This is a genomic window from Streptomyces sp. NPDC107498, assembly GCF_055582805.1.
This window is the reverse complement of the sequence record NZ_JBVJPE010000027.1, coordinates 1-48,864: the sequence shown is the minus strand read 5'-3', so window position 1 is coordinate 48,864 and position 48,864 is coordinate 1. Positions and strand designations below refer to the sequence as shown.

Below are 48,864 nucleotides of genomic sequence, written 5' to 3'. Positions count from 1 at the left end.
AACCGCCGGACGGACGGTCGTTGTCACGACGCTCGAAGGAACGGCCACCACGGTCGTCACGGTTGAAACCGCCCGACGGACGGTCGTCACGACGGAAACCGCCGGACGGACGGTCGTTGTCACGACGCTCGAAGGAACGGCCACCACGGTCGTCACGGTTGAAACCGCCCGACGGACGGTCGTCACGACGGAAGCCACCGGACGGACGGTCGTCACGGCGGAAGCCGCCACGGTCACCGCCGCGGAAGCCACCGCGGTCACCGCGGTCGTCACGGTTGAAGCCACCGCGGTCACCGCGGTCACGGCGCTCGAAGTTGCCCCGCTCGTCGCGGAAGGTCGGACGCTCCTCGCGGCGCTCCTCGGCCTTCGCGGCGCGCTCGGCCTCGACGGCTGCGGCCGCGACCTCGGCCTCGGCGGCCTCGGTCACCTCGGCGACGGCGGCCTCCGGGTCCTCACCGCGCTCGCGGGCGGCGCGGGCGACCAGGCGGTCGGCCTCCTCGCGGAGCTCGACGGCACGGCGCTGGAGGCGCTCCAGCTGCTTGGTCAGGTCGGCGACCTCGCGCTCGGCCTGCTTGGCCGAGTTGTTCGCGGAGTCGGCCTGGACCTCGGTCAGCGAACGGGCGCCGGTGATCTCGGCGACCTCGGGGTCGAAGGCGCCTGCGCCGCCGACGATGTGGCGCGAGGCGTCGACGCCCGCGTCCTCCATCAGACGGAAGATCTGGCGGCGCTGGTGCGGCAGGGCCAGGGAGACCACGACGCCGGAGCGGCCGGCACGGGCGGTGCGGCCCGAGCGGTGCAGGTAGTCCTTGTGGTCGCCGGCCGGGTCCACGTTCAGGACCAGGTCGATGCCGTCGACGTGGATGCCGCGGGCGGCGACGTCGGTCGCGACGAGCGCGTTGACGTAGCCGTCCTTGAAGTCGGCCAGGGTGCGCGTGCGGGCGCCCTGGGTCATGCCGCCGTGCAGGGCGTCGGCCTTCACACCGGCGTCGCGCAGCTGCTCGGCGATGCGGTCGGCGCCCAGCTGGGTGCGGACGAAGATGATCGTGCGGCCCTTGCGCGCGGCGATGGCGGCGGTGACCGGGGCCTTGTCCTTCGGCTTCACGACGAGGACGTGGTGGGTCATGGTGGTGACGGCACCGGCGGACGGGTCGACCTCGTGCGTGACCGGGTTCACCAGGTAGCGCTTGACCAGGCTGTCGATCTCGTTCTCCAGGGTGGCGGAGAAGAGGAGGCGCTGGCCGCCGACCGGGACCTGGTCGAGCAGCTCGGTGACCTCGGGCAGGAAGCCCAGGTCGGCCATCTGGTCGGCCTCGTCGAGGACGGCGACCTGGACGTTCTCGAGGGAGCAGGCGCCGCGGTTGATGACGTCGCGCAGACGGCCCGGGGTGGCGACGAGGATGTCGACGCCGCGCTCCAGGGCGTAGATCTGGTTGCCCATGGACGTACCGCCGCAGACGACCTTCATCTTGAGGCCGAGCACGTCGCCGTAGGGCTGGAGGGCGTCCGCGACCTGCATCGCGAGCTCACGGGTCGGGGTGAGGATGACGCCGCGGGGCTTCTTCTTCTCGGTGTGGCCGTCCGCCAGGGTGGCGAGCAGCGGCAGACCGAAGGAGAGGGTCTTGCCGGAGCCGGTGCGGCCGCGGCCGAGGATGTCCTTGCCGGCCAGGGCGTCCGGGATGGTCGCCGCCTGGATCGGGAAGGGGGTGGTGACGCCGTTCTGCGCGAGCTTGCGCACGACGCCCTCGGGCAGACCGAGGTCGCCGAAGGTGATGGTGGGCTCGGCGGGCTCCTCGACGGAGTCCTCGGCGCCGGTGTCGTCCGCCTCGATCTCGACGATCTCGACGATCTCGTCGGCCTCTACGGCCTCGACGATCTCGTCGTTCTCGGGCATGACGGCGTGGTCAGAACTGAAAATGGACATGCGAAATGCGAAACCTTCCGGAGTCTCGGCACGCGCCCGTCAACTCCGTGATTTCGCAAACGACCGCCTCAATGCGGTCAGCCACGGCTAGGGAGAGTACGCGCCACACGGCGCTCTTCTGTGTCGGCGCCGGGCAATGGGATCAAACGATCTACCACCATACGCACCCTCCCGTACCTGTGGCAAATCGGACTACGTCACACCGGCCCGACCTGCGGGGACGCCGCCGGCTCCGTGGGTGCTCCCGGCCCGTCCGCCGCCCGCACGGCACCCATCTGGGTGTCGGTGCCGGAGGTCGGCGGATCGGTGGGGTTGGAGGTCGGCTCCGGGGTCGGCTCGGGCGTCGGGTTCGCGGTCGGCTCGGGCGTCGGCTCGGGGCTCGGCGGGGTCGGCTCAGGCGTGGGCGTGGCCCCGCCGCCCCCCTGGTCCCCGGTGCCCCCGCCGCTGTCGCCGCTGCCGCCGTTCCCGCCGCCCCCGTCGCCGCTCCCCCCGCCCCCGCCGGAGCCGCCGCCGGTGGCCTCGTGTCCGCCGGCGGCCGGCTGCGGCTTCGACGGCCCCCCGGACCCGCCGGGGCCCTCCACCGGCAGCACCGCGCCCGCCGAGGGCTTCACCGTGCCCGACGGCGAACCGCTCGGGACCGGGGACGCCTTGCCCCCGCCGGCCGCCGCCGGGCCGCCCCGTTCCGACCTGCCGTTCCAGGCCCCGCCGCTCCCGCCCTGGTCACCACCGCCGCCGTCGGCCTCGGCCGCCACGCCGTGCTTCCCCCCGGACGCGCCGGGCGCCGGCTCCGCCCCCTCGTCACTCACACTCATACAGCCGCTCAGACCGGCACAGGCCGCGACGGCCAGCGCGGTGGCGGCCCATCTCACCGGGGTGGGCAAATGGCGCACGGGGGGCACCTCCAGGACACAACGGGCAGGAACGGAACGCGTCGCCCTGCCCAACTCCCCGGGCACCACAAGGGACACGGCCCCCGCACGGCCGCCCGATCCGGCCGAAGCCACCCGATCCGGCCACGGCCCGCCCCGCTCCGATCCGGCCGCGCCCGTCAGATCCGGCCACGCCCCGCGCCCGCCCGGCCCGATCGCCGCCGCCGGGTCCCGGCCACGGACCGCACCCGTGCCCGCACCCGGCCCGATCAGCCGTAGCCGAGCGCGTGCAGCCGCTCGTCGTCGATGCCGAAGTGGTGGGCGATCTCGTGCACGACGGTGATCTCGGTCTCCGCGACCACGTCCTCGCGCGACTCGCACATCCGCAGCGTCGGCCCCCGGTAGATCGTGATCCGGTCGGGCAGCACCCCGGCGTACCACTCGCCGCGCTCGGTCAGCGGCGTCCCCTCGTAGAGCCCGAGCAGCTCGGGATCGTCCGGGGAGGGCTCGTCCTCCACGAACACGGCGACGTTGTCCATGAGCCGTGTCAGCTCCGGCGGAATCCGGTCCAGGGCCTCGGCGACGAGCTCCTCGAACTCCTCGCGCGTCATCTCCAGCACGGGCCCATTCTCCCCCGCCGGGAAACCGTTTTGGCGATAGCGGCCGGCATCCCATATGCTTCTCACGTCCCCGACGCACTGAGAAGTGCGCAGGTGAGCCTCTAGCCCTCATCGTCTAGTGGCCCAGGACGCCGCCCTTTCAAGGCGGTAGCACGGGTTCGAATCCCGTTGGGGGCACGCATTACCGTGTGCGAGACTAGTGATCGCACGAAGCAAGGTCCTGTGGAGCAGTTGGTTAGCTCGCCACCCTGTCAAGGTGGAGGTCGCGGGTTCAAGTCCCGTCAGGATCGCCGAGGTCGGAAACGACCTCGTGGCTGGGTAGCTCAGTTGGTACGAGCGATCGCCTGAAAAGCGATAGGTCGCCGGTTCGACCCCGGCCCCAGCCACAGAAGGAAGGCCCCGTTCGAAAGAGCGGGGCCTTCTTCGTGCGTCCCGTGCCCCCGTGCGCCCCGAAGGACGGGGGTACGGGAAAGGGGCCCGCGCCCCTTTCCCGTACCGCTCAGGCCTCCTCGCGCCGCCGCGCCCTGCGGCCCCGCACCGCGAGCACCGCCGCCACCGCCGTCACGACCGCGACGAGCAGCGCCCAGTCCGGCACCGAACGGCCCAGCGAGGCGACCCGCTCCTCCACGGCGAAGGAGTCGTCCACCGAGAGCAGGCCCGGCAGCGCGGTCGTCCCGTCGAAGACCAGGAAGAGGGCGCCGAGGGCGATGAAGAAGAGGCCCGAGAGCAGCGAGGTGGAGTGGACCTCGAAGCGGCCGACACGGAGCGGCCGGCCGCGCAGCCAGCGCCGCCGGCCCAGCTCGTACCGCTCCCAGAGCAGCGCCAGGACGAACAGCGGGACGGCCATGCCGAGCGCGTACACGGCCAGGAGCAGTCCCCCGTACGCCGGGCTGCCGCTCAGCGCCGCCACCGTCAGGACGCTGCCCAGGATCGGGCCCGCGCAGAAGCCCGCGAGGCCGTAGACCAGGCCGAGGGCGTAGACGGAGAGCGCCGAGGTGGGCCGGATCCGGCCGCTCGCCCCGGCGATCCGGCGGGAGCTGAAGCCGAGGCCGAGGATCTGGAGGACGCCGAGGCCGACGATCAGCCAGCCGCCGGCGGTGACGAGCAGGTCCCGGTGGCCGTAGAAGAACCGGCCGGCGAGGGAGCCGGCCGCGCCGAGCGGGACGAGGGTGGTCGCCAGGCCCGCGTAGAGGATGCCGGTCCTGGCCACGAGCTTCGCGCGCGTGTCGATCGAATACGCGAAGAAGGCGGGCAGGAGCAGGGCGCTGCACGGGCTGAGCAGGGCGAGGAGACCACCGAGGAAGGCGGCGAAGTAGCCGATGCCGGAGGTCACCGGCCGGCCTCCTTCGGGACGGTCTTCCCCGGAGCGGCCTTCGCCGCCGCCTCGATGGCCTCCGTGAAGGTCTCCAGGGGCTGGGCGCCCGCGATCGGCCGGCCGTTGACGAGGAACGACGGGGTGGAGGAGGCGCCGAGCTCGTACCCCTGCTCCTGGTCCTTCCGTACGGCCTCCCGGGCGGCCGCGCTGCCGCTGTCCTCGGCGAACCGGGCGAGGTCGCGGACGCCGGCCTCGGTCGCCAGGGCGGTCAGCCGCTCCTTCCCGAAGCCCTTCTCCTTGGCGCCCTCGGCGTAGGCGGCCCGGTGGAACTCCCAGAACCGGCCCTGCCGCCCGGCCGCCCAGGAGGCGCGGGCGGCGGCCTCCGACTCCTCTCCGAAGATCGGGAAGTTCCGCCACTCGATGCGCAGGGTGCCGTTCCCGACGTACTTCCTCACCAGGACGGGTTCGGTGTCGCGGGCGAACTTCCCGCAGTAGCCGCACTTGAAGTCGGCGTACTCGACGAGGACGACGGGCGCGTCGGCGCGGCCGAGGGCGAGCTTGTCGGAGGCGTCGCGGCGGGCGTACGCCTCCAGCTCGGCGTAGACGCCGGCGGAGGGGTCGGCGGAGACCTCGGCGACGGACGAGGAGCCGGAGGCGCCGGGGGACGAGGGCTTGGTGGCGGTGTACGAGACGACGCTGAGCAGCACGGCGGCCGCCGCGACCCCGGAGACGATCGCGATCGGCTTGGACGGGGAACCGGTCTTGGTCCTGGACATGCGGAAGCGCTCCTGGAGGAGGGGAGGAGGGAGGGAGAAGGACGGCGGGGGAGGGCCGTCCGCCTACACCCTCAGGACCGACAGCTCCACGGGGGTCGGCACGCGCGCGGGTGGCTCCCGGCCCGCCCGCGCGGCCGGGCCGGTCGCGTCCGGCCGCCGGGCCGCGGGCACCACCCGGTCGGCGACCAGGGCCGGCAGCAGCTCGGCGAAGCCGTGCGCGCGCGGCGGTACGACGGGGCTCGCGGCCCCCTCGTCGACGGCACGGCCCGGATCGCAGCCGGGCACGGCGCCACCGAGGACGACCGGGACGGCGGCGGCGACCGGGACCGGGCCCGGGACCGAAGCGGCGACAGGGGCAGCCGCGACCCGAACGCCGTCCTGAGCGGGGGTGCCATAGACCAGGAGGCCGACCACCAGTCCCAGGAGCGCGGCGAGCGCCGCCGCCGCGCGGCTGGTGCGGGACATGCGAAACCTCTCCGGTCCGGGCCAGATGCCCGGAATACTACGCACCGCGCCCCGCCCCCCTTCGTAAATGGGTTCGCCGCTTCTCGTCCGCAGGTGCGATCCTGGATCCCGTATGTCTACTTCCTTCGCCGCCCTCCAGTCCGTCCTGGCCGAGGTCTCGCTGCGGGACTCCCACCGGCTCGGCCGCCGTCTCGAAGGCGCCCGCCGCATCCGCAAGCCCGAGGCCCGCGCGGCCGTCCTGGACGAGATCGCCGCCGAGGCGGCCAAGGCCAAGGAGCGCGTGGACGGGCGCGCCGCCCGCGTGCCCGCGGTCACGTATCCCGAACAGCTGCCCGTCTCGCAGAAGAAGGACGAGATCCTGGAGGCGATACGCGACCACCAGGTCGTGATCGTCGCCGGTGAGACGGGCTCCGGAAAGACCACCCAGATTCCGAAGATCTGTCTGGAGCTGGGCCGGGGCGTCCGGGGCATGATCGGGCACACCCAGCCCCGCCGGATCGCCGCCCGCACGGTCGCCGAGCGGGTCGCCGAGGAGCTGAGGACCCCCCTCGGCGAGGCCGTCGGCTGGAAGGTCCGCTTCACCGACCAGGTGAACCCCGACGCGACCTTCGTGAAGCTGATGACGGACGGCATCCTGCTCGCCGAGATCCAGACGGACCGCGAGCTGCGCGCGTACGACACGATCATCATCGACGAGGCCCACGAGCGGTCCCTCAACATCGACTTCCTGCTCGGCTACCTGGCCCAGCTCCTCCCCAGGCGCCCCGACCTCAAGGTCGTGATCACCTCCGCGACCATCGACCCGGAGCGCTTCTCCCGCCACTTCGGCGACGCCCCGATCGTGGAGGTCTCGGGCCGTACGTATCCGGTCGAGGTCCGCTACCGCCCCCTCCTCGAAGAGGACTCGGAAGAGTCCGACCGCGACCAGATCACCGCGATCTGCGACGCCGTCGACGAGCTGCAGAAGGAAGGACCGGGCGACGTCCTGGTCTTCCTCTCCGGCGAGCGCGAGATCCGCGACACGGCGGACGCGCTGCTCAAGAAGAAGCTCTTCGACACGGAGGTCCTCCCCCTTTACGCCCGGCTCTCCCACGCCGAGCAGCACCGGGTCTTCCAGGCGCACTCCGGCCGCCGGGTCGTCCTCGCGACGAACGTCGCCGAGACCTCCCTGACCGTCCCCGGCATCAAGTACGTGATCGACCCGGGCACCGCCCGCATCTCCCGCTACTCGCACCGGACCAAGGTGCAGCGGCTGCCGATCGAGCCGATCAGCCAGGCCAGCGCCAACCAGCGCAAGGGCCGCTGCGGCCGTACGTCGGACGGCATCTGCATCCGGCTGTACTCGGAGGACGACTTCCTCACCCGCCCCGAGTTCACGGACGCGGAGATCCTCCGCACGAACCTGGCCTCCGTCATCCTCCAGATGACCGCCGCCGGCCTCGGCGACATCGAGAAGTTCCCCTTCATCGACCCGCCGGACCACCGGAACATCCGGGACGGCGTGCAGCTCCTCCAGGAGCTCGGCGCGATCGACCCGACCGAGAAGGACCCGAAGAAGAGGCTCACCCCGCAGGGCCGGAAGCTGTCCCAGCTGCCGGTGGACCCGCGGCTGGCCCGGATGGTCCTGGAGGCCGACAAGAACGGCTGCGTCCGCGAGGTCATGGTGATCGCGGCGGCGCTGTCCATCCAGGACCCGCGCGAGCGGCCGGCGGAGAGGCAGGCGCAGGCCGACCAGCTGCACGCCCGCTTCAAGGACGAGACCAGCGACTTCCTCGCCTTCCTCAACCTGTGGCGGTACGTCCGCGAGCAGCAGAAGGAGCGCGGCTCCAGCTCCTTCCGCCGGATGTGCAAGCAGGAGTACCTGAACTTCCTGCGCATCCGCGAGTGGCAGGACATCTACGCCCAGCTGCGGACGGTCGCGAAGCAGATGGGCATCCACCTCAACGACGAGGACGCGCCGGAGCAGTCCGTGCACGTGTCCCTGCTGGCCGGCCTGCTCTCCCACGTCGGCCTGAAGGACGTGAAGGAGTCCAAGGACGGCGGCCGGGATCCGAAGCGCGAGGGCACCCGGAACGAGTACCTGGGCGCGCGGAACGCCAAGTTCGCGATCTTCCCCGGCTCCGCGCTCTTCAAGAAGCCCCCGCGCTTCGTGATGTCCGCCGAGCTGGTGGAGACCTCGCGGCTCTGGGCCCGGGTCAACGCCCGGATCGAGCCCGAGTGGATCGAGCCGCTCGCGCAGCACCTGGTGAAGAAGACGTACAGCGAGCCGCACTGGGAGAAGGACCAGGCGGCCGTGATGGCCTTCGAGAAGGTGACGCTGTACGGCGTCCCGATCGTCGCCGACCGCAAGGTGAACTACGGGCGGATCGACCCGGAGGTCTCCCGCGACCTGTTCATCCGGAACGCGCTCGTCGAGGGCGACTGGCGCACGCACCACAAGTTCTTCGCGGACAACCGCAAGCTGCTCACCGAGGTGGAGGAGCTGGAGCACCGGGCCCGGCGCCGGGACATCCTCGTCGACGACGAGACGCTCTTCGACTTCTACGACAAGCGCGTCCCCGAACACGTCGTGTCGGGTGCCCACTTCGACTCCTGGTGGAAGCACAAGCGCCACGAGGAACCGGAGTTCCTCGACTTCGAGCGCGAGATGCTCATCAACGAGAAGGCGGGGGCCGTCACCAAGGACGACTACCCCGACTCGTGGCGGCAGGGCGCGCTGAAGTTCCGGGTGACGTACCAGTTCGAGCCGGGCGCGGACGCGGACGGCGTGACCGTCCACGTGCCGCTCCAGGTGCTCAACCAGGTCACCGACGAGGGCTTCGAGTGGCAGATCCCGGGACTGCGCGCGGAGGTCGTCACGGAGCTGATCCGCTCCCTGCCGAAGCCGATCCGCCGCCACTACGTCCCGGCGCCGAACTTCGCGACCCGCTTCCTCGACTCCGTGGTCCCCGTGCAGGAGCCGCTGGCGGGCGCGCTCGCCCGTGAGCTCCAGCGGATGGTCGGCGTGCCGGTGACGGCCGAGGACTTCGACTGGGCGAAGGTCCCCGAGCACCTCAAGGTGACCTTCCGGATCGTCGACGAGCGGCGCCGGAAGCTGGCCGAGGACAAGGACCTGGAGGCGCTGCGGCTGAAGCTGCGCCCCAAGGCCCGTCAGGCGCTCTCCAAGGCCGCCGCGGCGGCGACGGGCGGCCCGGACGGGTCCGGGCCCTCCCTGGAGCGCACGGGCCTGAGGGACTGGACGATCGGGACGCTCACGAAGGTCTTCGAGACCAAGCGGGGCGGGCAGCCGGTGAAGGCGTACCCGGCGCTGGTCGACGAGGAGGGGCCGGCGGCGGGCACGGTGGCCGTGCGGCTCTTCGACTCGGAGGCCGAGCAGGCGGTGGCGATGTGGCGGGGCACCCGGAAGCTGATCATGCTGAACATCCCGGTGAACCCGGCGAAGTTCGCCTCGGAGAAGCTGACCAACCAGCAGAAGCTGGCCCTGTCGTCGAACCCGCACGGCTCGATCCAGGCGCTCTTCGACGACTGCGCCACCGCCGCCGCCGACAAGCTGATCGCGGACCACGGCGGTCCGGCCTGGGACGAGGAGTCCTTCCGGAAGCTGTACGACGGGGTCCGCGCGGACCTCGTCGACACGACGGTGCGGACGGTGGGCCAGGTCCAGCAGATCCTGGCGGCCTGGCAGGCCTGCGAGCGACGGCTGAAGGCGACGAACAGCCTGGCGCTGATCGACAACCTGACCGACGTGCGCGCGCAGCTGGCCTGGCTGGTGCCGGCCGGCTTCGTCACCCGTACGGGTCTGAAGCGGCTGCCGGACCTGATGCGCTACCTGGTGGCGGTGGACCGGCGGCTCCAGCAGATGCCGACGGGCGTCCAGCGGGACACCACCCGGATGGAGAAGGTCCGGGAGATGCAGGACGAGTACGCCTGGCTCCTGGAGCAGCTCCCGAAGGGACGTCCGGTGCCGGCCGAGGTCACCGACATCCGCTGGATGATCGAGGAGCTGCGGGTGAGCTACTTCGCCCACGCGCTGGGGACGGCGTACCCGATCTCGGACAAGCGGATCGTGAAGGCGATCGACGCGGCGGCCCCGTAGGGCCCGGTGGTCCCGTGACCGGGACCTCGCCGTCGGTGAGTTCGACCAGACCCCCTGACCTGCTGTACAGTCTGTCTCGCAGCCAAGGTCCTGTGGAGCAGTTGGTTAGCTCGCCACCCTGTCAAGGTGGAGGTCGCGGGTTCAAGTCCCGTCAGGATCGCCTCTGCGAAGGCCCGCATCGTGAGATGCGGGCCTTCGTTGTGTTCCCGTGTCTTGACGGGGCCGCGCGGCCGCCGGTACCCCGGACATCAGGGGATCGGGGGCCCACACCGGAGGTGGTCGCGCATGGCCGCGGCGTCCGCAGCACGACACGACACCCACGCGCTGCTGCGCGCCCATCTGGCGGCCGCGTCGCGGTACGGGCACCTCACGGGCCGGTGCGCGGTCTGCCATCGCCTCCTGCTGCTCGCCATGGAGCTCCCGGAGCCCGAGGAGCCCGAGGAGCCCGAGGAGCCGGCGGACGCCGCCGAGGACGAAAGTCCCACCGACCCATGACCAACGGCGGGTTGGGCGACGTTCCGCGAAGTGGGAGGCTGTTCCTTGGCAAGACCTCGTCGGTGTGACGGGTGTCACTGAAAGCGTTTCAGAAACCCCTGCACTTACACCCTCCCTACAACACCCGGATTTAATATGTGCAATTGCACCACCCCGGAGGGAGTGTGGCGCCGGGCACAAAAAGATCGCGCTGGACCCGGCGGAGTCCAGCGCGATCGTTGACGGAGACCTGTTGGGGCAGGAGCCCGTCGGCAGTACTAGGGGTGGGCGACCGGATTGGGGGATCCGGAAGGGCCCGGTGTTACGGGGTGTTGCAGGGTTCTGCAGGGTTCTGCGCGGCCTCAGGCCTCGCTGCGCTGCTGCGGGATGCCCGCCAGCAGGGCACGAACCTCTGCCTCGCGATACCGGCGGTGCCCACCCAGGGTGCGGATGGACGTGAGCTTGCCCGCCTTCGCCCAACGGGTCACCGTCTTCGGGTCCACGCGGAACATCGTGGCAACCTCGGCGGGGGTCAGCAGCGGCTCGGCATCAGGGGTGCGAGCGGTCATGAGCGGCCTCCTCGGGAGAACCGAACCTATCTCGGTTCTTTCCTCTAAATTCTGCACCTTGACCCGCCATGCCCGAAATGGCAGAAGCGGGTCGAGTCGGTTATAGGACGAACGGCTTGTCCTCGGCACTACAACTACACCATCCGTCCAGCCGCGTCGGCCAAACCGATGGAATTGCCCTCGCAGGTGTTCATCAGCGGCGGAAGTCGACTGACCATGCCATAACGGACAGTCACGCCACTGTGACGATCAGTCACAGAGCGATCAGGAGTCCTCAGACCCCCCATAGAGTGCAATGCTGAGCGTTCCGCCCGAACTTGGGCGGAAGGAACCCTCCCCGGACTCCTTGTCCTATTTTGGCACGAGGGTGGGTGTTGGGCGCAAGGGTGCGTTACGTGCTGTCCGTCACGCTTGAGCCAAAGGCCCGGATCGGGACCAACGTCCTCACACCACCGGCGCAAAAGCCCCGGCCGCCCGTACGGACATCGAACCGGCCATCGAAACCGGCCACCGTCCCGAAGATCATTTACACCCGTCGGACATGTCTTGTCGATACCGACCTGACGAACTTGTCCGACTGGTGTCAGTTCGCGAAACGCAGGTCCCTGACGGCCCGCCAGCGCTCCGCGAGCCGCCCGTACACCTCGCTCGCCGCCTCGCCGTCCCCGTCCCGCAACGCCGCGATCCCCTCCGCCAGCTGGGCCGCCGACCGGTCCTCCGCCAGCCACCGGGCCGGCACCGCGTGCACCAGACCGCCGAAGTCCAGCTCCACGAGCGCCCGCGGATGGAACTCCTCCAGCCAGCGCCCCACCTCGACCAGACCCCGCGTCATCGGACCGTCGTCGATCGACTCCCGCAGCGCCTTGAGCGCCCGCGCGAGACGCCGCCGCGCCTGGGCCATCGTCGTCCGGTAGCGCAGCACCGGAGCGCGGCCCGCGACCGTGCTCCCGGGGTCTCCCGGCTCGTACTCCCGGTCCTCGTCCCCGAAGAGCGCGAACCAGCGCAGCGGCACGTGCCAGACCCCCGTGCGGATCCACGGCCGCGCGTCCGGGTTCCGGCTCAGCCAGCGCTCGTAGTCGCTCGCCACCTGGGCGCGCACCACCGGCGGCAGCATCGCGTCCAGCACCGCCGCCGGATACGGGCCGGCCACCAGCTCCTCCAGGGCCAGCCAACCGCGCAGCCGGGTCCGCCACGGGCAGATCACCACCACCCCGTCCAGGTGCGCGACGAAGGCCTCCCCGCTCTCGTGGACCGGCACCGGCACCGGCGGCGTCGGCAGCAGGTCCGCGAGCGAGCGGCGCAACTCCTCCTGCGCCCCCGGGACGCGCGACCGGCGCGCGTACCGCGCCCAGTGGGACCGCTCCGGCTCGGGGAACGCGGCCAGCGGCTCGTAGACCCGCAGGTAGGACGCGTAGGGAACGGGGACCGTGGGGGCGACCGACATGTCGCAGATCCTTCCACGGAGGTACCCCCGGAAGGGGTGATCCTCAGCACTGCGGCCGATCTACGCCCAGGTAGGACTTACCCTCGTGCCGAACTGGTCCTCCCCCACCCGCAGGGAGGGCCGAAACCGCCGCTTCGTACTTGGGAGTCACCACCGTGACCGATGTGACCGGCGTTCCTGGCGACGTACTGAACACCCTGTTCCACTCGGAGCAGGGTGGCCACGAGCAGGTCGTCCTCTGTCAGGACCGCGCCACCGGCCTCAAGGCCGTCATCGCCCTCCACTCCACCGCCCTGGGCCCCGCCCTCGGCGGCACCCGCTTCTACCCGTACGCCACCGAGGCCGAGGCGATCGCCGACGCGCTCAACCTGTCGCGCGGCATGTCGTACAAGAACGCCATGGCCGGACTCGACCTGGGCGGCGGCAAGGCCGTCATCATCGGCGACCCGGAGAAGATCAAGACCGAGGAGCTCCTCCTCGCCTACGGCCGCTTCGTCGCCTCCCTCGGCGGCCGCTACGTCACGGCCTGCGACGTCGGCACCTACGTCGCCGACATGGACGTCGTCGCCCGCACCAACCAGTGGACCACCGGCCGCTCCCCCGAGAACGGCGGCGCCGGCGACTCCTCCGTCCTCACCGCCTTCGGCGTCTTCCAGGGCATGCGCGCCGCCGCGCAGACCCTCTGGGGCGACCCGACCCTGCGCGGCCGCAAGGTCGGCGTCGCGGGCGTCGGCAAGGTCGGCCACTACCTCGTCGAGCACCTCCTGGAGGACGGCGCCGAGGTCGTGATCACCGACGTGCGCGAGGAGTCGGTGCGCCGGATCACCGACGAGCACCCGCAGGTCGCCGTGGTCGCCGACACGGACGCGCTGATCCGCGTCGAGGGCCTCGACGTCTACGCGCCCTGCGCGCTGGGCGGTGCCCTGAACGAGGAGACCGTGCCGTTCATGACCGCGAGCATCGTCTGCGGCGCGGCCAACAACCAGCTCGCCCACCCGGGCATCGAGAAGGACCTCGTGGAGCGCGGGATCCTCTACGCGCCCGACTACGTGGTCAACGCCGGTGGCGTGATCCAGGTCGCCGACGAGCTGAACGGCTTCGACTTCGACCGCTGCAAGGCGAAGGCGACGAAGATCTTCGACACCACCCTGGAGATCTTCGCACGTGCGAAGGCAGACGGCATTCCGCCGGCCGCGGCGGCCGACCGGATCGCCGAGCAGCGGATGGCGGACGCCCGCCGCCGCTGATCCGCGGGGCAGGACGGGACGGAGGGCCGGCCCGTCGCCGGGGAGACTTCGCTCACGCCTCCCGGCGGGTCGGCACTCCAGAAGAGGTTAAAATCGCGATTGACCAGCGAGGAAAGGGCACCTCGATGGTTCTGTACCGGGGTATGTGATGCGCGCGGCGTACCGTAGACCCACGGAAACAGGTACCGTTGAAGCCCTACGGACCGGTCTCTCTGTCGAGAGTCCGTTCCGAATCATGAACGCGTGTCAAGACTCTGGGGCCGACGAGCCCCGTCACCGAGGGGGTCGAGCCATGGGGCGCGGCCGGGCAAAGGCCAAGCAGACCAAGGTCGCCCGCCAGCTGAAGTACAGCAGCGGCGGGACAGACCTGACGCGTCTGGCCAATGAGCTGGGCGCTTCGACTTCGAGTCAGCCGCCGAATGGCGAGCCGTTCGAGGACGACGACGAGGAAGACGACCCGTACGCCCAGTACGCGGATCTCTACAACACGGACGACGAGGACGAGGACGACGAGTCCGGTCCGAGCACGTCCCCGCGTCGCGCTTGACCTTCTGAATCACCGAAACCCGGACCGGGGCCACCCGGCCGGGTTTCTGTGCTGTCCGCACGCCGATCACGGCGGAAGCGGGTACGCGAACGGGGCGCCCCCTCGGGAGCGCCCCGCCGCACTTCCTACTTCGCGACGTTCCTAACGCGCATACGTGCCGACCAGCTCCGCACCGGTCGTGTGCGCCCCGCGCTCGGTGATCTCGCCCGCGACCCAGGCCTCGACCCCGCGGTCCTCCAGGGTCGCCAGGGCCACGTCCACGGACTCGGCCGGCACGACGGCCATCATGCCGACGCCCATGTTGAGGGTCTTCTCCAGCTCCAGGCGCTCCACCTGACCGGCCTTGCCGACCAGGTCGAAGATCGCGCCCGGCGTCCAGGTCGAGCGGTCGACCGTGGCGTGCAGCCCGTCCGGGATCACCCGCGCCAGGTTGGCGGCGAGGCCGCCGCCCGTGATGTGGCTGAAGGCGTGGACGTCCGTGGTCCGGGTGAGGGCCAGGCAGTCCAGCGAGTAGATCTTCGTGGGCTCCAGCAGCTCCTCGCCGAGCGTCCGGCCGAGCTCCTCGACGCGCTGGTCGAGGGTCATGCCGGCGCGGTCGAAGACCACGTGCCGGACGAGCGAGTACCCGTTGGAGTGAAGGCCCGAGGACGCCATGGCGATGACCGCGTCCCCCGTACGGATGCGGTCCGCGCCGAGCAGCCGGTCGTGCTCCACGACGCCCGTGCCCGCGCCGGCGACGTCGAAGTCGTCCGGGCCGAGGAGGCCCGGGTGCTCCGCCGTCTCGCCGCCGACCAGGGCGCAGCCGGCCAGGACACAGCCCTCGGCGATGCCCTTCACGATGGCGGCGACCCGCTCGGGGTGGACCTTGCCGACGCAGATGTAGTCCGTCATGAAGAGCGGCTCGGCGCCGCAGACGACGATGTCGTCCATGACCATCGCGACCAGGTCGTGGCCGATCGTGTCGTACACGCCCATCTGGCGGGCGATGTCGACCTTCGTGCCGACGCCGTCGGTCGCCGAGGCGAGCAGCGGGCGCTCGTAGCGCTTGAGGGCGGAGGCGTCGAAGAGCCCGGCGAAACCGCCGAGGCCACCGAGGACCTCGGGGCGCTGCGTCTTCTTCACCCACTCCTTCATGAGCTCGACGGCGCGGTCGCCCGCTTCGATGTCGACGCCCGCGGACGCGTAGCTGGCGCCGCCTGCGGCACTGTCGGTCTGAGACATGGGTTCAGAGCTTTCGTGTCGTACTGCGGGTGTGCAGCGGGGTCTTACGGGCGACGGAGGGCCTCGGAGGCCGCGGTGGCGGCCGGGCCGGCGGCCAGCTCGGTCTCCAGGAGCTGCTTGCCGAGCAGCTCGGGGTCCGGCAGCTCCATCGGGTACTCGCCGTCGAAGCAGGCACGGCAGAGGTTCGGCTTCTGGATCGTGGTCGCCTCGATCATCCCCTCCAGGGAGATGTACGAGAGCGAGTCCGCGCCCAGCGACTTGCCGATCTCCTCGACCGACATCCCGTTGGCGATCAGCTCCGCGCGGGTCGCGAAGTCGATGCCGAAGAAACAGGGCCACTTGACCGGCGGCGAGGAGATCCGGATGTGGACCTCGGCCGCACCGGCCTCGCGGAGCATCCGGACCAGGGCGCGCTGGGTGTTGCCGCGGACGATCGAGTCGTCGACGACCACGAGCTTCTTCCCCTTGATGACTTCCTTGAGGGGGTTCAGCTTCAGCCGGATGCCCAGCTGGCGGATGGTCTGGGAGGGTTGGATGAAGGTGCGCCCGACGTAGGCGTTCTTCACCAGGCCGGCGCCGAAGGGGATGCCCGAGGCCTCGGCGTAGCCGATGGCGGCCGGGGTGCCGGACTCCGGCGTCGCTATCACCAGGTCGGCCTCGACCGGCGCCTCCTTCGCGAGGCGGCGGCCCATCTCCACGCGGGAGAGGTACACGTTCCGCCCGGCGATGTCGGTGTCGGGACGGGCCAGGTACACGTACTCGAAGACACAGCCCTTGGGCTTCGCTTCCGCGAATCGCGAGGTGCGGATGCCGTTCTCGTCGATCGCGACCAGCTCGCCCGGCTCGACCTCGCGGACGAAGGTCGCGCCGCAGATGTCGAGGGCGGCGGACTCGGACGCGACCACCCAGCCGCGCTCCAGCCGGCCGAGGACCAGCGGGCGGATGCCCTGGGGGTCACGGGCCGCGTAGAGCGTGTGCTCGTTCATGAAGACGAGGGAGAAGGCGCCCCGGACGTCGGGGAGGACCTTCGCGGCCGCCTGCTCGATGGTGAGCGGCGTGCCGTCCTCGGCCACCTGGCCCGCGAGGAGCGCGGTGACCAGGTCGGTGTCGTTGGTGGCGGCGACCTGGGTCGCGCGGCCTTCCTTCTTGGGCAGGTCGGCGACCATCTCGGCGAGCTGCGCCGTGTTCACCAGGTTGCCGTTGTGGCCGAGCGCGATCGAGCCGTGGGCGGTCGCCCGGAAGGTCGGCTGCGCGTTCTCCCACACGGAGGCCCCGGTGGTCGAGTAGCGGGCGTGACCGACCGCGATATGACCCTGGAGGGAACCGAGAGAAGTCTCGTCGAAGACCTGGGAGACGAGTCCCATGTCCTTGAAGACGAGGATCTGGGAGCCATTGCTGACCGCGATTCCCGCGGATTCCTGACCCCGATGCTGGAGGGCGTAGAGCCCGAAGTACGTGAGCTTTGCGACCTCTTCACCCGGAGCCCAGACACCGAAGACGCCACAAGCGTCCTGGGGGCCTTTCTCACCGGGGAGCAGATCGTGATTGAGTCGACCGTCTCCGCGTGGCACGTTTCCGAGTGTAGACGGGCTCGACCACTGGTCCGAATTGAGGAAATGCGGAGGCGTCGACACTCGTGCGATCGCACCAAATGATCGATTGCCGCTTGGAGGGGCCCACGAAGCAGGCGGCGTAAGGGATTCCGGCCCCCGGGCACCGGCGAGCGGACGCTCGTACCAGGCCCGGGGCGGTCCCGCGATGTGACGGACGCCGCAGTCGGCGTCCGTTCAGCGGGCGGTCGCGGTCGCAGTGAGGCCCTCGCCGGAGGCGTCGACGAGGGTCAGCGTTCGGTGGTTCAGCCGATAGGTCAGCGGGCCGTCGAGGAGCTCGTACAGCCGCGTCTCCAGTGTCATCTGCGGGGGCGTGCAGATCATCCGGGTCGTCGCCGCCGGGCCCTCGACGGTGAGGGTCCGGGCCTTCTCGTCCACGCGGACGGCCGCGGAGAAGTTGTTGCAGCCCAGGTTTCCGGTGGCCCGGCCGTCGGCGCCGAGGACGATCCGCGCCTTGGTCCCGCCGCCGGCGGGCAGGGAGGACGCCGTGCCCCCCGAGACCAGCCCGTCGACCTTCCAGGTGGTGCCCCGCAGCGGGGCCTCCTCCTCGGCCGACAGCTCCACGCTGTTGCGCCCGTCGGACGAGGTCAACCGCAGGTCGTCGCCCTTCAGGGTGCCCTTCAGCGAGCCGGAGAAGGCCTTCAGGAACTCCGGCTCGAAGCCGCCCCGGTCGTGGGAGCAGGCCATCGTGGTGGTCTCCTCGGGGGTGACGGTGAGGGTGTCCCCCTTCACGGCGACGGCGGCGCCGAAGGCGTTGCAGCCGCCGTTCCCCTGGGCCCGGCCGTCCTTCCCGAAGTCGACGCGCGCGCCGTCGGGCGCGGCCGACCTGCGGCCGTCGACCGTGACGGCGTCGACCGTCCAGTGCGTGCCGGCGACGGGCAGGTCGGGCTCTCCCGCGTCCGCACCGCTCCCCGCCCCTCCTTCCGTGCCGCAGGCGGTGAGCAGGAGGAGCGGGACCAGGACGACGAGTGCGCGTGGCTTCGACATGGGGATGGGACGGAACGGCCGGCCGTACGGTTCCGGGGTCTAGCCCATCAGGGGCAGGAGGTCCTTCAGATCGGCGCGTTCGCCGCTCGCGCTGACGTGCGCCCCTTCCAGCTCCGCCGCCCACTCCGTACGGCCCGTCGCCAGCCGCAGCCAGGTCAGCGGGTCCGTCTCCACCACGTTCGGCGGGGTGCCCCGGGTGTGCCGGGGGCCCTCCACGCACTGCACCACCGCGTACGGCGGGATCCGCACCTCGACCGCTCCGCCCGGCGCCTTCGCCGCGAACGCGTCGGCGAGCAGCCGGGTGCAGGCGGCGAGCGCCTGGCGGTCGTACGGGACGCCGGCGCCGGTCGCCGCGTTCAGGTCGTCGGTGTGGACGACGAGTTCGACGGCACGGGTGACGAGGAAGTCGGCGAGGGTCATGGCGCCGAGGCTCAGCGGCAGGAGCCGCTCGTCCGCCGCCCCGGCCACCGCCCTCTCGTACTCCTCCGCCACGCGCGCGTACAACCCGACCGGGTCCGAGACGTCGATCCCGCGCGTGTGCTCGTCGATCCGTCCGGCCGCCGCCGCCGCCGTCGCCGACGGCCAGTCGAGCAGCGCCAGTTCCCGCACCACCGGCGCGGGGGCGGCCAGCAGCCGGGGCACGGAGTCGACCATCCACGCGAGGTGCCCCACCAGGTCCCGCACCGTCCACTCCCCCAGCCGGGTCGGCCCGTCCAACTGCTCGGGCGTGAGCGCGGTCACCGCCTCCCGCACGTTCCGGAACTGGGCCAGGACGGCCGCCCTGGTCCTGGCGGGGTCGTAACTGCGGGCGCGCTTCTTGGCAGGTGGCATGGCCCGAGGCTAGCCCCGAGACTGGAAGGAACGGAGCCAATCGCAGCGAGAGCAGGCGACGGGACCATGACCCACCACGAGCACCCCGACGCGGCCTTGGTGCGCCGGGGGTACGCAGCGTTCGCCGCCGGCGACATGGAGACGCTCACCTCCCTGATGACCAGCGACTGCACCCACCATGCGCCCGGCGAGAGCCAGATGTCCGGGCACTTCAAGGGCCGGGACAACGTCCTGGACCATTACGCGAAGCTCTCCGAGCTGACCGACCGCACCTTCCGCGTGAGGCTCGAGGACGTCTACCCGGACGGCCGGGGCCACGCCATGTCCGTCCACACGTGGTACGCCGACAAGGGCGACCGGGGCATCGAGATGAAGGGCGGTCTCTTCTTCACGATCATCGGCGGCAAGATCTCCGACATCGACGAGTGCGTCGCCGACCTCACGGAGACGGACTCCTTCTGGGGCACCGGCTGACAGCACGGAGCCCCCGCCCTTCCCGGGCGGGGGCTCCGTTCCGTACGGGACCGATCAGGCCAGCAGGCCCGGGATCGTCGCCTCGTGCGCCTCGCGCAGCTCCGTGAGGGAGAGCGCGAACTCGCCCTGCACGTCCACCGCGTCGCCGTCGACGACACCGATGCGGGTCGCCGGCAGGCCGCGGGCGCCGCACATGTCGGTGAAGCGGAGCTCCTCGCTGCGCGGGACGGCGACGACCGCACGGCCGGCCGACTCGCTGAAGAGGAACGTGAACGCGTCCAGGCCCTCCGGGACGACCAGGCGCGCGCCGTTCCCGCCGCGCAGGCAGGACTCGACGACCGCCTGGACGAGTCCGCCGTCGGACAGGTCGTGCGCCGCGTCGATCATGCCGTCGCGGGAGGCCGAGATCAGGATGTCGCCGAGCAGCTTCTCCCGGTCGAGGTCCACGGCCGGCGGCATGCCGCCGAGGTGCTGGTGGATCACCTCGGACCAGGCCGAACCGCCGAACTCCTCCTTGGTGTCGCCGAGCAGGTAGAGGAGCTGGCCCTCTTCCGCGAAGGCGATCGGGGTGCGGCGGTCGACGTCGTCGATCACACCGAGGACGGCCACGACGGGCGTCGGGTGGATCGCGACCTCACCGGTCTGGTTGTACAGCGACACGTTGCCGCCGGTCACCGGGGTGCCCAGCTGGAGGCAGCCGTCCGCGAGGCCACGGGTGGCCTCGGCGAACTGCCACATCACGGCCGGGTCCTCGGGCGAACCGAAGTTCAGGCAGTCCGAGATCGCCAGCGGCTTGGCGCCGGAGGCGGCGACGTTGCGGTACGCCTCCGCCAGCGCGAGCTGCGCGCCCGTGTACGGGTCGAGCTTGGCGTACCGGCCGTTGCCGTCGGTCGCCATGGCCACGCCGAGGTTGGTCTCCTCGTCGATGCGGACCATGCCCGCGTCCTCGGGCTGCGCCAGGACCGTGTTGCCCTGCACGAACCGGTCGTACTGGTCCGTGATCCAGGACTTGGAGGCCTGGTTCGGCGAGGAGACGAGCTTGAGGACCTGGTCCTTCAGCTCGGCGCCGCTCTGCGGCCGGGGGAGCTTGCCGGCGTCGTCGGCCTGGAGGGCGTCCTGCCAGTCCGGGCGCGCGAACGGCCGGTGGTAGGTCGGGCCCTCGTGGGCGACGGAGCGCGGCGGCACGTCGACGATCTGCTCGCCGTGCCAGAAGATCTCCAGGCGCTCGCCCTCGGTCACCTCACCGATGACGGTGGCGATGACGTCCCACTTCTCGCAGATCTCCAGGAAGCGGTCGACGTGCCCGGGCTCGACGATCGCGCACATGCGCTCCTGCGACTCGCTCATGAGGATCTCCTCGGGCGAGAGCGTCGCGTCGCGCAGGTGCACCAGGTCGAGGTCGACCCGCATGCCGCCGGAGCCCGCGGAGGCCAGCTCGGACGTGGCGCAGGAGAGCCCGGCGCCGCCGAGGTCCTGGATGCCCGCGACCAGCTTCTCCTTGAAGATCTCCAGGGTGCACTCGATGAGGAGCTTCTCCTGGAAGGGGTCGCCGACCTGGACGGCGGGGCGCTTGGTGGGCTTGGTGTCGTCGAAGGTCTCGGACGCGAGGACCGAGACGCCGCCGATGCCGTCGCCACCCGTGCGGGCGCCGTACAGGATGACCTTGTTGCCGGGGCCGGAGGCCTTGGCGAGGTGGATGTCCTCGTGCTTCATCACGCCGATGCAGCCGGCGTTGACCAGCGGGTTGCCCTGGTAGCAGGAGTCGAAGACGACCTCGCCGCCGATGTTCGGCAGGCCCAGGCAGTTGCCGTAGCCGCCGATGCCGGCGACGACACCGGGCAGCACGCGCTTGGTGTCGGGGTGGTCGGCCGCGCCGAAGCGCAGCGGGTCGACGACCGCGACCGGGCGGGCACCCATGGCGAGGATGTCGCGGACGATGCCGCCGACGCCGGTGGCCGCGCCCTGGTAGGGCTCGATGTACGAGGGGTGGTTGTGCGACTCGACCTTGAAGGTGACCGCGTACCCCTGGCCGACGTCGACGACGCCCGCGTTCTCGCCGATGCCGACGAGCATGGCGTCGTTCTCGGGGGTCTTCTCGCCGAACTGCTTCAGGTGGACCTTGCTGCTCTTGTAGGAGCAGTGCTCGGACCACATGACGGAGTACATGGCGAGCTCGGCGCCGGTGGGACGGCGGCCGAGGATCTCGCGGATGCGCGCGTACTCGTCCTCCTTGAGGCCGAGCTCCTTCCAGGGCTGCTCGCTGTCCGGCGTCTCGCTCGCGTGCTTGACGGTGTCGAGGCTCATCAGGCGTTGACCAGCTTCTTGAGGATCGAGGTGAAGAAACCGAGGCCGTCCGTCTTGCCGGTGCCGATCAGCGGCTCGACGGCGTGCTCCGGGTGCGGCATGAGGCCGACCACGTTGCCCGCGGCGTTGGTGATGCCCGCGATGTCGCGCAGCGAGCCGTTGGGGTTCACGTCCAGGTAGCGGAAGGCGACCCGCCCCTCGGCCTCCAGCTCGTCGAGCGTGCGCTCGTCGGCGACGTACCGGCCGTCCATGTTCTTGAGCGGGACCTCGATCTCCTGGCCCTCGGTGTAGTCCGAGGTCCAGGCGGTCTCCGCGTTCTCCACCCGCAGCTTCTGGTCGCGGCAGATGAAGTGGAGGTGGTTGTTGCGCAGCATGGCGCCCGGCAGCAGATGGGCCTCGGTGAGGATCTGGAAGCCGTTGCAGATGCCGAGGACGGGCATGCCCGCCTTCGCCTGCTCGATGATCGTCTCCATCACCGGCGAGAAGCGGGAGATGGCTCCGGCCCGCAGGTAGTCGCCGTAGGAGAAGCCGCCGGCCAGGACCACGGCGTCGACCTGCTTGAGGTCCTTGTCCCGGTGCCAGAGCGACACGGGCTCGGCGCCCGCCAGGCGGGCGGCGCGCAGCGCGTCCTGGTCGTCGAGCGTGCCGGGGAACGTGACGACGCCGATGCGTGCGGTCACGACTCCACCTTCACGACGAAGTCTTCGATCACGGTGTTGGCAAGGAAGGTTTCGGCCATCTCATGGATGCGGGCGAGGGCGGCGTCGTCGACCGGTCCCTCCACCTCCAGCTCGAAGCGCTTCCCCTGACGGACGTCGGCGATTCCGGCGAACCCGAGGCGGGGCAGTGCACGCTGCACCGCCTGTCCCTGCGGGTCGAGGATCTCCGGCTTGAGCATGACGTCGACTACGACGCGTGCCACTGGCACTCCCGGTGGTGTGTTGCGTGGGCGGTTCCCTCAGCGTACCTGCCTCCAAATTCTACGCGGGTAGAGATCTGAAGGATCCTACAAAAGACCGGTTCAGAGCGGTGTGCGTCACACGAACGCCGTCCGACCGCCCGACACGTGCCCCGCACAAAATTCGAGTGAAATATCGCGGATCCCATTGCGCCGGGACACGCTCAAAAAAATGACGGGGCTTCACAATGCGACGCCCACCGCTGTACAAAGGAATCCAGAAGAAATCAGCATTGTCCCGGCACAGCCGTACGGTCGGCATCGCCGCACGTCAGGGGCGCCACAAGCGTCCTCGTGACCGCGGCGGCCGCAGGAAAGGACCGATATCCGTGGCTCAGCGTGTGGTGGTCACTCTCTCCGACGACATCGACGGCGGAGAAGCGGCTGAAACGGTCGCGTTCGGTCTGGACGGGAAGATGTACGAGATCGACCTGAATGCTGCCAATGCAAAGAAACTCCGCAAGGCCCTCGCGCCCTACCTCGCCGCCGGCCGCAAGCTGTCGGCCCGGGCGACGGCCGGCCGGAGCGTCGCGGCCGACTCGTACACGCACACCGCCCTCGCCCCCGACCCGGCGGCGGTCCGCGCCTGGGCCCAGTCCCACAAGATGGAGGTCCCCGCCCGCGGCCGGATCCCGAAGCGCGTCTACGAGGCCTTCCGCGCGGCGAGCTGAGCGGGGGCCCACGGGGGGGGCGGGCCCGGCCGGAGGTCCGGAGGCGGGCCTCGGTCGGAGCCGATTTGCATGACACCCCCCATGATCCGGTAGAGTCTGGATCACGCCGAGGGGCGAGGCCGAAAAGCCGAGTCCCCAGCAGCGTGCGGGTGTAGTTCAGTAGTAGAACAGCCCCCTTCCAGGGGGAAGGCGCAGTGTGCGATCCCTGTCACCCGCTCTGCATCGCGTTACCGAGCACTCCGGTGCATCAGGTAGAGTGGTGCTCGCACCGCCCGGTGAAAGCCGGTCGGGAGCAATGCGGACGTGGCTCAGTTGGTAGAGCATCACCTTGCCAAGGTGAGGGTCGCGAGTTCGAATCTCGTCGTCCGCTCAGGGAGTACGAAGGCCCCGGTTCTCAGGAACCGGGGCCTTCGTCGTGTTCCCGGAAGGTGTGAAGGGCCCCACACGGCGGTGTGTCACGAGCACGCGCGACGTTGGGTATAGTTAGCAGCGCGCTACGGCGCATGCGGACGTGGCTCAGTTGGTAGAGCATCACCTTGCCAAGGTGAGGGTCGCGAGTTCGAATCTCGTCGTCCGCTCCATGAAGAAGCCCCCGGTCGAATCGACCGGGGGCTTTCTCGTTCTCGGGACCGGGCCGACCCAGGACCAGGGCCGGGGCCGGCCCGGGACTAGGACCAGGAGGTGCCGGTCAGGAGCTCGTACGCCTCGATGTACTTGGCGCTGGTCTTCTCCACGACCTCCCGCGGCAGGGCCGGCGGCGGCTGCTCGCTCCTGCGGTCCCAGCCGGAGGCCGACGAGGTCAGCCAGTTCCGCACGATCTGCTTGTCGTACGAGGGCTGGGCGCGGCCCGGCTCCCACTCGGAGGCCGGCCAGAAGCGCGAGGAGTCCGGCGTGAGGACCTCGTCGGCGATGATCAGGCGGTCGCCGTCCGGGGTGCTCTCGAAGCCGAACTCGAACTTCGTGTCGGCCAGGACGATCCCCCGGTCACGGGCGATGTCCCGGGCCCGGGAGTAGACGGCGAGGGTCGTCTGGCGCAGCAGCGCGGCCGTCTCGGCGCCGACCTGGCGGGCGACCTCCTCGTACGACACGTTCTCGTCGTGGTCGCCGACGGCGGCCTTGGTCGCCGGGGTGAAGATCGGCGCGGGCAGCTCGGAGCCGTCGGTCAGGCCCTCGGGCAGGGCGAGACCGCAGACCGTGCGGGACTCGTCGTACTCCAGCAGTCCGGAGCCGGTGAGGTAACCGCGGGCCACGCACTCGACCGGGACCATGTTCAGCGGCTTGCAGACGAGGGTGCGCCCCGCCCAGTCGGCGGGGGCGCCGGCCGGCAGGTCGGTGGAGAGCACGTGGTTCGGGACCAGGTCGGCGAGCTTGTCGAACCACCACAGGGAGAGCTGGGTGAGCACCCGGCCCTTGTCGGGGATCTCGGTGGGCAGCACCCAGTCGTAGGCCGACATGCGGTCGCTCGCCACCATGACGAGGTGGCCCGCCTCGTTCCGGTACAGGTCGCGGACCTTGCCCGTGTGGAGATGGGTGAGGCCCGGGACCTGGACGGGCTCGGGCTTTTCTACGAATCCGGACACGGTTCCTCCGCGTAGGTTGATCCAGGAGCGAGTCCGATTCTCTCGCACATCCGGGCGGGCCCGCCCGCGAGGCCCTGTGACCCCCCGCTCAGTCCCCCCTTGCGGTCCGGTCCCCTCGTTTCTCGGCCCTTCTTGCCGCCCGGTTCCCCACGGCCCTCAGTCCCTCTTGCAGATCCGGTCGAGGAGGTTCGCGGTGGCGCGCTGGACCCGGGCGTCGACGTGGCCCGGCCGGTCCAGCGCCGGTGACCAGGCGAACGTCCCGGACGCGAAGACCCAGGCGCCGGACGGGGCCCGGTAGAGGGAGGTCTCCTGGTGGCGGAGCGCCCCCTCGCCGTCCCGGTAGGGCGAGTGCGCGAGCAGGATGCGGCCCTGGTGCTCCGGCAGCGCGGTGCGCGGGAAGTAGCGGTCGGCCTCGCCCGCGACCAGGCCCGGGAGCTCGTCGCCGTCGCCCGCGCCGGTGGCCTCCCAGAGCCAGTGGTCGGCGTTCCGCACGACCAGCGGGGTCGGTTCGGGCACCCGGCCCGCGTACTGGATGCCGAGGAGCTGCTGCTCGGGCCGGTCGACCTCGCGCCAGAGCGCGGGACGGCCGGGACCGCGCCGCTTGCGGCAGGTGAGGAGGCGGTCCGGCACCCCGGACGCCGAAGGGGCGAGCTCCACCTGCCAGTACATGGTGTTGGCGGACAGGAAGACGAGCGAGGTGCCCTGGTCACGGGCGAGTTCGACGGTCCGGCGCATCGGCGCCGACCAGTACTCGTCGTGGCCCGGGAAGACGAGGCCCCGGTAGCGGCTCGGGTCGACCCGCCCGGCGTGCAGGTCGCGGGTCTCCGCGTAGGCCAGGTCGTAGCCGTAGCGCTCGGCCCAGCGGATGAAGTCGTAGGCGTGCCCGACGTGCAGGGGCAGGCCCGCGCCCGCGTACGGACGGTCGAAGGAGACGGTGGTGGCCGCCTCCTCCTCGCCGAGCAGCCGGCCCTCCTCGTCCCAGGCGTGGTAGAGGCTGGCGCCGGTGTGGCCGTCCTCCGGGTAGAGGTTGTACGCCTGCCACGTCACGTCCGGGAGGACGAGCAGCAGGTCCGCCGGGTGGTCGTCGCGGACCGTGAAGGGGATGTGCGAGCGGTGGCCGTCGACGGTGGTGAGGACGGCGACGTACGCGCCGATCGACCAGTACGTGGGGACCTGCAGCCGCCAGGACTGCCACCAGTGGTGACAGGAGACCGTGCGGTCGGCGGTCAGCGGGGCCGGCTGGACGATCCCGGAGAGGCGCGGGCTGGTGGTGATCTTCGCGGCGCCGTCGCCGCCGTAGTGCCCGATCCGATAGACGTCGACCGAGAACTGCTGCGGCGGGTCCACGGTGATGTGGAAATCGATCGACTCGCCCGGCGCCACGGCCCCGCCCGACGCGAAGCCCTTGATCTGGCGCCGGACGTCGTCCGCCGTGCGCGGCCCGCCGCTGCCGCCGCGGGCCAGGATCTCGTCCGCGTACCAGGGGACCATCTGGCCGGTGCCGTCGAAGTAGTTCTCCGAGCCGCGCAGCCAGGGCAGCGGGCCCTGGCCGAAGGGATCGGAGACGGCGTGCGCGAGCGCACCCGACTCCCACCGTCTGATCTGCTCCGCCCCCATGTGCGCCCCTCCCTCGACTCCCCCGGTCGGCCGGTCAGTGCCTCTGATGCGTTCCCGTGGTGCGTGTCGGCGATGCGTCCGCGTGACGCGTGCCCGTGGTTCGTGCCTCGGTCAGTGCCGGTCTCCAGCACATCACATAACGCACGCACTCCGTCACCGTTCGTCGTGAATTGACGAGAGTGGAAGCCGGTCCTCCGGCCGACGCCCTTTCGAGGGGGCCTCAGACCAGGCGTACGGGCTTCTCCGGGCGCACCCCGGTGCGGGCGAGCCAGGCCCGCAGCGGCTCCGGGTCGCCGTCCTCGACGAGCGCGAGGACCCGGGGCCCGAGGTCCGCCGCGCGCTCGCCGCCGACGAGCAGGGCGGGCCCGTCGAGCCAGTCGAGCCCCGGAGCGGCCTCGGCGGTGTCCACGGCCGCACAGCAGACCATCGCGGTCACGTGGTCGGCGAGCAGGTCGCGGCCGGTACGGGGCGGCTGGAGCGGGAACAGCGGCAGGGGTCCGTCGGGGCCGCTGACGGCGTCGGGGGCGACGGTGTCGGCCCGGTCGCCCTTGTCGGTGGCGCGAGCCGTCTCGGCCGCCGCGGCGACCCGGGCCTCCCGGGCCGCCTCCTCGCGCGCGAGGAGCGCGCTGAGCGCCCCGGCGAGCGCCTCGGCGGCGGGATTGACCGGTTCGTCGTCGTCCTCCTCGGAGCCGTCGGAGAGGGCCAGGGCGAGGTCGGGCTCTTCGGCAGGGGCGGCGGGGGCGCCGGGCAGGGGCTCGGGCGCGGACTCGACGGTGGCGGCGGGGTCGGCCGGGGCGGCCGGGAGCTCCGGACCGTCGGGGCCGGTGCCGGTGGCGCGCAGGGGGCCGGGTCCGTCGGCGTCGGTGGTGCGCCCGGCCTCGTCGGCGTCGGTGCCGCGCTCCGGCCCGGACTCCCCGGCGTCGATGGTGCGCCCGGGAGCGGGACCGAGACCGGAATCGGGATCGGGATCGGGATCGTTTTCGGGGCGGGGGGTCGTCAGGTGGTCCATCACGCGGGTCAGGGTCGGGCCGGCCGCGCCGGAGGCCGGTCCGGCGGCGGGGGCGGCCACGCCGAGGCCGTCGAGGACCTGGTGCAGGCGGGCCGCGTCGGTGCGCCACTTCCGGTCGACGACCTCCTCCGGGTACTGGCTCCACTCCACCGGGGCCCAGTCGGGGCCGGGCTCGGCGGGGCCGCCGTGGAAGAGGCGGGCGGCGAGCAGCGAGGCGGCCTCGTCGACGGCGCCGGGCTCCTCCAGGAGGTCGCAGGCGGGGCGCTCGCCGAGCCGGGAGGAGAAGCCCTCCGCGAGCCGGTCGCGACGGGAGAGCTCGGTGAGGGCGGAGACCACGCCCGCGTCGAGCTTGGCGGGCCAGCGGCCCATGCGCCAGGCGGGCAGCGCGACCCGGGTGAGCAGGCGGTCCCAGCCCGCGTAGGCCAGGCCGACCTGTTCCTGGGCGACGATCCGTACGCCGTAGTCCACGGCCTGGGCGCGCTCCGAGCCGGCCGCGGCGACCCCGCGCTCCATCTCGGCGGCGTGCCCCCGGCAGGCGCGCAGCAGCACGCGGGCGACCCGCCCGACGCCGTGGGCGCCGAGCCTGCGGAGCGGGTCGAGGCCGGGGACCCGGGGCACGGCGACGGCGGCGTCCAGTCCGCGGACGAAGCGGCGGGCCGCGGCTATGTCCGGGTGGGCGGCCGGTCCCGTACCGGCGACGACGGGGGCGAGGACCGCCCGCAGCTCGCCGACGCGCATCCACCACAGGAAGGGCGAGCCTATGACCAGGACCGGGGCACCGTCCCCGCCGGACGTCCGGTGGAGGCGGTGGGCCCGGTGGGTGCGGTCCTCCAGCCAGCTGTCGCAGTCCGGGGTGAGGGCTATCGCGGCGGGTGCCGGGACGCCGAGCCGGTCGGCCAGGTCGCGGACGAGCCGGTACAGATCGGGGGCGGCGGACTCGGCGAGCTCCACCGTCGGCGTGGCGGCCGGACGGGCCCGGGCGACGACGAGGGCGACGACCGTCGCGGCGAGGAGCACGACGACGGCGAGGACGGTCACGACCCAGCGGGCCGTGTCCCAGGCCGCTCCGGTGAAGTGGCCGGTGACCCCGCCCGCGTACAGGACGACGGCCACGGCGGCGGGGAGCACCGCGAGGCCCAGCGCCCTGCCCCGGACGCGGAGGACGGCGAGGGCCCGGGAGCGCGCGGCGCGCGCACCCCATTCCTCGCCGACAACGGAACCGGTACCGGACACGCCGTTCATCACCCCCTCCTGTCCTCGACGGGACTGCCCGTGGCGGTGTTGCTCACTCCCCCACTGTGGCACCCGCCACTGACATCGCAATGCCGGTGGGCCAAGTGCCGGAATGCCTTCGCCGCACCCTAGTTGGGGCTTCGGCGGGCGTCATCCGTATGGCCGAGCCGTCACTCGATGGAATGGCTTTGGGTAAAGGTGATGGCACAGGTGTGGCCGTGTGGTTCACGGGTTCCGCACCACACGGCCACAAGGGGAATCCGGCGAAATCGGCCGGAATCAGGAGGGATCAGGCCTCGGCGGCCTTCCGCGCGATGTCCGTGCGGTGCTGCGAACCGTCAAGGCGGATACGGCCGACCGCCGCGTACGCCCGCTCACGGGCCTGCGCCAGGTCCGAACCGGTGGCGGTGACCGACAGGACGCGCCCGCCGGCGCTCAGGACCGCGCCGTCCTCGCTCCGCTTCGTACCGGCGTGGAGCACGTACGCGTGGGGGGCGTCCTTCTCCGCGACCTCGTCCAGGCCCTCGATCGGGTCGCCCGTGCGCGGGGTGTCCGGGTAGTTGTGGGAGGCGACGACCACGGTGACGGCGGCGTCGTCGCTCCAGCTCAGCGGGGCCTGGTCGTCCAGGGTGCCGTGCGCGGAGTTCAGCAGGACGCCCGCGAGCGGGGTCCTGAGGCGGGCCAGGACGACCTGGGTCTCGGGGTCGCCGAAGCGCGCGTTGAACTCGATGACCCGGACGCCGCGGCCGGTGATCGCCAGGCCCGCGTAGAGGAGGCCGGAGAACGGCGTGCCGCGGCGGCGCAGCTCGTCGACCGTCGGCTGCAGGACGGTCTCCAGGACCTCCTCGACCAGCTTCGGGTCGGCCCAGGGCAGCGGCGAGTAGGCGCCCATGCCGCCGGTGTTCGGGCCCTCGTCGCCGTCGAGCGCGCGCTTGAAGTCCTGCGCGGGCTGGAGCGGGAGGACGGTGGTGCCGTCGGTGATGGCGAAGAGGGAGACCTCGGGGCCGTCCAGGTACTCCTCGATGACCACCCGGTCGCAGGCGAGCGCGTGCGCCCGCGCCTGCTCGACGTCCTCGGTGACGACGACGCCCTTGCCGGCCGCGAGGCCGTCGTCCTTGACCACGTACGGGGCGCCGAAGGCGTCGAGCGCCTCGTCGATCTCCTCCGGGGTGGTGCAGACGTAGCTGCGGGCGGTGGGGACCCCGGCGCCGGCCATGACGTCCTTGGCGAAGGCCTTGGAGCCCTCCAGCAGCGCCGCCTCCCGGGACGGGCCGAAGACGGGGATGCCGGCCGCGCGGACGGCGTCGGCGACGCCGGCGACGAGCGGGGCCTCCGGGCCGACGACGACCAGTTCGGCGCCCAGCTCGGTGGCGAGCGCGGTGACGGCCGCGCCGTCCAGCTGGTCGACGGGGTGCAGCTCCGCGACCTCCGCGATTCCGGCGTTGCCGGGCGCGCAGTGCAGAGCGGTGACGTCGGGATCGAGGGAGAGAGAGCGGCACAGGGCGTGTTCGCGGGCGCCGCCGCCGATGACGAGGACCTTCACGCCTGCCAGGGTAGCCCGCGGGCCGGGATGCCCCTTGTGCGGGCCACCGAGCGAGACGGCCCTACTCGTTCGTGTATTCCTCCACAACCGTGGCTCCCAGCTCGCGCACGATCAGGTCGTGCCCGGAGAGCGCGGAGTCGACGAGGTCCGGGTCGTCCTCCTCCGGGACGTCGTCCTCGGGCGCCACGGGCTGCGGCACCGGCGGGGTGTACGCGGGCGCGGGAGCGGACGACGGGGCGGGCTGCGCCTGCGCGGGCGGCGGGGCCTGCTGGAACACGGGGGTGGGGGCGGCGGGCGCGGGGGCGGCGGACCGACCGCCGCTCCCGAAACCGCCGGCGCCGCCTCCGCCGCCGAAGCCGCCGGCGTTGTTGCTCCCGGCGTTTCCGTGGTTTCCGTTGTCTCCGCCGCCGAAGCCGCCGAAGCCGCCGGTGCCGCCCGAACCGCCGAAGCCGGTGGCGGCGGGCGGGGGCGCGGCGCCGCCCGAGGGGTCGATGATCGCCTCGATCTTCCAGTTCACGTTGAACTGCTCGGCGAGGGCCTGCTTGAGGACGTCCTCGCTGCCGCTGCTCGCGAAGTTGTCCCGGGCTCCGGCGTTGAGGAAGCCGAGCTGGAGCGTCGCACCGTCGAACCCCGCCACCTGGGCGTTCTGGCTGAGCAGGATCCAGGTGAAGCGGCGCCGGTTCTTGACGGCGTCGAGGATCTGCGGCCACAGGTTCCGCACCTGGGCCGTGTCCCCGCCACCGCCGCCACCGCTCGCGGCGGCCGGCGCGGGTGCCTGCGGAGCGGGCTGCGCCTGTACGGGCGCGGGGGCCGGGGCGGCGGGCGCCGGGGACGCGCCGGGCCAGGCGCCGGGCGCGCCGCCGCCGGGGGCGGCGGCACCGGGCCAGGCGCCGGGCCGGGCCGCGGCGGGCTGTTCCTGCACGGGGGCGGGGGCCTGCTGCTGGACGGGGGCGGGGGCGGGCGGCGGCGGGGGCGGGGCCATCGGGGTGTGGGCCTCGGGGCCGGGCACGTACGCCATGGCGGGCGCGGGGGGCCCGGGCGTGAAGACGGGCGCGGGCGCGGCGGCCGCCCCGCGCTCCAGCCGGTCGAGCCGCGCCTGGAGGGAACGCTCGTCGTCGAAGGCGGCGGGCAGCAGCACGCGCGCGCAGATCAGCTCCAGCTGCAGGCGGGGCGACGTGGCTCCGCGCATCTCCGTCAGTCCCGCGTTGACGAGGTCGGCCGCACGGCTCAGCTCGGCCGCGCCGAAGACGGAGGCCTGGGCCTGCATGCGCTCGATGACGTCGGCGGGGGCGTCGATGAGCCCCTTCTCGGCGGCGTCGGGCACGGCGGCGAGGATCACGAGGTCCCGCAGCCGCTCCAGCAGGTCGGCGACGAACCGCCGGGGATCGTTCCCGCCCTCGACGACCCGGTCGACGACCTCGAAGGCGGCGGCGCCGTCCCCGGCCGCGAAGGCGTCGACGACGGAGTCGAGCAGCGACCCGTCCGTGTATCCGAGGAGGGAGGTGGCCATGGAGTACGTCACACCGTCGTCGGCGGCGCCGGCGAGCAGCTGGTCCATCACGGACATCGAGTCGCGCACGGACCCGGCGCCGGCGCGGACGACCAGCGGCAGCACCCCGTCCTCGACGGGGATGCCCTCACGCCCGCACACCTCGCCGAGGTACTCCCGCAGCGTGCCGGGCGGCACGAGCCGGAAGGGGTAGTGATGGGTCCGCGACCGGATGGTCCCGATGACCTTCTCGGGCTCGGTCGTGGCGAAGATGAACTTCAGGTGCTCCGGCGGCTCCTCGACCACCTTCAGGAGGGCGTTGAAGCCCGCCGAGGTGACCATGTGGGCCTCGTCGATGATGTAGATCTTGTACCGGCTGGAGGCGGGCCCGAAGAAGGCCTTCTCGCGCAGGTCGCGGGCGTCGTCCACACCGCCGTGGGAAGCGGCGTCGATCTCGATGACGTCGATGGACCCCGGCCCGTTCCGCGCGAGGTCCCGACAGGACTGGCAGTCGCCGCACGGGGTGGGCGTGGGGCCCTGCTCGCAGTTCAGGCACCGCGCGAGGATGCGCGCGCTGGTCGTCTTGCCGCACCCGCGGGGCCCGCTGAACAGGTACGCGTGATTGACCCGGTTGTTCCGCAGGGCCTGCTGCAACGGGTCGGTGACATGCTCCTGCCCGATGACCTCGGCGAAGGACTCGGGACGGTAGCGGCGGTACAGCGCGAGAGACGACACGTATACGAGGTTATAGGCGCCCACCGACAACCCGGGAAAACGGGAACGGGGCGGGGGCGGGGGCGGCGCGGGGGCTGGGCGCAGGACGCGGGCCGGGTCGTCGGCCGGGGCGTCGGCCGGGTCGTCGGCCGGGGAACGCAAGCGCCCCCCACGCACCTGCCAGAGCCGACCTACCCTTGCTGCCTTCCGGCCCTGGGGGAGTTCAGTCAGATAGCACCGCGTGAGGGGCTCCGCCCAGCGTACCCGATCCGAACCCCCGCCCGTCCCCCCTCCCCGACCTGCACCCCTCGCCCACCCCCGCTCCGAGATCACGTGCGCGAGCACCCCTCCCGGTCATGTAATGTTCTCCCCGGAGGATTCGCCTAGAGGCCTAGGGCGCACGCTTGGAAAGCGTGTTGGGGGCAACCCCTCACGAGTTCGAATCTCGTATCCTCCGCCATTGCTCTCACCGGGCAATTCGTTGAAGGGCCCCACCGTTCGCGGTGGGGCCCTTCGACGTTGTCTCAGTCCTCGTTGTCCTGGTCTTTGTCCACAGAGGGCTTCTCCGGGGGTCCCCAGATGGCTTCAGCGATCTTCCGGGCCACGTCCTTCAGCATGGCGTCCGGCACGTGGAGGTACCGCGCCCGCATCCGGGAGGAGGTGCCCGGCTCCCACCCCATGATCTGGTCGATGACCCGGTCCGGGACTCCGAGCAGCATGAGCACGGTGGCAGCCGTATGCCGGGCATCGTGCAGGCGCGCGTCACGCACCCCCGCGTCGCCCAGCAGCTTCTTCCAGTCGTGGTAGTCCGTGTTCGGGCTGAGCGGGCCGCCGAGCGGCTTGGTGAAGACGTAGTCGGACGGTGTCCACAGGTTCCCCGCCTTCGCCCGTTCAAGGGCTTGCGCCTCCCTGTGGGCGCGGAGCATCACGACCAACGGGCCGGGCAGCGGAACGGCACGGCGGCCGGCCCGCGACTTGGTGTTCTTGGTCTCCCTCCGCACCTGCTCCCGCTTGGGGCAGTACCCCGCCTTCCGGCCGCACGGCGCCGCGTCGGAGCAACCGTGCGCGTACTTCGGCCGCAGGCGGTTTCGGCGCAGCTTCAGATACTCGTTGTCCAGGTCCACGTCGGACCATCGCAGACCGAGGGTCTCGCCCTGTCGCAGTCCGAGGGCGAGCGCGAGCATCCAGCGCGCGCTGTTCCGGCGCTTGTTCACCGCGATCAGCAGGCTCTGCACCTCTTCGACGGAGTAGGGCTCGATCTCGTCTTCGTCGCCCTCCATCCGGGGCGGCTTGGCCAGGGCGGCGGCATTCTTCGCCGCATAGCCGCGACGGACTGCTTCACCGAGCGCGGTACGAGCGGTGCGGTGGGCCTGGTGAGCCGTCGCCGGCTTGCTGCCGTTCTTCTGCATCCGGCGGTACAGGCTTTCCAGGTGCTCGGGCTCCAGGCGGTCCATACGGTGCTTCCCGATGCCGGGAATGAGATGTACGCGTACCGCCACTTCGTAGCCGTCATACGTGTTCTCGCTGACGACGTCCTTGGCGATGTTCTCCACCCAGTGACACAGCCACTTCTCAACGGTCCACAGCTTCCCGGGCTGCTGGGCGGTTCCCTGGTCGCGCTGCTTCTCCAGCCGCTTGACCTCATCCTTCAGGGCGTCTTCCGTAGGCCGCGTGATGTGCCTGCGGTAGGGCTCGCCGTTGTCCTTGTAGCCCATGGGCACCCGGGCGTGCCAACGGCCGTCCTTACCGAAGTAGATGGCCGTTTCGCCGTTCGCCCGGCGGGTGCGCTTCTTCTGTTCTCCCACTTTGATCCTCTTAGGCGGCCGGCCGATGGGCGCGGCGGAGTTGGGTGACGAATTCGGTGACGGCGTCGGCGGGGACGCGGCGGAGTCGGCCGAGCGGTACGGATTCCAGCTCTCCGGTGGCGATGTACCGGTAGCAGAGGGTCCGACCGATCTGGAGGCGGCGGGCTGCCTCCTTGACGGTGAGCAGAACGAGCGTGGAGTCAGCGGGCACTTCGGAAAGGGCCACGTCCATGCGGTGCTCCTTTGACCTGGGCGTGATCGGTGGTGGCTGGTGTGTCCGAGGTGGGAATGTCTGCGTCACGGCGTCATCAGCGTCATTTGTGCCGCTGACCTGCGGATACGCGTGACGCGGGGCGGCGGGCGCTGTGTCACCGGTGACGGAGCCGTCCGTCACGGCGTGACGCAGGTGACGAACGGTGACGCAGAGATTCGGGCTCTGCGTCACCGCTGTCGGTGCAGGTCAGGCCCGCTTTCGGAGCCGCCGGTGACGCGGTGACGCAGCGTCTTCCTACTTAGGAAAAAGAAGGGGCCTGTGTCTGTGGTCGTGCGCGCCTTCGGGCCTGAATGCGGAGCCGCTTCGCGGCACGACCTTGGGGAGCGGCTGCGCCGCTGAAGAGCAAGAGGAGCACCGGCCGCGCCGGGACGGGGTGCTCCTCTTGCCGGTGCGGCCGGGACCGCGCGGGCGCGGGTCAGAACGCCTGCTGCTGCTCGTCGGCCGGGGCCTTGGGGCGGGTCATCTCGATGTAGCGGGCGGTACGGGTGCGGCCCCAGTCCACGAGAAGGCCACGCGCGGCCAGAACCGGCTGGAGCCGCTTGAGCCGGTCGGACAGGACCTTGCCGGTGGTGGGCCAGCCCTTGGGCAGGGGCCGGAACTCCCCCTCCCCGGTGTAAAGCTGGGTCAGCCCGTGCAGCCACTCGGCCGACGTCATCCGCACCTCGGTACCGGGCTCGATCTCGGCGGCGCGCTTCAGGACGGTCTGGGCGAGCAGGTCGCCCTCGATGACGTCGTCGTTCAGGTCGTCCAGGCTGGCCCGGTAGGCGTCCAGGGCCCCGAAGTTCCGGGCGGCATCGAGCTGGGCGCACAGGTGGGCGAAGTCGGCCATCCGCAGGTCGGTGGGGATGTCGGCCCGGGCCGCGCGGACCTCGACGGCCAGGTCGAGCACGGAGCCGAGGATCACGGGCAGCGCCTCGGCGAACTCCGCCCACAGCTCCGCCTCGGTCCGCCGCACCCTCGGCCGCTCCAGGCGGAGCGGGAGGAGGCGTTCGGCGAGGTCGGGGCGGATGACGCCGACGTCGATGCCGGTCAGCAGCATCGGCCGGCGGTAGCGGGAGCGCACCACGTCGCCGTCGGTGAACAGCGCCCGCTTGATGTTCTCCGCGCCGGTGACGATGCAGCACATCAGGTCCGACAGGTCCGGGCCGAGGTGGGAGAGGTTGTCCAGGCCGGTGACCCACCCGGCGGCGACGGCGGTGATCAGGTTCTCCTCGTCCTTCGGAGCCCGCCGGAGGTCGCCGCTCATGCCCTCGATGATCCGCACGAGCATCTTGCCGGCGGTGGACTTGCCCGCTCCCTGCGGTCCGGTGAGGAAGGGGGCGGGGACCGGGACGTCCGGGCCCAGGCAGCCGATCAGCCAGGCCAGGGCCAGGCTCTCGGCGCGGGCGTCGGAGAAGTTGCACAGCCGCATCAGCCGGTCGATGCCCTTGCCGTCGGTCTTCTGGACGGGCAGGGGCAGTTCGCCGGTGAGCTGAGTGCGCCGCCAGCACACCTCGCGCGGGTCGGGGACGGTGATGGCCCAGCCGGTGGGGTGGATGCGGACGGACCGGCCGTCGTCGCGGCCCAGGTCGAGCCAGGTGGCGCCGTCGAAGCCGGGGGCGACGCGGATGTGGACGGGCTGGACGTCCTCGGTGAGCGCGAGTGCTTCGATCAAGTCGAGTGCCTCCTTCAAGGCGGTTCCGTTGAAGACGCCGAGCCCGTCGCGGAACAGGCCGACCATGAGTTCCTGGCGGTGGCTGCCGGTGGTGCCCTGGGAGCGGATGGGGCGGGCGACGGGGTGGCCGTTGCGCTGGGCGTAGACGGTGCCGTCGACGGTGCGGAAGTACCGGAAGTGCTCCTGCGCGTAGTCGGCAATGATCGCGCGGGCGGGGTTCTTCTCGTCCTCGGCCATGTCACATCCCCAGAGCCGTGGTGGCGTTGGACCAGGCGACCGCGCAGTGCCGGGGGGACTCCCCCTTGGCCTGGGCGGCGGTGAACAGGCGGCCGATGTGCGCCTCGGTGAGGCAGCCGCACCGGCCGTGCGCGGACAGCACCGCCAGGAACGTCCGGTACACCGTGGCGTGCACTCCGCTGGCCGCGTCGGTGATGCGCTGTTCCGCCATGGCGATCCCACGCTCGAGGTAGGCGGGCGAGCGATGGCGGCACGACCCGCCGCCGGCCGGGGCGGGCATGGTCGCGGCTCGGGGCGGCCGGGCGGCGGTGGGCGCCTTCTCGGCGAGCGCGCGCACGACGTCCGGCAGGTCCGCCAGAGCCCCCGTGCCGGGACCGAGCCACCGGGCGTAAGACATAAGGGACTTGATGTCGACGCCGGACCGGACGCCGTTCACCGACCGCAGGGGACCCCGGTAGATCCAGTGCTCGCCGCGGGTGGTGGGCACGGTCGCGGTCGCGGGCAGGTTCTCCCGGGCCCAGGCGACCGCCTCGGCGTTGTCCAGGTCGACGACCGTGACGCCGGCGCCGCCGGGGTGGTAGCCAATCGCCCGGGCGCGGCGCCAGGCGGCCGTCCACTGCGGGGAGGCGAGGACGGCGGGGTCGGTGGTGGCGGCGGCCCAGCCGTGGCACGGCCACGGGCAGACGCACGGGCCAGGGACGCGCATGTTCGGCCGGCCGCCGCAGGCCAGGTCCTCACAGGCGCGGCAGTTGCCGAAGGGGCGCTTGTCGGCCCGTAGGGGCAGGACCGGCAGGCCCGTCTCGGCGAGGCCGAGGGCGGTGGTGGGGATCGTGTTCACGCGATCCCCCGGTGGTCTCGTCGGATCGGGTTCGGATGGGTCATGCTGGATGTCTCCAGTTCGTTGTGAGCGGTCTGGATTGAGGGCGGCCCCGGACTTTGGCGAGACGGGGGCCGCCCTTGTTGCTGTGGTGGGTCAGAGGTGGGAGAGGGCGTCGGTCAGGGAGGCGGTGAGGCGGTTGATGGGTTCGGCGGCGCCGGTGGAGGCGAGGAGGAAGCCGAACATGACGGCGGTGAAGGCGGAGCCGGGGCCGAGTTCCTTGGAGCGCAGCAGGAAGAACAGAGCGATGCCGAACAGCAGGATGAGCGAGACCGTGACGACCATCGGGTGGTGTCTCCCCGGGAGGCTGTAGGCCCGGAATCCGGGCCTGAGAGGGCCGGGAAGGGGGTCGGACGGCCCCCCTTTACCGGCATTACCTTGCAGGTCAGAGGCCCTTACCACCCCCATGACCGGGGTAAAGGGCCCCCTCTACTTCGCGGCCCCTCCGGGCATGCGCGGGAGGGGCCGTGGGCGGGGTGGTGTTCTGGGGGTGGGGTAGAGGGGGACCCCTCTACCTCCCGGCCGACAGTAGGATCTCGGCGGGCACGGCGGCCTCGATGTCGCGCCGCTGATACCCGGCGCCGTTGGAGCCGCTGATCTTGACCTGCTTACTGGTCCGCTTCACCCCGGCCGCTTCGAGCGCGGAAGCGAGGGCTTCGGCGTTGAAGTCGCCGTAGGTGTCCTCGTCGATGTTGACGAGTCCGGCGAGCAGGTCGGGGGTGAACATCCGCGGGGAGTGCCGCATGACCTCCAGGACGTCGGAGACGATCGGCGGAACGGTGACGCCGGCCGCGTCGGCGGCGGCGGTGACGTCCCCGGCCGCGTCGCCGGTGAGCTGCCCGGCGGCCTCGCGCAGGGTCCGGCCCTTGCGGCACAGGGCCGCGAAGGCGGTGGCGTCGAGGTAGTCGGCCCGCACCGTCACATAGGACGCCGGACCGGTCACCAGGACGCCGACCCCCATGTGCTCCTCGGAGAGCACCGAAGCGTCGGCCCCTTGGGCGGCCTTGCCCTTGCCGAGGACCATGTCGCTGGAGGCGCGGTCGACGACCTGGGTGGAGTAGCGGATGGTGATGATCTCCCGCAGCTTGGTCGGCACCGAGTCGGCGTCGGGGCGCTGGGAGGCGTAGTTGGAGATGAACCCGGCGGCCGGCCCGCGGCGGGCGATGCGGCACAGGTCGTTGATGACCTGCTCGCGGTCCTCCCGGTCCATGGCGGTGAAGTACTCCTGCAGTTCGTCGATGGTGACGAAGATGACCGGCAGGTTGTAGCGGGCGACGATCTCCGGGGTCAGCTTGCCCTGCGGACACACCGACGGCGGCAGATCCCGCAGCAGGGCGAAGCGGCGTTCCATCTCCGCCAGCAGCTCGGCCAGCATGGCCTTGAGGGCGGTGATGGCGTCGTCCTCGGCGCCCATCACCAGGCGGTGGGCGACGGCCTTCATGGGCATCCAGTCGGCGCCGCCCTTGCCGTCGGCGACGTAGTGCCGCACATGGGAGTCGAGGAGGCCAGCGGCGGTCAGGAGCCGCTGGGAGAAGGTCTTGCCCCGGCGGGGCAGGCCGCCGAAGAACATCGACTGCCACATCACCGGCACGCTGATGCGGGTGCCGCGGGCGTCCTGGCCGAAGGGGACCGGCTCCCAGATGGAGAACGTCTCCGCCTTCTCCAGCGGCGAGGGGTTCGGGGTGCCGAGGTAGGGGTCGTCGTCGGAGACCCACATGGAGACGCGGCCGGCGTTGCCGCCGTTGACGGCGCGGACGCGGGACATGATGACCTGGATCTCGTCCACGCCGAGTTCCTGGGCGATGACCTCCCGCTTGGCGAGCACGTCGGAGGCGGTCTTCCCACCACCCCGGGGCATGTCGAAGATCACCGACCAGCCGCGGCCGTCGCGGACGGGGCCCATCGTGCACGACACCCGCGGAAGGTCCTTCTCGTCCTTGCCGCTGCCGCTTTTCAGGAGGCCGGCGGCCCTAAGCGCGTCGTTGAGCTGCTGCGCGGACATGTCCACCCGGATCGGCGGCGCCGCCTGATCCAAAAGCCGCGTCTCCTCCCCCCGGCCCAGGTGGGCGAGGGGAACGGTGACGGCGGCGCCGATCGCCGCCTGCAGGAGCGGGTCGGCGAGCAGGATGCCGGTCGCCGCGGCCGCCACCCCGACGGCGGCCAGCCCGAACCGCCACCGGCGGCTCTGCGTGCGCTCGGCGTAGGCGGCCTGGTGACGGGCCGCCAGCTCGATGTCCTCCGGCCGCAGCTTCGACTGGGCGCGCAGGGCCTTCACGGTCGCGGACTGCTCCTGCGCCGACAGCGTCGGCCACAGGCCCTTGGCGGCGCGGTAGAAGCCGCGGGCGGCCAGCAGCACGGTCTTGAGCAGGTACTTCGGGGTCCGCACGCCGTGGTAGCGGAAGTGCCACCAGGCCAGGCGCCCCAGGGCGGTGGTGTTCTCCCGGATGGACCGCACCGACCGGGCCCACACCGGCAGGACCGGGGTGTCGGGGACGGTCAGCCAGTCGGCGAGCGGGTTGCCGGGCAGGTCGACCACGTCGACCCCCGACTCCTCCGGCTCGGTGTCGACCGGCTCGGGGGACTCGGCGGTCTTGTTCAGGTCTATTGGCGGCGCCTCGTCGGTGCGGGCGGCGCGGTGCTCGGCGAGGTTGACCACGGTCGCCTCGGTCGTCGCGTGTTCGGTCATGATGGGGTTCTCCTGCTGCTCGAAAGAGTGGAGGGAGGGGCCCGGGGCGGTCGGGATGCTTGCCGGCTGTCGGCCGCCCCGGGGCAGAGCTACCTGCGCTTGAGGGTGAGCTGCACGGGGCTGCAGGGCCGGTAGCCGGCGGCCTGCACCGACTCGATGACGCCCTGCCGGGCCGCGTCCTCGCTGTGCGAGTCGACGAGGCCGCTGTGCCTGCCGCGACGGCCCTGGTCGTCGGTCGCTTCGACGGTGAACTTCCAGGTCGACCGTGCCGCGCTCACTTCGCGGCCCGCTTGCGGGCGCGGTCGATGACGCGCTCGACCTTCTTCTCCAGGTCGCCCTGGTAGACGCCCTCGCCGGCGACGCCGCGCTTACACATGCGGGCGACGTACCAGGCGACCTGCGTCTTCTCCCCGGCCGTGAGCTTCGGGGTTACCTGCTCGGACTCGTTGTTCTTGCTGGCCACGGTGGGGTCCCTTCCGGGGCCGGGGCTGTCCCGACTCCCCTCACCGCCCGTACGAGACGGGCGGATCGGGCAGCCGTCAGCGGCGGCGCTTGCGGGACTTGGCCAGCGTCTTGGCGGCGGCCTTGCCGTCCGGCCCACCGATCGACTTCACGACGCTCACCACACCCCAGGACAGGACGGCGGCGAGGAACGCGAGCAGGGCCAGGTTCGCGGCGATCGCGGTCAGTGCCCCGACGAGCAGGGGGCCGAAGTAGACGCCGGCGGCGACGGTGCCGGCGCCGATGCCGGAGCCGAGGGCGATGCGCTGGACGGTGCGGTCGGGCGGGGCCTGGTGGATGTGCTGGTGGACCACCTGCGGTGCGGCCGGTTGGAGGGGGGTGGGGAGGTGGTCGGCGTAGGTGTAGGTGCCGTCCGGGAGCTGTACGACCCGGACCGGGTCGGGGAGGTTCGACATGGGTTCTCCCAGGTCAGAAGTGGCCGCTAGAGTCGCGGGCCATGGGGGATCGGATACGTGTGAAGCACTGCAAGCAGTGCCGTCGGCCGCTCGATGAGCGCAGCCGGCTGCGGCGCCCGAAGCGGTTCTGCAGCCGCCGGCACCGCCTGAGGTACTGGGTGGAGGAGATCTTGGACGCCGTCCTGGGCTGACGACTCGCCCGGCGCACAGCACGCAGTAGGCGCGAGAGGGAAGAGTGGAACGGATCACCGAGGAACAGATCGCGCAGCTGGCCCGGTTCGTGCTGGCACGCATCCCGGATGCGTCTTCACTGGAGGGCGAGGCCCGTCGTGCGGCGGTGGCGCTGCGCATCGCTGCCCTTCGGCAGATTGCGGCGGTGCGCTACCACCGGGCCTCCTCGGGCGCGGTGGTAGCGGAGACCGAACTGAGCGCCATCGCCTCGTGGAACCTTCTGGTCGCCTTCGCCGGCGTCTGGCGTGACCATCCCGATTTCCCGTTCGATGCCGCCATCGAGACCTTCGAGTTCGACTGCGAGTCGCCTCTCTCCCCTCTCGACGCTCACCCGGCGGACGGGCCCGGGTAGGCGCAGGGGGTGCACATGCCGAGCGAGGGCGGGATGCGGTATCCGGCGTCCCGCCCGCACTCCGGGCAGACCTGCCGGACGGCGTTCGCCTTGGCCAGGGCCGCCCGCTTGGCCGAGGTCATCGACCGGACCGGCTTGGCCCGGTCGATGCGGTAGAGGAACGCGACCAGCGGGCCGCGCCGGCGGCGGGGGCGTTCGAGCTGGGCCACCACCGGCTGACCGGCCGGCCGCAGCCCCAGCGCCCGCAGCTGCCGGAACGTCGCCAGCCCCTCCGGGGCCAGCCGCCAGGGGTAGACGGGGAGCGTGCTCACGCGGCCTCACCGCGCTCGCCCTTGAGGGTGTCGCGCAGCCACCGGCCCTTCTCCGGCGACGTGCGAACCGCCCGACGGATCCGGTCGGCCGTCAGGTTCTCCACCGGCCACGACTCCGTCAGTTGCCGTGCCTCGGCGAGGAGTTTCTCGCGGGTGCGGCGGGGCTGGGTCGTCTTGGCCGCCACCGGCACCCGGCGGGTCACCCGCTTGGTCGATGGCGCCTGCTCGGCCGCGTCGACCCGCTTGGATCCCCAATCGATCGACTCGGCCGGAGCGGGCCGGGTGGGCTCTTCGAGCTGGAACAGGTCGTACGGGCTGCGCTTGACCGGGGCCGGTCCGAGGGCCGGTACGGGCAGGTCAGAGGTAGACCGTTCCATACTGATCTGTTCCGCTTCCTCCGCATTCACGGGATGGATCGGTCGGGTAGACCGGTCCACCCCCAGCTCCACCGTCATCCCGGCCGGCTCGCCGATTGATCCGGCGGCCGGGGTGGGGGTGCTGGGAATGCCGAACATGTCGGCGAGGGCGGCATCGGCGCCGGCGGTGATGTGCTCGCGCTGCACGTCGACCAGTCGGGTGCCCAGGGTGCGATCCCCGGTGCCGACCTTCCGGGCGAGCCGCCAGGACGCCCGCTCGGAGCGCTTGCGGGTCCACTCCCCGGGGTGGTTCACGGCACGGGCCCGGTGATAGGCCAGGGCCTGCACTATCGCGGCGGTGTGCGCCTCGGCCTCGGCATCGTGACCGTCGCGGTAGACGACGATCCGGCGGGCGAGAAACGCGGCGCCCTCGGCCGATGCGGTCATGCCCATCGGGGTCAGGGCGTAGATGACCACCTCGCCCAGGGTCTGGGCAGCGGTGGCGGACATGGCGGCGGCTGCGGCGGGAAGAGCCCACAGCCCCGCCCGGATCACGCGCGGCGAGGACTGGCCCAGCAGCGTCAGGCCGAGCAGCACGATCGCCAGCACGGCGGTCGCGCCCTCGCCGGCCGCGACCGCACCAACGGCCGTGCCGGGGCCGTAGGCGGCCTTGATGTTGGTGAAGGTGCCGTACCCGCCGGCGCCGCCGGTGGCGAGCATCGGCACGAACGCGGCCCCCAACACGATCTTCTGGAGCCTGCCCAGCTCCTTGCCGACGGCGCTCACTCCTTGCCCCCTCGGTCCGAGAAGACGAAGGGGGTGTAGGTGACCGGGTGCTCGGCCGTGCAGTCGCGGATGTAGCGTGCGTCGTCGCGCAGGTCCGGGAGATCCGGGTGGGCGAGCAGGGACGCCAGGGCGATGCGGACGTCCGAGACGCGGCGTTCGAGCAGCCGGTAGTGCTTGCGGTCGTTGCCGTCCTCGACCGCCGGCAGCGGAATGTCCAGGGCCTCGACGATCGCGGACAGCAGGTCCGCGACGTCGGCCGGGAGCATGTCACGCTCGCTCATGCCGCACCTCCCGTCGGCATCGGGGCGTTGGTCAGGCCGGTCATGGCGGCGATCTGACCGCCGGAGAGGCTGGCGTTCTCGTTCATGGCATGGGCCACGGTCCGAATCTCCCGCCACAGGTGACCCATGCGGCGGCGGGCCATGCCCTGCACCTGCCCCCAGGACTTCCCGCCGGCCGGGACGCGGTCGCGGTCGAGCAGGCAGCCGAACTCGGCGAGGACGTCGATGGCCTGCTCGCGGTCGTGGTCGGCGGCGCACCCGAGGGCGAGCTGCGGCGTCCACAGCCCGGAGACCAGGAGGTACTGCACCTTGGCCAGCGCGCCGGCGGCGGCCTGGGCGGCGAAGTGCCACGGGCTGGTGCCGTACGCCGCGAGGGAGGTGCTGCCCGTGAGGGTGAAGCCGCCGCCCTGCGGGGTCCGGGAGATGACCTCGCTGGAGACCACATGCATGCCGTAGGACATGGCGATCACCGCGTGCCCGGCTTCGTGGAAGGCGGCCCCGAGCCGGGCCTGCTCGTAGTCGAGCGACGTCTCGACACGCGGCTTGACGTTGCCCCGGTGGTCCAGGAGCGCCGGGTGAGAGGCGGTGGTCGTCATGCGGCACCGCCCGCCTGCGCCAGGCCGGCGCGGTTCGTGAGGTTTCGGCGGGCCGCCATGACCCGGTTGCGGGCCCGGCGGATCCGTCGGATGTCCAGCTCGGCGGCCGGACGGTCGATGGTCATGATCTGCGCGTCGAGCAGGTCGACCTCCGCCAGGATCAGCGGCATCTCCTGCTCGATCGCGTCCAGCTCCGCGTCCGACGGCTCACCGTCGAACGGGATGGCCGTAACAACGGCCTGAGGTGCAGCGATGGACTTCATTGGGTGTGTTCCTCTCAGTCAGGAACGGCCCGAACAGAGCCCCCGGTGTTCCAGCACCGGGGGCTCACGCCGTTTGGAACCATCCGGCTCCCCTCAGCCCCGCCCGTACGAGACGGGCGGAGGAGGCAACCGGCCGCAGCCCGCACAGATGCGAGGCGGGGAGGTTGGAGTGCGCTGTTCCGTACGCGAGGACAGGACTCGCATACGCCGCCCACTTGTCGCTTGAGGGGGACGGATACCTCGGCACTCTGTTCAGTTCTCAAGGCGCGATCGCTTCCTTCGAGCCCGTTTCACGGAGCCCTCCGGGCGTTGGGCAACTCCAAGAAATCGCCCCTACCTGCGGGAATATCGCCGCCAGTGGGCACACTTAATGGTGTTGCACCTCTTGCTCAACTTGTTGGTACAAGCTGATGCAGTGATGTTGCACCCACGGACAGTGAGTCGTCAAGCGATCGGGGCCTACATGTACCAACAAGTTGAGCGAGTGCGTCATGATGGGTGCATGAACAAGCAGCCGAAGTACCGGCAGGTGGCGGACGCGCTCCGTCGCGACATCGACAACGACGTCTACAAGCCGGGCTCTCGCCTGCCCTCCGAGGCCGATCTGTGTACGCGATTTGACGCTTCCAGGAACACCGTCCGCTCCGGCCTCGCTCTGCTGGTCAGCGAGGGGTTGATCTCGTCGAGCCAGGGGCTCGGCTACGAGGTCCGGAAGCACGAGGTATTCGAGCTCAACGCGTCCCGCTTCGAGAACCTGACCTTTCCGCAGAACGGCGACGCCTACAGCACCGACGTCACCAACGCCGGCCGCCATCCCACCCAGACGTTCCGCGTCGAGGTGACCCCGGCGACCGAGTACGTGGCGGAGCGGCTCAAGGTCGAACGGGAGTCGACCACCGTTCTCCGGTTCTGCCATCGATTCGTGGATGACGTGCCGTGGTCGACCCAAGCCACCTACTACCCCGACTGGCTCGTGAAGGACGCTCCGCGGCTCGCGGAGCCCGGCGACATCGAAGAGGGGACGACGCGGTACCTGGCAGGTATCGGCATCGAGCAGATCGGCTACTTCGACGAGATCGCGGCCCGGATGCCCACACCCGACGAGGCGCGACTGCTCGACATCGGCGCCGGCGTCCCGGTGCTGCTCTGGACTCGTACCGGCTACTCGGCGGACAAGGTCATCCGGTGCACCATCACGACCTTCCGGGGCGACCTGAACCGGATGAACTACGAGATCGGCACGCTGTCCGCTCGGCAGGAGGACGAACCTCAGTGATCATCGAGCGGGCGACCGCAGACGACTTGGACGTACTGCTCGCCTTCCGTCAGGAAGCCGCATCGTGGCTCACCGCCCTCGGAAGTGACCAGTGGCAGCGCCCCTACCCGGCAGACAGGCTGCTGACCACGATTGAAGCCGGGGTGGTGTTCATGGTCCGGGACGGCTCGACAACGGCGGCGACCATCACGTTGACCCCGGACGCGGAGGAAGGGCTCTGGAGCGACCAGGAACTCCAGGAGGAGTCCCGGTTCGTGAACAAGCTGACCGTGGCTCGTACGCACGCGGGCCAAGACCTCGGGGGCCGTCTGCTCGATTGGGCAGGCGACCGGGCGTATCGTTCCGGCGCCAAGTGGCTTCGGCTCGATGCGTGGACGACGAACAAGCCGCTCCAGGACTACTACCTTCGCCACGGGTTCGAGCACGTACGAACGGTCACGGAGGGCGGAGCAGTCAACGGGGGCCCTCGCGTCTCCGGGTGGCTCGCGCAACGTCCAGCGATGCCCAGTACGGCGCATGGGCTCACTGACCAGGTGGAGTCGAGCGCACGGCTCGGGGACTTCTGACACCAGCCGCCGGCACCAACGTCCACGGACAACGGCAGACGTCCACAGACAAGCGGCCGTGAAAGTGCCTGCGAAACCAAGGGTTGCGCCGTTCTGCATTCGCAGAACGGCGCGTTCTTCTAGCCTTGACGTCCATCAGGACGATGGGTGCCGGACAGGTCAGGGGGCCGCTGTGAGTGCGGAGATCATGGAAGTGGTGGAGCAGGCGGGGCCGTATCTGACGGCGGCCGTGAGCGCGTACGGGACGGCGGTGCTGGTGCGGGCCCAGGACGCGGCGCTGGATGCCGCGGTGGAGGGGACCGCCGGTGTCGGCCGGCGGATTCTCGACCTGGTGTGGCGTCGCCGTGACGGGGAGGAGCGTGCGGCGCTGGAAGCGGCGGTACAGGAGGCCGCCGAGGAGCCGGAGGACGCGGATGCCGCGGCAGCGCTGCGCCAGCAGATCAAGCGGGCTCTGCGGGAGGACGCCGAGCTCCTGCGCGAGCTGGCGGCGCTACTGCCGGAGCGAGGTGGTGTGACAGTGAACGTGTCGGGGACGCGGGCGATCGGCGCCCAGCACATCGGTATCGCCGCGACCGGCGACCACACCACGATTCACCCGCCACAGTCGTGAGCGTGCCGGCCCCGGGGAAGCCGGCGCGGGTGAACGTGTCGGGCGACCGGCCGATCGGCGCCGAGTCGATCCAGGTCGCGCTCAGCGGAGACCATGCCCAGGTGACAGTGCTGCCGGAGCAGGCCGCGCACTGGGCGCGCACCGTTGAGGTGCCGACGGGGGCCGGATTCCTGCCGGAGTCAGCATCAGGGGTATTCGTCGGCCGCGAAGAGGAGCTGACATCGCTGCGGCGAATGCTCACCGGCGAAGGTGCGGCGGCAGTGGTGCAACCGCAGCGGACGCCGGCGCGCGCGATCAGCGGATTGGGCGGGGTGGGCAAGAGCGCGCTCGCCCTGCACTACGCCCATCGCTACCGCGACGCCTACACGCTCGTGTGGTGGGTCTCCGCCGAGTCGCCGGAGACGATCGTGACCGGTCTGGGCCGGATCACGGAGCAGGTGTGTCCGCAGTGGGCGCGCGGGTGCGGGCCGGAAGACCGGGCGGCATGGGCGATCGCCTGGCTCCAGGCACACCCGGGATGGCTGCTCGTCTTCGACAACGTCGAAGACCCGTCCCATCTGCACCCTTACCTAGGCACCCTCTCCGGCGGACACCACCTCGCCACCAGCCGCAGAGCCACCGGCTGGCACGCCCTGGCCCCCGTCATGCCCCTGGGCACCCTCCCGCCGGGCGAGGCGACCGGCCTGCTGTGCTCCCTCGCCTTCCCCGGCCAGACCGCCACGGCGGAGCAGCGGAAGGCAGCGCGGCGGCTCGCCGAAGACCTGGGGTGCCTGCCGCTGGCCCTGGAACAGGCCGGCGCCTATGCCTACCGCACCGGCATCGACCTCGACACCTACCGCTGCTCTCTCGCCCTCGTCCTCGACGACAACCGCGACGCCCCGAGTCCGGAACGCACGATCGCCCGGATCTGGGACCACACCCTCACCGCCCTCACCGCGCGCGACCCCCTGGCCGTCACCCTCCTGCACGCCATGGCCTGGCTCGCCCCCGACGACATCCCCCGCACCCTCCTGGCCCCCCTCGCCCCGCACCCGCTCGCACTCGCCAACGCCCTGGGGGAACTCCACGCCTACAACATGATCGCCTTTACCTCTGACCGCCAGGGCGTCGGCGTCCACCGCCTCATACAGACCGTCCTACGTAACCGCGACCCGCAGCCCCTCGGTCGCACAGAGGCCGAACAGGCCGTCCGCCAAGCCCTCCCGCCCAACGATTCCCAGCCCGACGACACCATCCACTGGGAACGCCTCCTCCCCCACATCCACACTCTGGCCGACACCACACCGGCCGATGCCGCGGCATCCATCGAAACCGCCGACACCTACGTGCGGGCAGCCCAGTACTTGTACCGGCAAGGCCGCGACGCCCACACCACCAACCTCCGCGAACGAGTCCTGGCCCAGCGGGTGGAGGCGCTGGGCGAAACCCACCCCTCCACCCTGATCAGCCGCAACAACCTCGCCGGCGCCTACGAATCAGCCGGAGACCTGGGACGGGCCATCCCCCTGCACGAGACCAACCTCGCCCAGTGCATGGAGGTACTGGGCGACACCCACCCAGACACTCTGACCAGCCGCAACAACCTCGCCGGCGCCTACGAATCAGCCGGAGACCTGGGACGGGCCATCCCCCTGTACGAGACCACCCTCGCCCAGCGGATGGAGGTACTGGGCGACACCCACCCAGACACCCTGATGAGCCGCAACAACCTCGCCTATGCCTATCAAGCGGCAGGGGAGCTGGAGCGGGCGACCTCCCTGTGCGAGACGGCCCTCGCCCAGCGGATGGAGGTACTGGGCGACACCCACCCAGACACTCTGACCAGCCGCAACAACCTCGCCGGCGCCTACGAATCAGCCGGAGACCTGGGACGGGCCATCCCCCTGTACAAGACCACCCTCGCCCAGTGCATGGAGGTACTGGGCGACACCCACCCGTACACCCTGTCCACCCGCAACAACCTCGCCTACACCTACCAAGCGGCGGGGGACCTGGGACGGGCCATCCCCCTGTACGAGACCACCCTCGCCCAGTGCATGGAGGTACTGGGCGACACCCACCCGGACACCCTGTCCACCCGCAACAACCTCGCCTATACCTACCAAGTGGCGGGGGACCTGGGACGGGCCATCCCCCTGTACGAGACCACCCTCGCCCAGCGGATGGAGGTACTGGGCGACACCCACCCGGACACCCTGTCCA

The 48,864-nt window shown here is 71.3% G+C and carries 45 protein-coding genes, 8 tRNA genes and 1 other RNA gene; 19 read left to right on the top strand and 35 right to left on the bottom strand.

The genetic code is table 11. From position 1 onward, the window contains the following. The 3 genes from ACZ66Z_RS32550 to ACZ66Z_RS32540 form a co-directional block, all read right to left on the bottom strand. A partial coding sequence (locus ACZ66Z_RS32550; RefSeq protein WP_469939217.1) for a DEAD/DEAH box helicase occupies positions 1–1,921 on the bottom strand: 1,921 nt, incomplete at its 3' end. 197 nt (positions 1,922–2,118) lie between these two features. After that, complete coding sequence (locus ACZ66Z_RS32545) at positions 2,119–2,733, bottom strand: hypothetical protein (RefSeq protein WP_469939215.1); 615 nt, start codon at positions 2,731–2,733, stop codon at positions 2,119–2,121. 326 nt (positions 2,734–3,059) lie between these two features. Next, positions 3,060–3,410, bottom strand: coding sequence for a metallopeptidase family protein (locus ACZ66Z_RS32540; RefSeq protein ID WP_030496497.1), 351 nt, complete (start codon positions 3,408–3,410; stop codon positions 3,060–3,062). 104 nt (positions 3,411–3,514) lie between these two features. On the opposite strand from ACZ66Z_RS32540, the gene ACZ66Z_RS32535 reads away from it, so the two are divergent. The 3 genes from ACZ66Z_RS32535 (at position 3,515) to ACZ66Z_RS32525 (ending at position 3,796) form a co-directional block, all read left to right on the top strand. Continuing rightward, a tRNA-Glu gene (locus tag ACZ66Z_RS32535) sits at positions 3,515–3,587 on the top strand. Positions 3,588–3,626: 39 nt separating this feature from the next. Next, positions 3,627–3,700 (top strand) — tRNA-Asp (locus ACZ66Z_RS32530). A 22-nt stretch (positions 3,701–3,722) separates the two neighbouring features. Continuing rightward, positions 3,723–3,796: transfer RNA gene (locus ACZ66Z_RS32525), tRNA-Phe, on the top strand. 113 nt (positions 3,797–3,909) lie between these two features. Here the strand turns inward: ACZ66Z_RS32525 and ACZ66Z_RS32520 are convergent. The 3 genes from ACZ66Z_RS32520 to ACZ66Z_RS32510 form a co-directional block, all read right to left on the bottom strand. Further along, positions 3,910–4,743, bottom strand: coding sequence for a cytochrome c biogenesis CcdA family protein (locus ACZ66Z_RS32520; protein WP_469939213.1), 834 nt, complete (start codon positions 4,741–4,743; stop codon positions 3,910–3,912). After that, a complete protein-coding gene (locus ACZ66Z_RS32515; protein WP_469939211.1) occupies positions 4,740–5,501 on the bottom strand; it encodes a DsbA family protein in 762 nt (253 codons plus the stop codon). The genes ACZ66Z_RS32520 and ACZ66Z_RS32515 overlap by 4 nt, the downstream gene beginning before the upstream one ends. Positions 5,502–5,564: 63 nt before the next feature. Then, positions 5,565–5,966 (bottom strand): hypothetical protein, encoded by a 402-nt coding sequence (locus tag ACZ66Z_RS32510; protein WP_469939210.1) that lies wholly within the window; start codon positions 5,964–5,966, stop codon positions 5,565–5,567. A 112-nt stretch (positions 5,967–6,078) separates the two neighbouring features. On the opposite strand from ACZ66Z_RS32510, the gene hrpA reads away from it, so the two are divergent. The 3 genes from hrpA (at position 6,079) to ACZ66Z_RS32495 (ending at position 10,557) form a co-directional block, all read left to right on the top strand. Beyond that, the gene (gene hrpA / locus ACZ66Z_RS32505) at positions 6,079–10,062 is read left to right on the top strand and encodes an ATP-dependent RNA helicase HrpA (protein ID WP_469939208.1); all 3,984 of its coding nucleotides are present in this window, start codon (positions 6,079–6,081) and stop codon (positions 10,060–10,062) included. An 86-nt stretch (positions 10,063–10,148) separates the two neighbouring features. Then, positions 10,149–10,222, top strand: a tRNA-Asp gene (locus ACZ66Z_RS32500). Positions 10,223–10,347: 125 nt separating this feature from the next. Beyond that, positions 10,348–10,557, top strand: a complete 210-nt coding sequence (locus tag ACZ66Z_RS32495) for a DUF6274 family protein (RefSeq protein WP_469939206.1) — start codon at positions 10,348–10,350, stop codon at positions 10,555–10,557. A gap of 341 nt (positions 10,558–10,898) precedes the next feature. On the opposite strand, the gene bldC is transcribed toward ACZ66Z_RS32495, so the two are convergent. Beyond that, entirely contained in the window at positions 10,899–11,105 is a 207-nt protein-coding gene (gene bldC, locus ACZ66Z_RS32490) for a developmental transcriptional regulator BldC (protein ID WP_003949541.1), read from the bottom strand. A 583-nt stretch (positions 11,106–11,688) separates the two neighbouring features. Further along, positions 11,689–12,549 carry a DUF8083 family protein gene (locus ACZ66Z_RS32485; protein WP_469939204.1) on the bottom strand — a complete coding sequence of 287 codons (861 nt, stop codon included), beginning with the start codon at positions 12,547–12,549 and terminating at the stop codon, positions 11,689–11,691. Between the two features lie 155 nt (positions 12,550–12,704). Here ACZ66Z_RS32485 and ACZ66Z_RS32480 point away from each other — a divergent pair, with 155 nt between their 5' ends. After that, entirely contained in the window at positions 12,705–13,796 is a 1,092-nt protein-coding gene (locus tag ACZ66Z_RS32480) for a Leu/Phe/Val dehydrogenase (RefSeq protein WP_469939202.1), read from the top strand. A 292-nt stretch (positions 13,797–14,088) separates the two neighbouring features. Next, the gene (locus ACZ66Z_RS32475; protein WP_225804330.1) at positions 14,089–14,343 is read left to right on the top strand and encodes a DUF3073 domain-containing protein; all 255 of its coding nucleotides are present in this window, start codon (positions 14,089–14,091) and stop codon (positions 14,341–14,343) included. Positions 14,344–14,484: 141 nt separating this feature from the next. Here ACZ66Z_RS32475 and purM read toward each other — a convergent pair whose 3' ends face one another. The 4 genes from purM to ACZ66Z_RS32455 all read right to left on the bottom strand — a co-directional run bounded on the left by purM (position 14,485) and on the right by ACZ66Z_RS32455 (position 18,992). Continuing rightward, positions 14,485–15,564, bottom strand: a complete 1,080-nt coding sequence (purM, locus tag ACZ66Z_RS32470; protein ID WP_469939200.1) for a phosphoribosylformylglycinamidine cyclo-ligase — start codon at positions 15,562–15,564, stop codon at positions 14,485–14,487. A gap of 44 nt (positions 15,565–15,608) precedes the next feature. Beyond that, complete coding sequence (purF, locus tag ACZ66Z_RS32465; protein WP_469939199.1) at positions 15,609–17,135, bottom strand: amidophosphoribosyltransferase; 1,527 nt, start codon at positions 17,133–17,135, stop codon at positions 15,609–15,611. 216 nt (positions 17,136–17,351) lie between these two features. After that, positions 17,352–18,161 carry an META domain-containing protein gene (locus ACZ66Z_RS32460; RefSeq protein ID WP_469939198.1) on the bottom strand — a complete coding sequence of 270 codons (810 nt, stop codon included), beginning with the start codon at positions 18,159–18,161 and terminating at the stop codon, positions 17,352–17,354. A 39-nt stretch (positions 18,162–18,200) separates the two neighbouring features. Next, the gene (locus tag ACZ66Z_RS32455) at positions 18,201–18,992 is read right to left on the bottom strand and encodes a maleylpyruvate isomerase family mycothiol-dependent enzyme (protein WP_469939197.1); all 792 of its coding nucleotides are present in this window, start codon (positions 18,990–18,992) and stop codon (positions 18,201–18,203) included. A gap of 66 nt (positions 18,993–19,058) precedes the next feature. Here ACZ66Z_RS32455 and ACZ66Z_RS32450 point away from each other — a divergent pair, with 66 nt between their 5' ends. Then, a complete protein-coding gene (locus ACZ66Z_RS32450; RefSeq protein WP_469939196.1) occupies positions 19,059–19,466 on the top strand; it encodes a nuclear transport factor 2 family protein in 408 nt (135 codons plus the stop codon). 54 nt (positions 19,467–19,520) lie between these two features. Here ACZ66Z_RS32450 and purL read toward each other — a convergent pair whose 3' ends face one another. Genes purL through purS form a run of 3 tightly spaced genes read right to left on the bottom strand, consistent with a single transcriptional unit; the run spans position 19,521 to position 22,692 of the window. Then, a complete protein-coding gene (gene purL / locus ACZ66Z_RS32445; protein ID WP_469939195.1) occupies positions 19,521–21,770 on the bottom strand; it encodes a phosphoribosylformylglycinamidine synthase subunit PurL in 2,250 nt (749 codons plus the stop codon). After that, positions 21,770–22,450: a phosphoribosylformylglycinamidine synthase subunit PurQ gene (purQ, locus tag ACZ66Z_RS32440; protein ID WP_365225469.1), complete on the bottom strand. Its 681-nt coding sequence runs from the start codon at positions 22,448–22,450 to the stop codon at positions 21,770–21,772. Before purQ ends, purL begins: the two co-directional genes overlap by 1 nt. Further along, the gene (gene purS / locus ACZ66Z_RS32435; RefSeq protein WP_015035032.1) at positions 22,447–22,692 is read right to left on the bottom strand and encodes a phosphoribosylformylglycinamidine synthase subunit PurS; all 246 of its coding nucleotides are present in this window, start codon (positions 22,690–22,692) and stop codon (positions 22,447–22,449) included. Before purS ends, purQ begins: the two co-directional genes overlap by 4 nt. A 365-nt stretch (positions 22,693–23,057) precedes the next feature. Between purS and ACZ66Z_RS32430 the strand changes: the two genes are divergently transcribed. The 4 genes from ACZ66Z_RS32430 (at position 23,058) to ACZ66Z_RS32415 (ending at position 23,980) form a co-directional block, all read left to right on the top strand. Next, a complete protein-coding gene (locus ACZ66Z_RS32430) occupies positions 23,058–23,399 on the top strand; it encodes a histone-like nucleoid-structuring protein Lsr2 (RefSeq protein WP_469939194.1) in 342 nt (113 codons plus the stop codon). A 145-nt stretch (positions 23,400–23,544) separates the two neighbouring features. Next, positions 23,545–23,616, top strand: a tRNA-Gly gene (locus ACZ66Z_RS32425). 80 nt (positions 23,617–23,696) lie between these two features. After that, positions 23,697–23,769, top strand: a tRNA-Gly gene (locus ACZ66Z_RS32420). Positions 23,770–23,904: 135 nt separating this feature from the next. Then, a tRNA-Gly gene (locus ACZ66Z_RS32415) sits at positions 23,905–23,980 on the top strand. An 87-nt stretch (positions 23,981–24,067) separates the two neighbouring features. Here ACZ66Z_RS32415 and ACZ66Z_RS32410 read toward each other — a convergent pair. The 6 genes from ACZ66Z_RS32410 to ffs form a co-directional block, all read right to left on the bottom strand. Beyond that, entirely contained in the window at positions 24,068–24,979 is a 912-nt protein-coding gene (locus tag ACZ66Z_RS32410; protein ID WP_469939193.1) for a phosphoribosylaminoimidazolesuccinocarboxamide synthase, read from the bottom strand. A gap of 156 nt (positions 24,980–25,135) precedes the next feature. Further along, positions 25,136–26,596, bottom strand: coding sequence for a N,N-dimethylformamidase beta subunit family domain-containing protein (locus tag ACZ66Z_RS32405; RefSeq protein ID WP_469939191.1), 1,461 nt, complete (start codon positions 26,594–26,596; stop codon positions 25,136–25,138). Positions 26,597–26,816: 220 nt separating this feature from the next. Next, on the bottom strand, positions 26,817–28,847 hold the full coding sequence (locus ACZ66Z_RS32400; protein WP_469939190.1) for a M48 family metalloprotease: 2,031 nt from the start codon (positions 28,845–28,847) through the stop codon (positions 26,817–26,819). 280 nt (positions 28,848–29,127) lie between these two features. Then, the gene (gene purD / locus ACZ66Z_RS32395; protein ID WP_469939188.1) at positions 29,128–30,381 is read right to left on the bottom strand and encodes a phosphoribosylamine--glycine ligase; all 1,254 of its coding nucleotides are present in this window, start codon (positions 30,379–30,381) and stop codon (positions 29,128–29,130) included. Between the two features lie 61 nt (positions 30,382–30,442). Continuing rightward, positions 30,443–32,605 (bottom strand): DNA polymerase III subunit gamma and tau, encoded by a 2,163-nt coding sequence (locus ACZ66Z_RS32390; protein WP_469939186.1) that lies wholly within the window; start codon positions 32,603–32,605, stop codon positions 30,443–30,445. 134 nt (positions 32,606–32,739) lie between these two features. Next, positions 32,740–32,838: signal recognition particle sRNA small type (ffs, locus tag ACZ66Z_RS32385), an RNA gene on the bottom strand. A gap of 118 nt (positions 32,839–32,956) precedes the next feature. Between ffs and ACZ66Z_RS32380 the strand changes: the two genes are divergently transcribed. Beyond that, a tRNA-Ser gene (locus ACZ66Z_RS32380) sits at positions 32,957–33,044 on the top strand. A 64-nt stretch (positions 33,045–33,108) separates the two neighbouring features. On the opposite strand, the gene ACZ66Z_RS32375 is transcribed toward ACZ66Z_RS32380, so the two are convergent. The 9 genes from ACZ66Z_RS32375 to ACZ66Z_RS32335 all read right to left on the bottom strand — a co-directional run bounded on the left by ACZ66Z_RS32375 (position 33,109) and on the right by ACZ66Z_RS32335 (position 41,034). Beyond that, a complete protein-coding gene (locus ACZ66Z_RS32375) occupies positions 33,109–34,389 on the bottom strand; it encodes a tyrosine-type recombinase/integrase (RefSeq protein ID WP_469939185.1) in 1,281 nt (426 codons plus the stop codon). A gap of 10 nt (positions 34,390–34,399) precedes the next feature. Then, positions 34,400–34,621, bottom strand: coding sequence for an excisionase family DNA-binding protein (locus ACZ66Z_RS32370; RefSeq protein ID WP_469939183.1), 222 nt, complete (start codon positions 34,619–34,621; stop codon positions 34,400–34,402). 457 nt (positions 34,622–35,078) lie between these two features. Next, a complete protein-coding gene (locus tag ACZ66Z_RS32365; protein ID WP_469939181.1) occupies positions 35,079–36,554 on the bottom strand; it encodes an ATP-binding protein in 1,476 nt (491 codons plus the stop codon). Position 36,555: 1 nt separating this feature from the next. Then, entirely contained in the window at positions 36,556–37,392 is an 837-nt protein-coding gene (locus tag ACZ66Z_RS32360) for a bifunctional DNA primase/polymerase (RefSeq protein WP_469939179.1), read from the bottom strand. 135 nt (positions 37,393–37,527) lie between these two features. Beyond that, complete coding sequence (locus tag ACZ66Z_RS32355) at positions 37,528–37,716, bottom strand: hypothetical protein (protein WP_469939177.1); 189 nt, start codon at positions 37,714–37,716, stop codon at positions 37,528–37,530. Between the two features lie 226 nt (positions 37,717–37,942). Continuing rightward, positions 37,943–40,117 (bottom strand): P-loop NTPase family protein, encoded by a 2,175-nt coding sequence (locus ACZ66Z_RS32350; RefSeq protein WP_469939175.1) that lies wholly within the window; start codon positions 40,115–40,117, stop codon positions 37,943–37,945. An 89-nt stretch (positions 40,118–40,206) separates the two neighbouring features. Continuing rightward, the gene (locus ACZ66Z_RS32345) at positions 40,207–40,395 is read right to left on the bottom strand and encodes a hypothetical protein (RefSeq protein ID WP_469939174.1); all 189 of its coding nucleotides are present in this window, start codon (positions 40,393–40,395) and stop codon (positions 40,207–40,209) included. Continuing rightward, the gene (locus ACZ66Z_RS32340; protein ID WP_469939172.1) at positions 40,392–40,580 is read right to left on the bottom strand and encodes a DUF6257 family protein; all 189 of its coding nucleotides are present in this window, start codon (positions 40,578–40,580) and stop codon (positions 40,392–40,394) included. Before ACZ66Z_RS32340 ends, ACZ66Z_RS32345 begins: the two co-directional genes overlap by 4 nt. A 76-nt stretch (positions 40,581–40,656) precedes the next feature. Then, positions 40,657–41,034: a DUF6251 family protein gene (locus ACZ66Z_RS32335; RefSeq protein ID WP_469939170.1), complete on the bottom strand. Its 378-nt coding sequence runs from the start codon at positions 41,032–41,034 to the stop codon at positions 40,657–40,659. 235 nt (positions 41,035–41,269) lie between these two features. Here ACZ66Z_RS32335 and ACZ66Z_RS32330 point away from each other — a divergent pair, with 235 nt between their 5' ends. Further along, complete coding sequence (locus ACZ66Z_RS32330) at positions 41,270–41,617, top strand: hypothetical protein (RefSeq protein ID WP_469939168.1); 348 nt, start codon at positions 41,270–41,272, stop codon at positions 41,615–41,617. On the opposite strand, the gene ACZ66Z_RS32325 is transcribed toward ACZ66Z_RS32330, so the two are convergent. From ACZ66Z_RS32325 to ACZ66Z_RS32305, 5 genes are read right to left on the bottom strand one after another with little or no spacing between them, the layout of a single operon-like run. Continuing rightward, entirely contained in the window at positions 41,593–41,928 is a 336-nt protein-coding gene (locus tag ACZ66Z_RS32325; RefSeq protein WP_469939166.1) for an RRQRL motif-containing zinc-binding protein, read from the bottom strand. The genes ACZ66Z_RS32330 and ACZ66Z_RS32325 overlap by 25 nt on opposite strands. After that, the gene (locus ACZ66Z_RS32320) at positions 41,925–43,070 is read right to left on the bottom strand and encodes a conjugal transfer protein (RefSeq protein WP_469939165.1); all 1,146 of its coding nucleotides are present in this window, start codon (positions 43,068–43,070) and stop codon (positions 41,925–41,927) included. Before ACZ66Z_RS32320 ends, ACZ66Z_RS32325 begins: the two co-directional genes overlap by 4 nt. Further along, the gene (locus tag ACZ66Z_RS32315) at positions 43,067–43,351 is read right to left on the bottom strand and encodes a hypothetical protein (RefSeq protein ID WP_469939164.1); all 285 of its coding nucleotides are present in this window, start codon (positions 43,349–43,351) and stop codon (positions 43,067–43,069) included. Before ACZ66Z_RS32315 ends, ACZ66Z_RS32320 begins: the two co-directional genes overlap by 4 nt. After that, on the bottom strand, positions 43,348–43,947 hold the full coding sequence (locus tag ACZ66Z_RS32310; protein ID WP_469939163.1) for a hypothetical protein: 600 nt from the start codon (positions 43,945–43,947) through the stop codon (positions 43,348–43,350). The genes ACZ66Z_RS32315 and ACZ66Z_RS32310 overlap by 4 nt, the downstream gene beginning before the upstream one ends. Next, positions 43,944–44,210 carry a DUF6284 family protein gene (locus ACZ66Z_RS32305; RefSeq protein ID WP_469939162.1) on the bottom strand — a complete coding sequence of 89 codons (267 nt, stop codon included), beginning with the start codon at positions 44,208–44,210 and terminating at the stop codon, positions 43,944–43,946. Before ACZ66Z_RS32305 ends, ACZ66Z_RS32310 begins: the two co-directional genes overlap by 4 nt. Before the next feature lie 502 nt (positions 44,211–44,712). Between ACZ66Z_RS32305 and ACZ66Z_RS32300 the strand changes: the two genes are divergently transcribed. From ACZ66Z_RS32300 to ACZ66Z_RS32285, 4 genes are all read left to right on the top strand, one after another. Continuing rightward, the gene (locus tag ACZ66Z_RS32300) at positions 44,713–45,486 is read left to right on the top strand and encodes a GntR family transcriptional regulator (RefSeq protein ID WP_469939160.1); all 774 of its coding nucleotides are present in this window, start codon (positions 44,713–44,715) and stop codon (positions 45,484–45,486) included. Next, on the top strand, positions 45,483–46,052 hold the full coding sequence (locus tag ACZ66Z_RS32295) for a GNAT family N-acetyltransferase (protein ID WP_469939159.1): 570 nt from the start codon (positions 45,483–45,485) through the stop codon (positions 46,050–46,052). The genes ACZ66Z_RS32300 and ACZ66Z_RS32295 overlap by 4 nt, the downstream gene beginning before the upstream one ends. A gap of 172 nt (positions 46,053–46,224) precedes the next feature. After that, the gene (locus ACZ66Z_RS32290; protein ID WP_469939158.1) at positions 46,225–46,662 is read left to right on the top strand and encodes a hypothetical protein; all 438 of its coding nucleotides are present in this window, start codon (positions 46,225–46,227) and stop codon (positions 46,660–46,662) included. Positions 46,663–46,922: 260 nt separating this feature from the next. Then, a partial coding sequence (locus ACZ66Z_RS32285) for a tetratricopeptide repeat protein (protein ID WP_469939156.1) occupies positions 46,923–48,864 on the top strand: 1,942 nt, incomplete at its 3' end.

Bases quoted from the DNA above. Each gene is read 5' to 3' on its own strand.
- ACZ66Z_RS32370 (WP_469939183.1), bottom strand. From the start codon at position 34,621: ATGGACGTGGCCCTTTCCGAAGTGCCCGCTGACTCCACGCTCGTTCTG.
- ACZ66Z_RS32305 (WP_469939162.1), bottom strand. From the start codon at position 44,210: ATGAAGTCCATCGCTGCACCTCAGGCCGTTGTTACGGCCATCCCGTTC.
- ACZ66Z_RS32455 (WP_469939197.1), bottom strand. From the start codon at position 18,992: ATGCCACCTGCCAAGAAGCGCGCCCGCAGTTACGACCCCGCCAGGACC.
- ACZ66Z_RS32545 (WP_469939215.1), bottom strand. From the start codon at position 2,733: ATGAGTGTGAGTGACGAGGGGGCGGAGCCGGCGCCCGGCGCGTCCGGG.
- purM (WP_469939200.1), bottom strand. From the start codon at position 15,564: ATGTCTCAGACCGACAGTGCCGCAGGCGGCGCCAGCTACGCGTCCGCG.
- ACZ66Z_RS32355 (WP_469939177.1), bottom strand. From the start codon at position 37,716: ATGGTCGTCACGGTCTCGCTCATCCTGCTGTTCGGCATCGCTCTGTTC.
- ACZ66Z_RS32495 (WP_469939206.1), top strand. From the start codon at position 10,348: ATGGCCGCGGCGTCCGCAGCACGACACGACACCCACGCGCTGCTGCGC.
- ACZ66Z_RS32450 (WP_469939196.1), top strand. From the start codon at position 19,059: ATGACCCACCACGAGCACCCCGACGCGGCCTTGGTGCGCCGGGGGTAC.
- ACZ66Z_RS32300 (WP_469939160.1), top strand. From the start codon at position 44,713: ATGAACAAGCAGCCGAAGTACCGGCAGGTGGCGGACGCGCTCCGTCGC.
- ACZ66Z_RS32310 (WP_469939163.1), bottom strand. From the start codon at position 43,947: ATGACGACCACCGCCTCTCACCCGGCGCTCCTGGACCACCGGGGCAAC.
- ACZ66Z_RS32400 (WP_469939190.1), bottom strand. From the start codon at position 28,847: ATGAACGGCGTGTCCGGTACCGGTTCCGTTGTCGGCGAGGAATGGGGT.
- ACZ66Z_RS32335 (WP_469939170.1), bottom strand. From the start codon at position 41,034: ATGTCGAACCTCCCCGACCCGGTCCGGGTCGTACAGCTCCCGGACGGC.
- ACZ66Z_RS32315 (WP_469939164.1), bottom strand. From the start codon at position 43,351: ATGAGCGAGCGTGACATGCTCCCGGCCGACGTCGCGGACCTGCTGTCC.
- ACZ66Z_RS32475 (WP_225804330.1), top strand. From the start codon at position 14,089: ATGGGGCGCGGCCGGGCAAAGGCCAAGCAGACCAAGGTCGCCCGCCAG.
- ACZ66Z_RS32405 (WP_469939191.1), bottom strand. From the start codon at position 26,596: ATGGGGGCGGAGCAGATCAGACGGTGGGAGTCGGGTGCGCTCGCGCAC.
- ACZ66Z_RS32460 (WP_469939198.1), bottom strand. From the start codon at position 18,161: ATGTCGAAGCCACGCGCACTCGTCGTCCTGGTCCCGCTCCTCCTGCTC.
- ACZ66Z_RS32350 (WP_469939175.1), bottom strand. From the start codon at position 40,117: ATGACCGAACACGCGACGACCGAGGCGACCGTGGTCAACCTCGCCGAG.
- ACZ66Z_RS32515 (WP_469939211.1), bottom strand. From the start codon at position 5,501: ATGTCCAGGACCAAGACCGGTTCCCCGTCCAAGCCGATCGCGATCGTC.
- hrpA (WP_469939208.1), top strand. From the start codon at position 6,079: ATGTCTACTTCCTTCGCCGCCCTCCAGTCCGTCCTGGCCGAGGTCTCG.
- ACZ66Z_RS32485 (WP_469939204.1), bottom strand. From the start codon at position 12,549: ATGTCGGTCGCCCCCACGGTCCCCGTTCCCTACGCGTCCTACCTGCGG.
- purL (WP_469939195.1), bottom strand. From the start codon at position 21,770: ATGAGCCTCGACACCGTCAAGCACGCGAGCGAGACGCCGGACAGCGAG.
- ACZ66Z_RS32365 (WP_469939181.1), bottom strand. From the start codon at position 36,554: ATGGCCGAGGACGAGAAGAACCCCGCCCGCGCGATCATTGCCGACTAC.
- ACZ66Z_RS32510 (WP_469939210.1), bottom strand. From the start codon at position 5,966: ATGTCCCGCACCAGCCGCGCGGCGGCGGCGCTCGCCGCGCTCCTGGGA.
- bldC (WP_003949541.1), bottom strand. From the start codon at position 11,105: ATGACCGCTCGCACCCCTGATGCCGAGCCGCTGCTGACCCCCGCCGAG.